A 57,671-nucleotide genomic window follows, 5' to 3' on the forward strand; every position below is an offset into this window, starting at 1 on the left:
CGTTGATAACCGTATGTTGTGCAGGTGTGCTTCTTCAGTTCATTATGGGCCATACGAAAAGGATAATAGATCGCATATTAACAGATATGGATACATCGTCACATACTAAAAGTGATAAAGAACATTCCGTCTAATCGGTGTACACCTTCTACACCATAAAAAGGCTGAATCAGAGGTTCAACCCCTGATCCAGCCCATTAAACGTGCTATCTACCTTTACGGCTCAATTCCCCATACCAGCTGACCGTTCACATACCCGGTAACCTTATCATGGTTTGCGAACTGACTACCGGTTGCCTTGAACGAGTAATCGTTAGTCTGAGTGTAATTCGACCAATTATTTTTGGAAAAGCGTGTTTGAATCTCTGCGCTCTGGCCCGCATTCAGTAATCCCGCCGCACTTGTAAAGCCCACTTCCAGATAATGATCCGCTCCGGCAACTGGAGTCGCCAGTTTAACGAAATTGCTCGTTACATTCGCACTTCCCATACTGGCCCAGTCGGACCAGAAACTCTGAGCTTCCTCCCCGTCAATTGTATAGTAATAACGGATTTTTACATCACTTAAAGGAATATCCGAATTGCCTGAGTTGACCAATTTGAACTTGGGTGAGACGCCGTTGGTGGATGCACTTGTATTGCCGTTAAAAGCTTGAATCGTCAAATCCCCCGCTGGCACATTAACCGTGCTGTCTACCACATTCACCGTTAACACAGCGTTATTTCCCCCATTGAAGTGAAAGGTCAACACGTTCTGGCCCAGGGGAAGCGTCGCAAGATAGGATTTGTTCAGAACAACAGCAGAGCTGGACGCTGTATAATTCTGACCTGATACAAGAGTAGCATTCCCCTTCGTGATGCTTGTAAGCTGACGGCCGTTTAAGGTGAGAGATACGGTAATATCCTGTGCTGAATTCGTCGCTTTATCAAATGTTGCATTCACAGGAGAGATCACAGCATTTGTACTCGGTGTTGAATCCACAATTTTGACTTTTAACACAGGGTCCTGACCTTGATTAAAATCCAGAACAATCGAATGCTCACCAACTGGCAGGGTTGCCAGATAAGCTTTTTTCAACAGCAATGTGCTTCCGTTCATGGTATAATCTGTCGTTGCGGTCAACGCATTGTTGCCTGCCCGGAGAGCAGTTAGCGTATTGCCGTTTGCATTCACGGTTACGGTTTTATCGCTTTGATTGGGTGTGTATTTGTCAAATTCAACGTTTCCAGGTGTGATGGATGCACTGGGATTGGGATTGTTAACCTTTAGATTTGGCAGCTCATCCAACGTAATGACATAATCACTTTGATAAAGCGTTTTCAATGTTGCCGGGTAATTAAAAGCAGAACTCATCAGATGCTCGCCATACCAAGGACAGAAGTACAGCCATCCTGATTTCTCCTCTGTAAGATTTTTCACACTTGGAATCGTGTCGTTCTCCGTCATGGCTACCATTTTCGTACCGTTCGTCAACTCAACAAGCTTATAGAAAATCGAGGTAATCGCATCTTCATTCGGTACGCCGGACAAACCGTCATAACGGTTGTAGATCGTATTGTATTTATCATATCCGACAAGATCTACCTGATCATCGCCCGGATACCAGGCAGGAGAAGTGCTGTATACGTAACTGTTGTAGGTCCAGATCAGATTGTGCAAGCCATACGTCTCGGTCAGTTCGGTATACAGCAGATCCCATAGCTCTTTGTACACTTCTGCGCCTGCCGAAGCCCACCAGAACCATGCACCTTCCCCGTTCAGCCCGCCGTTGCCTTCTGCTTCATGATACGGACGGAAAAGCACTGGCACATCGTTATCTTGCAAAATCAGCAATTGTTCTGCCAGATCCTCGATGGTCATCATCACGTATTGATACTCTTTCGTACCGGGAATTACCGCATTTGCTGTATTAAAATTCGTTTCTGTTGGCTTGTAGGTAGCCTCTTTCCAATCCACAAAGTCCCCAAGCTCATACGTATTGAAATTACGAGGTACATTGATATGCCAGGAAGCTGTTGCAATACCTTCACGGTTATTCACCCAATCAATCATGCGATCGGTTGTACCGTCCTCCCAACCATACAACGGATTATAATTCATCAGATCAAAGCCACGGATTGCAGGATACTTTCCGGTCAGATCATGAATCCATTCGAATTCAAGCTCCGAATCTCCGTCATTCCCTCCTCCGTAGATCTCTTGCTGACCAGAAATAATGTTGTTTCCGTATACCTCCGTTAAATAATTCATCAAAATTTGAGTTTCCGGTGTAGCTTCAGGATCAGTGAGAACTGGCTGCACATTCAGGGGATCCAGATCAGCATGATCCACTGTGAAAGTGTCAAAATACGCGAAGCCCCAGCCAGCCTTCAGCTCAATCGTGTTGGCACCCTGATTCAACTTGTGAAAGCCAAAATCGAAGTCTGACCATGTTGTCGTGTAAGGCAGCATGTACGCACCCTTCGTAACACCATTCACGATTAAATTTTGTGACCTTCCATCTGCACTAAGCTCCTGCATATATCGTGTGGAGATTGCGTACATGCCGGTTTCCGGGACAGTCACTGTGAAGGTTAATGTGCCAGAGTTCTGCATCCAGACAAATCCGGCCCCTGAAAATCCGGGCTTGGGTTGCCCATAGATTGAAGTAACCACTTGAAGATCCGGGGTGAGCTGCGCATCTTCGCTTTCGATGGTGAACAATGGTGTGTCTGCATGAACGGGCGCTGTCATTAATCCAAGCAGTAGGACCAATGCCAGCATCATTGCGGTTGCCTTTTTGAGCAAATTTTTCATCAATTCCATCTTCCTTCCCAAGTGAAATATGATAATGAAATGTCAATGAACCCATTCATGATGGCGCTTTCATTTTAAACATAGCATGCACACCAATATTTGTAAATATATGGTGAATGAGAATGTTTGAAATTCTTTTGTACCAGTACTTTGAACATTATATTTCCTTTCTCTCATTCGAGTTGATAATTGACGAAAACGGTTCATAATCTAATCAATTTAGCGTATGAAACTTCATCTCACATTAGATGTGTACTTGAAAGAAAAACTGATAAACAACTAAAAAAAGCATTCCTATTCGGATGCTTTTTCACGTATGTTTCTTCAATTGCCCTTGCTTATGTCTGCGTTATGCGTCCCGCCTCAACTTACGGTTTCCTCGGTAAACGTTTCTTTTACCACACAGCGTTCCCCTGCCTTGCGTACCGCCCGAATAATGCCACCGTAGCCGGTACAACGACACAGATTCCCGCACAATCCTGTTTCAATCTGTTCTTGAGAAGGCTCAGGATGTGCATCCAGTAATGCCTTGGTTGAGATCACCATGCCTGGAGTACAGTAGCCGCACTGGAAGCCACCTTCCTCCACAAAAGCCTGTTGAATCGGATGCAGAGTGCCTTTCTCCTCGCCGTGCAGACCTTCAATCGTCATAATGTCACTGCCTTCACATTGATAAGCCATGACAAGACAGGAATTAACGGGTTCTCCATCCATCAGAACCATACATGCGCCGCAGCGACCAACTTCGCAGGATACTTTGGTACCCGTTAGCTGCAAATGAGTCCGAAGCACATCGACAAGTCGGGTCGTTTGCGCGATCTCCAGATGTTTCTGTTCGCCATTCACAACGGCTGTCCAGTGATTCTCAAGTGGTTTACTCATGATGGACTCACTCCTTCCTGCAAAGGTACATTTAAAGGTCTGACCAGTTGTTCCCTCGGTACAGGAAGACGGTTAACCCATACGCCTGTCGCCTGGTGAATTGCAGCTGTTATGGCCGGCGCAAGCGCAACGGAGCCTATCTCACCGATCCCCCTAGGACCAAACTCATCACCTTCGGGTAAGTCTTCAATAGCCTCAACCTCCAGATTGGTATGAATATCCTGAATGGTTGGGATCAGATACGTGTCGAGGTTCGTGGTTACATAACGGCTGTCCTGCATGACCGCATCCTCCGTTAACGTGAATCCAAGCGCCATGACACTGCCACCTTCAATCTGTCCGATATAACCCATAGGGTTGATAACCGGGCCTGCCGCTACAACATGGCGTGTATCAAGTAGCTTAGTTTCGCCGGTCAATGTATTTACTTCCACCTCTGCCGCAACCGCCGCATACGTATACAAATAATGCCCGCCTACCACGTTGTCTGGCGTAGTTGGGTAATCAAACTTTGTATCAAAAATCCATTCATCGGCTTCGCCCTGCGTTGCGAGTTCAGCATACGAGATCAATAAGCCTGATGAAACTCCCTCTTTCACCAGGTGATGAGATGCGCCTAAATAACTTTCAGCAGTTTGATCACTTTCAGTCCCTACAGCAACGATCTCAGCCACTATAGTTCTTTCATCCTTTTCTGGTTTTCCTGCTTCTTCAGACGTTTGATTTACGCCTTCCAGCGCCAATGCTACTTTCTTCTCGCTCTTTCCTGTCCCTTGCACCTCTGTTTCTACTTCTGAAGTTTCGGCAGGAAGCTGGCCTTTGCGCCATACACCACCAAGTCCTGTTACCAGTTCATCTGCCGGAACGCCTGACATTTCAGACGCGACAGCGAGAACATGGGAACGAAATGGAGTCTGCAAGCGTTGAAGAGCCATCCAAGCCATCGTTGTTGAACGTGAAGCTGTGCTTGATCCGCTGTGTGGCACACGATCCGTATCGCCGATAATAATACTGAGATCCGATGTACTGCATTGAAACAGATCACATAGCATAATTTCCAGCGTTGCAACGAGCCCCTGGCCAAATTCCTCGTAGCTGAACGCCACCTCAATCTTGCCTTCGTTATTCAGAGACAGACGGCCTCCCGCAGGGTCCGGAATGCCGTAACCCAGCCCTGCACCATGCATGGCGATGGCTGCTCCGACTCCGCGTTTGATCCACGGCGGCAGAGCAGGATCTGCCGGGGGACTCTGATGTTTTTGCCACAGTTCGGAGCGATCCAATGCCTCCCATACTTGGGACAGTCCATCCGTAACCAGAATGCGTTGATTTAGCGGTCCGGGATCATTTTTTTCCCTCATATTACGTCTGCGGAACTCCCAAGGGTCCATGTTCATGATTGCTGCAAGCCGATCCATCTGGCCTTCCATGGCAAAAATCGCCTGATTCCCGCCAAATCCGCGAAACTCACCTGACAGCCCGTTATTCGTATATACAGATACACCTTCCACATCCACATTTGGAATGGCGTAGGGTCCAAGGCAATGCTCGGTACAGAAGTTCAGCACGGGTGCACCAAGTGTGGCATACGCTCCGGTATCTGCTGTAATACGGACACGATGCGCCTGTATGATGCCTTCTCGACTCATGCCAGTCTGCATTTCAATCTTCATTGGGTGACGTTTCAGTCCTGCACGCACGGATTCTTTACGCGAATTATGCATTTTCACAGGACGTCCGCATCTTAAAGCCAGTAATGCACCATAGGGCTGTACGTTTAGTTCATCTTTTCCGCCAAATGAACCACCAATCGGTGAAGACACCACCCGGATATCTTCTTCAGAGCAACCAATAATGCGCGCAAGTTGCATCCGGTCTTTATAACCGTGTTGCGTTGCCGCGTATACATTCAGCCTTCCCTCTTCATCCGGGACAAACAGGCCACCTTCTGTCTCCATGTACGCATGCATCTGACGAGGCGTATAATACGTCTCAGTCACGATATGATCACACGTGGCAAAGGCTTGCTCAGCATCTCCACGTTTAATCTCCGTCCGATGAAGCACATTACCTGGTCCATGCTCATGCAGCTCTGGTGCGCCGGGAGCCAATGCAGCATCTGTATTATTCAGAGGTGTGAGTTCCTCATACACGACACGGATCGCATCCAGTGCAAGCGCCGCACATTCCGGGGAATCCGCAGCAACCGCTGCAATGGCGTCACCGACATAACGTACAATATCCTCGCAGAACACAGGCTGATCCGGGGTCGCTATGCCAAAACGATTCAGTCCAGGCACATCTTTGGAGGTCAGAACCGCATAGACACCTTCCAACGCCTCAGCTTCCGAAGTATCTATAGACAGTATACGAGCATAAGGATATTCGCTTCGCAATACTCTGCCATGAATCATGTCAGGTAGCGTCATATCCGTCAGATATTGAAGCTGGCCTGTTACTTTGGGTGCCCCATCTGGCCTCAGGTGCCAACGTTTCCCGCTCTGTTTCCGATTCAGCAGCATGATCCCTCTCCCCCTTTGTGTGATCGAAGTCTTCTATTCGTGAAGTTCTTCCCATAGCCCGGCGCCAAGCATGTTGCCCGCGGTCTGTTTGCGATAATGTTCTGTTGCAAATGCATCGCCATACGTCGTAAATTCGTCAGTCACAGCAGCTGCAAGAGTCGCCGCTTGCATAACAGTAGCTTCGCTACCAAGAAGCTGTCGTTCCGAATCCAGAAGTCGCATCGCCATGCCTGAGCCTCCACCAGCTGCAATCGCAATCTTGGTCCAGCGGTTATCCAAATCAATCTCACCGTATAACGCAACCGTCACCAGCGAAGCACTGAACGTCTCCCGTCGACCCAGCTTGCGGTAAAAGGAAACTTCTCGTGCTGCATGTCTCTGCTCACTGTCCACATCAAGCAGAGATGACGGTCTCATCGGGATATGAATGGAAATCAACACATCACCTGGATTCCGACTTCCATCCCGTCCACCTCGAAGCCAGGATGACACACTGCGGATCTCAATGCCGTTGTCCGTCAACCAGTGCAGCTTCGCATCATATACAAGCAAAGCAGGCAGCGTATCCCCTACTCCGGACACAATATTCCCCCCAATGGTTGCCACATTTCGAATGGAAGGAGCCGCAATTGCATTCACCGCTTCTTGCAGGATCGGCAGTTGATGCAGCAACGCTTGTGCAGCACATTCCTTTAATCGGGTCATTGCGCCAATGACCATCTCATCTCCACGAATAGATATACCGCTCATTTCAGGAATACAACCCAGACTAATCATGTGTTCAGGCGCTGGAACCAAGCCACCCTCCCACTGGGTTCGTAGCAATGTTCCACCTGCCGTGAAACAACATATTCCTTTGAGTCTTCTTCTTAACGTTTGCAGTTCTTGCAGGTTCTCAGGTTGCAATACCGATGGCATGGCTCCAGAACCGTATGCCGCTGTTACCATCGCTGCATCCCCTTTCTCTCTCTTCCTTGGGCAGGAAATTCAACCGTCTGATCCAGATAATTCTTCAAATCATATGAGAGTTCAGCAGCAACGTCAATTACCTTTACATCGTTTTGGATAAATGTATAAAACCTGCGTTCTAATTGTGCTTGATGCATTATGATCTATCGAAAGCTAACACAGACTCTCTTTCATCACATGATAAAAGAAGACAAACAGGCCAACCAGACTGCCTGGCTGACCTGTTCATGTCATTAAATTAAACATAATTATTCATCTTCTCCTGTTCATGAGTCTGTCTGCTCCGATTCATATACATGATTCAAAATGCGTTCCAATTCCGGTTCTGTATCCGCATCCCAGAAACAGGACTCAGACAGTGGTACATGTACACCGGAATAGTTAGCGCTGCGCATAATCTTGCGTGCCCCCTCATCTCCATGCAGAGACAACAGAGGTCCGAACATATGGGAGCGAAAAGCAACGGGCGGCTTGCCTCCCTCACCGTCTGTAGCTGCGACATAGTCACACAGTTTGTGGGTAGCCAGTGCTGTGGTCACCCGATTAATATCCTGCGTTTGTAATAAAGGCTGATCACCCAGTAACATGAGAATGCCTTCCGGTTTGTACTCCATGGCCGACAATACGCCAGAATGAAGAGAATTGGCCATGCCGCAAGCATAGTCTGCACAGGCCACAATTCGAAGTCGTGCTGTGGCATGATAAGCATATGCGGCTGAATCAACCCATTTTACAGGCAGCCACGCCAATGAATCTTCCGGTTTGACTACACAGACCACTTGATCCAGATCCGAATTCAGCGCAGCTTCCAGTGACCAAGCGGCCAGTGATCTCCCGTCCGGCATGACAACCGAGAGTTTATCCCGACCAAGGCGACAACTCTTACCTGCTGCCAGAACTATGCCCGTCATTCGCATGTGCAACGCTTCCCTTCTGCCCCAGCTCGGAACTCAAGGAAGAAACCTTATGTTTACATGCGATCAATTCCGCGGCAATGCTGATGGCGATCTGTTCGGGACCGTCCGCTCCGATGCTCAAACCAACGGGAGAATGTACATATTTTAACGGTGGTAAGCCATCCAGCAGACGGGCCGTTCGTGTTTTGGAACCCATGATGCCAAGATACGCATACTCACAATCCACTAATATCTCCAACAGTTCACGTTCGCGGGGGAAATTGTGACTCATCAGAATTAAATAATCCCCTTTGTTTACGTTTAACAGAGGCATGATCTCACCTGGGAAACCCAGTACAAGTTCGGTTCCAGGGAACCGTTCCGAGGTGCATAAGGACTCTCGCCAATCGGCTACAACTACTCGGAATCCTGCGGATTGGGCGAGTCTGGCAACAGGAATAACATCATTCCCGGCTCCGATGATAATCAGGCGAGGTTTAGGCGTGTACAGCGAAGTAAGTTGCTGCGGAAGCTCCCAGGGATTCGTTGAAATTCCGTCATTTGTCGGTATTTCAGCATCAGTATCAGAGATATGTTGTGAATCACCGGATAGATGGGAAGAGTGAGACTCGTTTGACAAAACAGGTACCACTTCAGGCACAAGCGTAAGGCGAGGTATGTCGGGAGAATGTTGTTTTGATACCGCATGTTCATACTTGATTTTCCCACTGCTGTGTACATCAACCTGCAATGAAGCTGGATTATTGTTCGTCACGCGATCATGAGGTGGGACGAGCGAAGGACGCAAGATTGGCTGGCGCCGAGTACCCGTTGGTTCAATCCGTTTCCAGCCATATTGAACCTTCGTGTAATCATCTTGGAACGTTCGGGTTAACGCTGTTGCACTGCCGGATTGAAAACACTCGTACATCTTATGCAACGTATGTCGGAGTTCACCACACACGGGTTCAAGCAACACAACAACGAGTCCGCCGCAGCCAATCGTCTCCCCCCAGGACAGATCATCTTTGGGACGCATGTCGTACTCCGCAAATTCCATCTGGTTTGTATCCAGCACACGGCTCACCCGGGCCTGAAGATCACTCTCCAGACATCCCGGACTGATACTGCCAACCATTTTGCCATCCTCAGTCAACAGCATAGCGACTCCCTGCTTACGGTAAGCATGACCCTCTACCTTAATCGCTGTTGCGAGCACGCAGCGCGTTTCACGGGCTGCAATTGCACACAGATCATGCATTTCCATAGCGGTCTCCATCCTTTCTGGAATTGCATAAACTTCCTTCGATCAGATACGTTTCATCAATCTTGCAATACTCTTATCCGACTCACGCAGCACAATGCCACGATCAATCGTCTGAATCTTACGATTCTTGAGCACGATACTTCCGTCAATAATAACGGTATCCACACAGCTACGTGTTGCGGAATACACTATGCGGGAATAGACATCCGTCTCATAGGAAGGGTACGTGTGGAAATCATCCAGATCCAGCAGCAGCATATCTGCCTTTTTGCCCACTTCGAGACTGCCAATTTCCTTCGACAAGCCAAGCACCTCTGCACCGCCCATGGTAGCCATGCGTAATACGGTCCGAGCATCCATCACCGTTGGACCATGAGGAATCTTCTGCATCAGGGCCGTCAGGCGCATCTCCTGAAACATATCCAGATTGTTATTGCACGCGGCACCATCTGCCCCAATCCCAACCGCGATCTGACGATTCAGCAGATCTGGAATATCCGCTACCCCGGAGGAAAGTTTCATATTTGATCCAGGACAGTGAGTGACTTTGACACCACGTTTGCGGATGATCTCCTTCTCTTCCTCACTCAGCCATACACAGTGTGCCAGTACCAATCTGGGGGTCGCCAGACCGATATGATCGAGGTATACGATGTTACGCATTCCGCGTTCGTGTTCTACCAGTTCGATCTCTCCGCGATTCTCGGAGGCATGGGTGTGGACTTTGACATGATATTTATTCGACAGGTCGCGCACCTCTACCAGCAATTCTTCGGTACACGATACAACGAAGCGTGGACAGAAAGCATACTGAATGCGACCTCCGCCAAACCCGTTCCATTTCTCCAGCAGATCCACACTCTGTTGCAGCGAAGTTGCTGTATCCTCACGGAGGGGTTCCGGAACCTCGTCCCCATGATCCATCATCACTTTGCCCGAGATGACCCGGATGCCGCTCTGTGCCATCGCCTGAAATGCGGAGTCTGTGTGATGTACCGTCTCCATATCCAGAATGGTCGTGGTTCCGCTGGAGATCAATTCGCCGAGTCCAAGCATTGCCGAATAATAGACGGACTCCTCATCATGCGCTGCTTCCAATGGCCAGATACGTTGACGGAGCCAATCCATCAGTTCCAGATCATCCGCACGTCCACGGAACAAGGTCTGACACAGATGAATATGCGTCTGGATGAAACCTGGCAACAGCACTTTACCACGAGCATCAATGACTTGGTCAGCTTGCATATCGATGTGCGCTGCAATCTCCTTGATTTTATTATCCTCGATCAACAGATCTCCAATGAACACTTCCTCTTCTGCATTCATCGTCACAAGCTGTGCACCTTTCAGCAGGATCGTTCCCATGCCAATCTCCCCTATCTGTGTCTGTCTATATATTACAACTCATACATATTTACACTTGCACTCCGATGACAGACCAATCTTCCGATCGCTGTTATCGTGTAAATATCTAGTTGAACTTATAAGTGTTCTTGTAGCTGTTACCACCCAATAGCCATACCATCACCTCTAGGGTCTGCTGCGCCACTAATCATGCCGTCCTCACGAATGACAATGCCTTGCGACTGTCCCATAATGCCGTCCCACGGCGCTCTCGCTTCAACGTTATGTCCCCATTGGGCAAGGGTTGCACATACGTCATCGTGATATCGGTTCTCCACACGCATCGTATCGCCTTCTTCGCCCCAGGTACGTCCATACACCCAACGCGGCAGGTTGATCGCTTCCTGGATGTTGAGCCCGTAATCAAGCACTCCGGTAAGCACAGATAATTGTGTCTGCGGCTGCCCTTCTCCCCCCTGTGTACCCACGAGCATATAAGGTTTGCCATCTCGTGTAACAAGGCCCGGCATGAGGGTGTGGAATGAGCGTTTGTTGGGTTCCAGAACGTTGGCATCCCTCAGATCTAAGGAGAAAAACGACCCCCGGTTCTGCATGATAACCCCCGTATCCCCCGGAACATACGCTGCACCGAAGTCAAAATACAGGCTTTGGATGAATGAAACGGCATTGCCTTCGCTATCAACAACCGCTGCATACGCGGTGTCCTGACCTATCGTTTTGGACAAAAACGGCTGTGCCACAGGTGGAGCAGACTGAATCTCATTCCACAATTGGTCTCCGTAATCCTTGGATAACAGATGATCCAGCGGAATGTCCCTGAAATCCGGGTCCGTCAGATAACGATCACGATCACGAAACGCCTTTTTCACCACTTCCGCCATCAGATGATAGAATTCCGGTGAGGTACGTGCTACAGAGGACAGATCCGTATGCTCCAGCATATTTAACATCATCAGCATCGAGAATCCCTGCGAGTTGGGCGGCATCTGATGAACTTCATAACCACGATACTCCGTGCTAACGGGTTTCACCCACTCGCCACGATGCCCTGCAAAGTCTGCTGGGGCAAGCATGCCCCCATCCTCACGAATAGCCGAAGTCAGACGATTCGCGAGTTCTCCTGTATAAAAAGTATCTCGCCCTTCCGTCTGAATCAGACGAATGGAGGCAGCAAGATCAGGCTGGATCAGCAGCTCACCTTCCTGCAAAAGTGTACCCAAAGGCGCAAATACCGCTCGCAGCGGTGTATGGCCCATAATGAAATCTTCATTCCTTTCCATCCACAGGCGGAGATTCCGGGATACAGGGCATCCTTTTACCGCATACTGTGCGGCAGGTTCAAGCAACTGCTCCCACGGTAACTTACCGTACCGAGACCAGACTTCCCACCAGGCATCCACCATTCCCGGAACCGTGATGGCACTAAGCACACCGCGTTGAGGGATGGCATTCATGCCCATCGCTTTGAACGTATCGGCATGAATGCCTGCGGCTGAGCGGCCACTTCCGTTATAAGCGGTAATCTCACCGCTCGTTCCATCATGAATCAGGAAGAAGGCGTCCCCTCCAAGTCCGGTCATATGCGGATATACCACACCCAGAGCTGCACTGACCGCAACAGCAGCATCATAAGCATTCCCGCCCTGCTGGAGGATGGAGCTTCCCACTGCACTCGCCAGATAATGAGGAGTAGTAACCATGACCTCCCTGGAGATTGGCATCTGGTTTAACATAAGGCACCCTCCTTCCCTGCATACACATCCAATGCGGCCTGCACCGCTTCACCGGCAGGTAATATGTGACGATGACGGAGAAGAACAGCTTCCAGCGCTCCAAGCACATGTAGTACGTTTTTGCGTTGGCAACTGAATCCCATTGTACCAATCCGCCAGATCTGTCCTTTCAACGGTCCAAATGAACTGGCTATCTCAATGCTGAAGTCGTTCAGCAACATGCTGCGCACCGATTCACCATCAATCCCCTCCGGAATCGTGATACAAGTGACCACCGGAAGTTTACTGGACATATCCCCATACAACTGTAGTCCCATTCCCTGAATTCCAGCAACCAACGCACGTTCATTCACCAGATGTCTCTGGAACCTGGCCTCCAATCCTTCTTGCAGCAGAATACGCAAACCTTCGTGAAGACCGTAGAGCATGGAGGTAGCTTCTGTATGGTGGTTCAACCGTGCTGAACTCCAGTAATCCTGCAATTGGCTCAGGTCAAAATAATTGCTGGCAATCGTGCGTCCTTCTGCCCTCGCACTGGTTGCATCTCGCAGTCCGCGTTCAACTGTTTTGCGGCTCATCAGTTTCTGCTCCACTCGACTGTTGTATGTGAGAGGTGCCATCCCTGAAGGAACAGACAGGCATTTCTGCGTACCACCCATTACCGCATCCAGATGCCACGCATCCGTCTCCACCGGAGTCCCACCAATGGTAGCCACAGCATCCACAACGAGTAAAATATCAAGATCACGACAGGCTTTGCCAATCTCGGCAAGGGGCTGCATCTGTCCGGTGGAAGTCTCACCGTGAACCATCGCAACCAGACTTGGTTTATGGGTATGGATCGCCTTGATCACCTCTTCCGGATCAAATACCGTTCCCCATTCCGTTTCAAAAAAGACAACCTCTGCACCGCAACGTTCAGAGATTTCAACCAGCAGATGTCCGAATCGCCCGTAGATCGGGACGAGAACTTTGTCACCGGGCTGAATTAGACTGACCAACACAGCTTCTATCCCTGAACGGGATGTACCATCAACTGGATAACACCACTCGTTATCTGTCATATACAACTCTCGCAGCATCGCCATTGTCTCGTTCATCAAGGATGTGAACTCTGGGTCAAACTGCCCCAGGATCGGAAAGGATAATGCTCTTAGCACACGCGGATCAACCTCAACGGGTCCCGGGGTCATAATGGTCCGCAAGGACGGAGATAACTCTTTATAGTTGGACATCTGCATTCAACTCCCGTAACCGTATTTATAGAGTAGCCGGACCAGAACCTGAAAACCGTGCATCAGGTCTGCTTCAGCTGTATATTCAAGTGGATTATGACTAATACCGTCCTGACTCGGCACAAAAATCATGGCCGTCGGACAAGCCGGCTGAAAAATCTGCGAATCATGTCCCGCGCCGCTTGGCATTAACCAGTAGGACAACTGCTCCTGCTCACAGGTATCCTGAATGTCTGAGATCATCTGTGCGTTCATGGGAATAGGTGTGACGGATAGATGCTCTTCCCAGTCCAATACAAGCTGCTGCTCGGCTGCGATACGACTAAATGCCTGGAGCATATCCTGCCAGCAGCGATCAATACTCTCCTGCCGGATATGGCGGATATCGAGTGAAAACACCGCCCGTGCTGCAACTACATTCCCAACACCCGGATCGGCCGTGATTCGCCCAACCGTAGCTACAAGCGGTTCTCCTGCATCCAATGCGACACTCCTTACCACAGTAATCATCTCGGCTGCTCCGGCAAGTGCGTCTTTGCGCCAGGACATCGGCGTCGTTCCTGCGTGATTCGCTTCCCCGCTTACGGTAATACTGAACCGCTTCTGACCTACGATATCGGATACAACTCCAATCGAATGTCCAAGACGTTCCAGAACCTGACCTTGCTCAATGTGAAGCTCAATAAAGGCACCGTAATTTTTCGCGGCAGGTCTATATGCACTATCGGGTCCAAAACCCGCATCCCGGATCGCTTGTGTAAAGGTAACGCCGTCTTGATCCTTCAAATGTTCTACGTCTTCCAGAGCCGTTATGCCTGTTATACTGCGTGAACCCCAATACGCGAAAGGGAATCGACTTCCTTCTTCTTCGCATAACGATACCACTTGAAGTGTGCGCTTCGGTGCTCCGAAATGCTTCTGCAAATACTCCAATGCCAGGACTCCCGCCACCACACCGTAAGCACCATCATATTTGCCGCCATACACCACAGTATCAATATGTGATCCGGTCACAATCGGTAATTCTTCAGTATCAGTCGCTGATTCCTTACCCTCACTCTTGAGTGTGCCATACAGATTACCGGACTGGTCAAATTCGGGAGACAATCCTTTCTCCTGCATTTTGGCTGCAAGGGCACCTTGTGCTTCACACCAAGCCGAGTCATACAACAGTCTTGTAACGCCGCCCTGTGCATCCGCGCCATATGTCGACAGCCAGTCAAGCATGGCTTGCAGCTCCACCTGTTCCACATCCGGCAAAGGAAGAGGTGCGTTATTGGTACCGGATGACCGGTATACTCCAGATTCTGTCATGGCGTCTCCTCCATTCCCGCTTCGATGGGACTAGAAGAGTAAGCCGCAATGTGTTGCCCGAGAGGCACAGGAGATAATCCGGATTCCGAGTTATATACCCGTTGCCCACGGCAAAATACGTCTGCAATCTGACAGTTAAATGTACGTCCCACATAAGGGCTCTGTTTATGCGTATAGAGCAGATCCTCCGTGTTCAGGGTTGTGCTTCTCTCCCAGTCAATCAGGACCAGATCTGCATCCTTGCCAATTGCAATCTCCCCTTTACTCTCCAGACCAAGCCTTCTGGCAGGCTGAAGGGAGAGTACTCTTCCGAGCAACGGGAGGTTTATATTACGCTGAAGATGTCCGTCCTCCAGCATGATCAGCAGTGTGCTTTGCGCTCCGGATATACCTCCCCAGATTTCAAAAAAGCTATCGGATTGTTTCATGGATGGCGGACATGGCGAATGGTCTGAGGCAATAACATCAATTAATCCTGACGTCAGTGCATCCCATAACAGCTCCTGTTCGGAAGAGCTGCGAAGCGGTGGAGCGCATTTCGCTACAGCACCCAATCGGACAACATCCTGATCGGTTAGCGTCAGATAATGAGGGCATGTCTCCGAAGTCACATCCTGCCCACGCCGTTTTGCTTCTGCAATTAGATCCAGGGCTTCCCGGGTACTAATATGCACAAAATGCAGCGCACACCCGGTCTGTTCACCGTATCTCAATGCCCGCGCAACCGCGACGACTTCGGCTTCCACAGGACGGGACTGGACATAGTCCATCGGTCCAGTCCTTCCCTCTGCAATGCTTTTCACGCCGAGTTCGGCAACCATGCCTTCGTCCTCTGCATGAAGTGCCAGCACACGGTTTAATGTTGCAATTTCATGCATCCCATCCAATAGCGTGTGGTCATCGGCTCTGGCAAAAATATCTTCCCCATCTCCACCTGGCTCGGACATAAATGCCTTGAATCCGGCAGCACCCAACCCTGCCAGTGGAGCAAGTTCCTCACGATTGCCGGGAACCAAACCTCCCCAGAAGGCATAATCAACATAGGATTGGTCGGCAGCTGCTTTCTTTTTCATCTCCCATGCTTCCGGCCTTGTGGTTGGTGGTACACCGTTAAGCGGCATATCGACATAGGTCGTGATTCCCCCTGCGGCAAGAGCTGCCGAACCCGATCGAAATCCCTCCCAACTGGCGAGTCCGGGTTCATTGAAGTGTACATGAATGTCCACGACACCCGGCATCACTGTAAGCCCCTCAGCTTCTATGATGCAAGTCGCTTCACCAGCGGTCAGCCGCGTGGATAGTTCCGTTATTTTTTCACCAGTTATGCCAATATCCAGTTGTTCTACCCGATCTCTCAGCACCACCCGGGCCCCCCGGATGATGGTATCAAATGTTGTCATGTGGATGACCCTCCTCCTGAATCAGAACCGGATGTGTGCATGTTCAGCTTCCCCGGTATGTACTGTAACCCCCTGGAGCAATCAATAACGGAATATGATAATGTCTTGATGCATCTGATACGGCAAAACGAATCGGAACAATCGTCCATAATGCCTGGCCTAGCTCCTCCAACGAACGCTGTGCGTAATAACTCTCGACATGGAATTGAAGCTCATATATGGCTGGCTCCAACTTGCCTCCATCCAGCAGCGGTGCATCCAAACGTCCATCCGCATTGGTCACCGATTCAGCCACTTTTGTCTTGCTTTCCTGCTCCCCATCCCTCTTCAGGGTATACAGCTCGATCCGAACACCCGCAGCAGGCACGCCTTTGGATGTATCCAGCACATGAGTTGTAATTCGTCCATCAGACAGCGCCATTAGACGTCACCTGCTTTCCCGGAGTCACGGCCGTCTGTTCCCAGATCATCCCTTGTCATCGAGAAACCCTGGAATCCATATGGCGGTCTCGGCTCGGTAAACACTTTGCCTTCCCCCTCTTTTACTTCCTCCAGCACTGTCTCCCATGTCCGATTGTTGGACTCAAATGAAACCTCACTCAGTTGCTCAAATCGACTTAACAACCTTCGTCCAATCTGGTAGATCAGATGTTGAATGGAAGCGGATCGACACTCATGAAATACCGCAGCAGCCAAATCTCTGACCTGTTCCGCCGCTACATACCGTCCACGTTGATCGTCCATGCCATCTCTCGGATCTTCATAACGCCAATTGATGTTCAGGAAAATAAATAACGGTCGATCCCATGTCTCTGGAAGAGTGGTATATTCATCCTGCATAAATCCGGCAAATTCACTGCCTTTGACCTTGATCAGTCTCAGATCGGCTACACCACTGAAATGGTTGCTGAGTTCAATCGAGTCTCCTGTTCGTTCTGCTTCCACGGCAGCTGTCGCACGATCATTCTGTGAATAACGAAATACGAGCGCACTCGGTCGATAACTTCCTTCTAATCCAATGGGTATATCTTCAAACGGAATCTGGTCCGCTGTCATCTGAACCTTGCTCATCTGTGGATACGTCTCCAGAAAACGCCGACTTACCAGCGCAAGAAATCCTTCCACCGTCGCTCCTGTGTAATCCGCTGCATGTTTGAGAATGAAATTTTTCATCGAATCGGTTGCTACCACCAGCGAATTATCCCCTTCTGCAAAAGAAGGCAAGAATTCATCCCCCTGCACAGCCACCTTGATGTTCAATCCAAACAGAATATTGCTGCGTCCGATAAAAGGAGATTCCGGAATGGACTGTATGCCCGTCAACGGTTTGGCGTAGGAACGGTACATCCACACATCCCCTTTACCGTAATACATCGTCCGCTGCTGCACTGCGGCTGGCTTGCTCACGAACTCATGTTCATGACCGATCTGTGCAAGCCACTGCTCCAAGCGAATGCCCGCAATTTTGAATACTTCCTTCAATGCAGTCTCGAATTCTTCTTCCCTGCCTCGGCGATGACGTTGTCTCATGGATTCGAGGATGGAGCTTGCGGTATGGCCTTTAACGGCCAATATGAAAGGAAAGCCAAATTGGCTTGTATATGCTTTGTTTAATTGTTGAAGTTCGTTGTATTGCTCTTGTGAGAGTGAATCAAGTCCTGCACCAGCCTGCTCCTGAACGGAGTTGCTGCTCATGCTGATTCGTGCTCCAAGATCCGGGTGATTACGAAGCAACTGCAACTTCACCTGGTCATCCGATGCCTGAACCTCGTTTTTCATCACTTTCATCATCTGTTCAAATGAATCAAAAGGTCGTAAAAGCCCGGCACGCTCAGCCACCCATGGTGATTCCTCAAATAAGCCGCCAAACGTATGCACAAACTGTGTGATAGACCAGTTGTTAACAAGTTTAATTAAGTCGCTCATGTTAGAACCTCCGGTCTGTTGTGGATTATTGTTCTTCATTCTAAGTGCCGTTCAATGTCGCGACAACAATATTTACGCAATTTTGTAATATAACATAACATCAGAGTTGTGATTTGTTTGCTGTGCACGGGAAGATCAACTTTTGTGGTCCTCAAACATGAAAAAACCGCACTCCATCAACGGAATGCGGTTCTTGGGGTCTAACCCGGTAGCATTGTCATCTTGCACAATGTGCGGCCTAGAGCTGGATATTGTGGGGTCTTGCAGCTGCTTTGTCCCGCACAAACTTGCGGAAGGTGAATACCAGCTTTAATTTAAGCAGATCATTCGTTTTCTTAAAGTCCATTTGCAGCAAGCTGCCGACTTTCTCCATCCGATAAGTGACCGTGTTGCGATGCACAAACAGCTGTTTGGCAGCTTCATTGATCAGTCCATCATTTTCGATAAAGGACTCCAATGTATTCATCAATACCTGATTGGGATCACCATCCCTGGCAAGTAACGGTTCAAGCACTTTGTTGCAGTAGTTCTCCATGATGTTATCCGGTACGTGTTGGAACACATAGGCAAATTCAAGCATTTCAAATTGCAACGCACGGTCTTTCATGCCGAACCGACGAGCCAGTTGTCGAGTATCGAGACACTCCTGGTATGCTTCACGGAGCGATTTGGGTTCATGTTTCATTTTGCTGATCCAGAAACGCGGAGCCGGTGCTCCTTTCGCTTCTTGCGCTGCCAGAACATCACCGAAACGGTTCAAGAGAAAACTTGATAGCTCCTCTCCATAATCTCGCCCTGTTGGGCAGGTGTAGATGGACAGAATCCCATCTTCGATCTGAAAATGCTGTGAGGCCGTGAATTGCATCAGCGGATTGTACTGCAACTCACGATGAATCTGTTTAAGCAGCTTACCCTCGGCAAACAGAGTCGGCTCAAGCGTGATCAACACGCACTGATAGGTTCCCTGGAACAGATGGATTCCTTTGTTTTCACTCAAGGTGGTCAATTCCTGAACAGTCATTTTGTTATCCAGATACTGTGAAAGCAGTGTACGCATCTCATCTTGCACCGTCGGATTAATATGCTCGCGATAAGTCATATCCATATAAAATGCCAGCACATCGGCAGCCTGTTGAAACAGCTCTTCCTCTGCTCGAAGCGATAGGGCTGAATCCGTAAACACAAGCAACGACCCGTACTCTTCATCATTTTGCTTAATCGGTACGCGATGACAACTTCCCTGATTCCATTTCACTCGGTGCATGACGGATTTCCAAGGCCAGCCTTGGGTTACAGCATCCCCTGCAATTCCTTCACTACCATACAGCACATGCCCACGTGAACCAATGACGGCAAGCGGATAGTTCAGTACCGTGGCAAGTTCGGCAAACACATTCCGATGTGGCTGCTGTTGCAGCGCAAACTGCATTAATTTTTTCTGCTTTTGCACAACCTCATGCAGCAAACGGTTGCTACGTTCATGTTCAGCCTTGAACAAGGCATTCATCTGGTCGGAGAAGGTGAATTGAAAGGGGAGCTCAAGGAGTGGCAAACGAAGCCGATCAGCTTCCTCAACAATACCTTGGGGAATGGACTGCCAGAAACGTCCCAGCTTGATGCCGAGTCCTGCACAGCCGCGTTCATTCAAACGTCGCATCAAACGTAGTGCATCCGTCTCACTGTCTTTCATAATAAAAGCGGTGGTGAACAACATTTCTCCGGATTTGATCCAATCCGCGATATCAGGAGCGTCCATGACGTTAACGGATTTCATCATCCGTGAAGTCCCTTCTCCACCCGCAACCAGTTTGGCCTCTGACAACGGGTACACCTGTAAAGCCTCTTTAACCGTAAGTTGCATGGACACTACCTCCCATATATATAACACGATATTATGACATTCTGATTACTATAACTAAATTCCGCATTATTTTTCGAATTAAATCCATTTTCAGGCGTTTAACTTTTATTTGTTGTTAAGTATTATAACATCAATTTTCTAAATAAAGCTTACACGGCAAAAAAATAAAACCTATGACCTAATTACAGCGTAATTTCCTGTAATCGGCATAGGTTTTATAAGTTACTATGATCCACATAACGTTGAAGTAATCCATTTACACGATAACGGAGAGGGCAGAAAAAACCTGAAAAAGCGAAGCGTTCGCCTTTATCCCCGGATTTTCCCCTTTAAAAAAGGGAATCGAAAAAATCTGGGGATAACAGCGATTGGAGGGTTGTTCTGTCATCGTAGTGTCAGTGTAAATAACTTTTAGTTCAACTACGATCAGATTTCCATGGTTTCGTGATTCATCCATAATTTCATACGGGATAATACATCTTTGATATTCAGTGGTTTGCTGAGATAGTCCGAAGCACCTGCTGCAATACATTTCTCCCGATCCTCTTTCATGGCCTTGGCTGTCAGAGCAATAATCGGAAGCTGGGTCAGACCAAGTCGTTCACGGATCTGGCGAGTTGTCTCATAACCATCAAGTTCCGGCATCATAATATCCATCATGATGATATCAGGTTTGACTCCTCCACGCTCCAACAATTCCAGACACTCGTACCCGTTCTGCGCTGAAATGACATTCATACCGTATTGCTCAAGGGCGTTAGCCAGGGCATATACATTACGTATATCATCATCAACGACAAGTACTTGGCGTCCGCTGAGCAACGCTTCTTCCAGAGGTGTCAATAAAACATCCGATTGTCCGGAAGTGATTGAAGGGAGCTTATTGACCACAGGTGTAGTGGTAGCCACCTCATCCAGGAACAACCGCGATGCATTCATAGTCTCAGGTTCATCTCTTCGCAGTGGCAGGAATAGCGTGAACACACTGCCATGTCCTTCACGACTTGTTGCCGAGATTGAACCCCCCAGCAAATTCGCAAGCGATTGAGAGATAGACAGGCCAAGTCCGGTTCCCCCGTATTTACGTGCTGTAGCTCCATCCGCCTGTTTAAAAGCATCGAAGATCTGCACGAGTTTGTTATCCGCAATTCCGATCCCTGTATCACTGACGGAAAAAGCAATCACGTCGGTCTCTTGATCTTTCAATTCAGGATGAGCCAGACTCATTTTGGAGATGGTTAAGGCAACTTCACCCTCACTGGTGAACTTGAATGCGTTCGAGAGCAGGTTTCGGAGAATCTGATGCAATCTCATCTCATCCGTCACGATCGTTTCCGGTAAAGGACTTTGGAGCTGAATTCGGAAATCTATTTTTTTCTGTTCCGCTGTTTTCAGGAAATACTGGTTCATAACTTCAGGAACACTGCCCAGATAGACATCATCGAAATCCACTTCCATCTGTCCGGCTTCCACCTTGGATAGATCCAGAATATCATTGATCAGATTCAGCAGGTCTTTTCCTGATTTGTGAATGACTGAAGCATAGTTCTGCTCTTCACTATTCAAGTGTTGATTTTTATTTTCAGACAATATCTCAGATAAAATCAACATGCTGTTGAGCGGTGTCCGCAGTTCATGGGACATGTTCGCCAAGAATTCGGATTTGTACCCCGAGCTTGTTCGTAACTGATCTGCCACAACCGAAAGTTCATTGGCTGATGTCTCTGCAGCACTCTTCTGTACTTCCAGACGATCGTTCAGCATATGAAGCTCTTCGGTCTGCATTTGCAGTTCCTCCGTCTGAGACAGCATCTCTTCGGTCTGAGCCTGAAGTTTCTCCGATTGTGCCTGTAATTCTTCATTCAGAACTTGTGACTCATCATATAATTGCTGTAATTCCATGCGAGTGACGGTAGAGTGTAGGGAAACACTAAAAATATCCGTCAGTTCTTGCATCAGCTTCATATCATTCTCTTGCAACGGCTTCATTGAAGCAAGCTCGATTACCGCAATCGTTCTGCCTTCGAACAGGATCGGGACTACAGTAAGTGATGTGGCAGATGTATACCCAAGACCCGAAGAGATTCGGATATAGTTCTGGGGCAGATCATTCATGCGTAGAACTCGCTTCTCCACAGCACTTTGACCTACAAGCCCCTCACCCGGAGCAAGCGACACTTTACCGAGCGAACGTTCTTTCTCTCCATCCCCAGCATATGCAGCCAAGCGCAGCAGTCGATTGTCTTTCCAGTAATATAAGATGCTATAGGGAACTTCAAACAACACAGCAAGCTCGTTCAGGAACAAGCGGGACAATCCCTCCAGATTGGTCGGGTTCTGTAAGAGTGTGGCAATGCCTGTAATCTGGTCCTTGACCCGATTCTGTTCCTGTACTTCATCCAGTAATTTGTTGGTTTCGTGGCCCAGGTCTCCCACTTCATCATGTGTGCGCACCTGAATCCGCTGCTTCAGGTTTCCACCTTTGGAGATATCACTGATGGTTTGCATGACATCTCGCAACGTTTTGACGATATTTCCGGATATCACAATCGCAGCTGCAATGGATAATGCAGCAATAATACCCCACAGCGTGTACATAATCGTCAGCAGTGTGGAGCTACGTCTGGCAAGTTCAGTAACCCTCGCCTCGGTCAAAGCGATCTCTGTATTACGGAAGGTTGTAAGTTGAGAGCGCAGCAGATCAATTTCAGTTTTACCCGGATCAGATTGAAAGAATGCAACAACTTTCGCTTGATCTCCTTGCTTTTTCAAGTCCACCGACGGCTCCCCAGCGATCTCAATCCAGCGTGTAATATGAGCTTTGATGCTTTGCAGACTCTGCTGCTGTGAAGGATTATCGCTAATGAGAGCATTCAACTGATCATAGTTGGAACTCCACTGGGATAGGCCTTGGGAATAAGGCTCCAAGTAACTTTCATTACCTGTAATCATGAATCCACGCTGTCCTGTCTCCATGTTCAAGACATTTTTTTCAATCGCGTTGGTCAGATTATGTACTTCCAGATCATGATGGGAGATAAAATCATTTTCCTTCTGTAACACATTAATTTGGGCCGTAAGCACTAACAGAACAGCTCCAAACAAAAGCACAACCACAAGATAGCCCAATAAAATTTTGGAGCGTATCGTAAATCTTCTCGTTTTTGACAACGCGGAAACCTCCAAATATATACGAATCCCATAATTAAATTAAAACTGGTGCATATGTAGTTTATATGTATACGTATAGTCTGACAAGCATTAAGTTCATCGGTAATCATAAGAAAAACGACCTGCTTGTGCAGGTCGTCCTCTTCAGTGATCTATATTGCTCATTTCGGCTGATTTTAGGCCTTTGGAGCGATCATTTTGGCCGGATCGACATATTGATCAAATTGCTCTTCGGTAAGCAGGCCCGTTTGTAACGTCGCCTGTTTCAAGGACAAGCCTTCTTTATGTGCAAGTTTCGCGATTTTGGCTGCATTCTCATAACCAATATGCGGGTTGAGCGCTGTAACCAGCATAAGCGAATTGTTCAGATTATGTTCAATCTGATCCAGATTAGGCTCAATGCCTACGGCACACTTGTCATTAAACGCAATAATGGAGTCCGCCAGGAGTTGCACGGATTGCAAGAAGTTATAGATGATAACCGGTTTGAATACATTCAGTTCAAAATTACCCTGACTTGCCGCAAAACCAATCGCTGCATCATTACCCATGACCTGCGTAACCACCATAGTAATGGCCTCGCTCTGAGTTGGGTTGACTTTACCCGGCATAATGGAGCTGCCTGGCTCATTCTCAGGAATACGGATTTCGCCCAATCCACTACGAGGGCCACTGGCCAACCAGCGGACATCATTGGCAATTTTCATCAAATCAGCTGCAAGCGCTTTAACGGCACCGTGCGCATACACAACTTCATCATGACTTGTAAGTGCGTGGAATTTGTTTGGTGCAGATACAAAATCTTTCCCCGTATGTTTGCCAATCTCCTTGGCAGTGAAGTCCCCAAAGTCCGGATGCGCATTAATGCCCGTTCCGACAGCTGTACCGCCAATTGCAAGCTCCTTCAGATACTGTACACTTTCACGGATCATACGCTCACTCTTGCCCAGCATGGCTTCCCAACCACTGATCTCCTGACCAAGCGTAATTGGTGTTGCATCCTGGAGGTGAGTACGTCCAATCTTGATAATATCCTTGAATGCCTCCGACTTGTCTGCAAAAGTGGCTTTTAATACCGCAATGGCCGGCAAGAGTTGATCCTCAACAGCCAGAACACCTGCGACATGCAGAGCCGTTGGGAATGTATCGTTGGAGCTCTGGGACATATTCACATCATCATTTGGATGCAGACGCTCTTCCTTGCCCTTTTGCTCCAGCAGTTGGTTCCCCAGATTGGCAATCACTTCGTTCACGTTCATATTGGATTGTGTTCCGCTTCCCGTCTGCCATACTACCAGTGGGAAATGGTCATCAATTCGGCCTGCAATAATCTCGTCTGCTGCATAAGCAATAGCATCGGACTTAGCCGCAGATAATTTACCTAATTTATGGTTACTGGCCGCAGCACTTTTTTTCAAAATGGCAAGAGCACGGATAACTTCCATCGGCATATGTTCATTGCCAATCGGGAAGTTCTCCTTGCTGCGCTGCGTCTGAGCTCCCCACAGCCTGTCGGCTGGTACTTTCATTTCGCCTAACGTATCTCTCTCAATGCGGTATTCCACTTGCTTGTCCTCCTCCAAAAAGATGGTTTGGGTCTCTACAAAGCTTGTGTATCTCGTCATATTATACATGATTTACGAGCAGGTTTTCACCTTTTCGACAAAATTGTAAGCGTAGCGCAAAATGAGCGTGAATTATTTTTGTGACGCAATTGGATACAATCGGCTGCTCTGTTCGAATAGTTCACCTGGTTCCAAACCGATCAATCCGATTTCTTCTGCAGGTATGCCTTCAACATTAGGAGCGTTAACCAGGTTCATCTGTGGTTCAGGACAGAAGAATTCGCCACCCATGTTATTGTTCCAGATCATCCAGTGCTTGTAGGAGGTACCCACATCGTATACCAGTTTGTCTCCAGTACGGTGATCCGTAAGTTCCATATAGTTACGTCCATTCTGCGGCTCCGCCGTGTAATGATTATCCATGGCAGCAAAGAACGGACTAACCCCGTCTTTCTTCAATTGTTCTTCCTCAGGTGTAAGCGGTTGAAATTGTCCTGTTGGCAGGGAACGCTCATTCAATTCACGACGTTGTCCAATCGTAACTTTGGCCGTGTAATCCGAGGCCTGACTGTCCGGTGCAAAAGGTACAGCAATCGCCGTGTGGAATGCAAACAAATTCGGCATATATTCAGTCCCGTTGTTGCGGACGATCAATTGTTGCTGAAGTCCTTGGCTGCTCAAAGAGTAACGAAGCGTCACCGTAAACGTAAACGGCAGGTACTGATGGAATGTATGTCCTTCTTTCACGTCCTGGCTAAGCAACACATAACTCTCCAGCTGATCAGAACCGTATCCCTCAACCTTCCACTCGGCATCATGCAAAAATCCATGCAAATGGTTACCTGTAGCCGGTTCGTTCACAGGCAACTGATAGACTTTACCATTCCAGGGGAAGCGTCCATCCTCATAACGGTTCGGTGGAGAAAGAATCGGAATTCCATAGACCGCAGGTGCAGCCATAAACTCATCCATCTGATCCTGATTTGGTTCTCTCAAGTAACGAAAACCCTTTTCTGTATCACGGAAAGCAACGAGGTTCGCACCTACGCTTGGAATAACTGCCGCTTCAAACTGATTAAAACGAAGCCAAATGGCTGGTATCCCTCCAAATTGTTCTTCAAATGCTGCATTTTGCTGTGTCATCGTTATATGTACCTCCTGCATACTAAGGTTATATTATACGGCTCGACTATATCATGCCCGAGCGTAAAATACCAATCTATGATAGAGAACAAATTCATAATAGAAAGACAAAAAAGACAGCTGTAATACGTTACGGCTGTCTTTTTCCTGTCTTTCATATGATGGTTCAATTAATCCACATATTTGCCATGATCCGGCACAGTGCTCTCTTCAAAGTCCAGATCAAGCCGCTTCAAGGATTCACTCAGCATATCTCCGCTCAAGGCATGCCCGTGCCCGGTAATCGCAAGTTTCGGCTCCAGATGCCTTATATGCTGGACAGATTGATGAGCAACCTGCCAATCGGTTGTAAAATAGGAAGGCGGGCCATGCAACTGTTTGTCCTGAAGCAACACACTCCACAGCGATTCCTGCTTCACTGTGATGATTGCATCTCCCGCAATTAACAAACGGTCCGCTTCCCGAAACAGCGACACATGTCCAGGCGTATGACCTGGCGTGTGAACCCACTCCCATCCTGATACGCCTGGAACGGAATGATCTTTGGGTAGACTGAATATCCGATCATCCAGATTGATTGCCTCATTGGGATAAGCGAATGACAACCTGGACATTAAACCTCCACCTACAGAAGGGTCCGCTGGCGGGTAATCTTTTAATCCCGTTAAATACGGAATTTCAAGCGGATGAGCATACACTGGCACACCCCAGAATTGTTCCAGCTCAATAACGGTTCCTACATGGTCGAAGTGACCATGCGTCAATATGATCGCAGACGGCGGACCTTGAAATCGTTCTGTTGCAACCTGAACAATATGATCTGTGAACCTCGCCATTCCGGTGTCCACGAGGACCCAGTTCCTGCTTCCTGGCTCTCCGATGAACACGACATTAACGAATAGTGTACGTAGACTGAGAATATCGGGCGCGACTTCTTCAAGTCCCGTCAATCCTTCTGTAATCAGATTGTCAGATGCCATTCACGGTTACCTCCCATTAGGCGGATTGTCTCTCTGGTTCCATTCATCTCGTAGACTTCCCTTTTCTGGATCATCTATTCAACATTTCCAATAAAATAGACGGTATACACCCTGTTTCGGGCATACACCGTCTAGTATAGTCATCGACACAACACAATAGAACAAGAACATCTCGGCCAGTTAAGCCGGAAATGCCTCCAAAGCAGCATCGAGCAATTGATTGTACAGATCGTCATCATTCTCAAGCAACTCGTCCATACGCAGTAACTCTTCTTCATCACCGGATTGCTCTGTGAAATGCAAGCTATAGTCCCAGTCTTTTCCGTTCTTGCTCATGAAGGTAATCTCATATACTGACTTTTCGCCTTCTGTGCGGTAAACGGTATTTCCCACGTATCCTTTTTCACCTTCACGGCGCATTTCAGCACTTATAATTTCAATATTCACAATTATTCTCTCCTTTAATCTTTCATCTACAGTCGGTCTCCAACATTTCTGGTAAACCTAGTTTGGTAATTATTATTGGTTAATTGTACAATATATAACGTAGCAACGTATACCTTATTCAATGAAGGAACCATTCTGAGTCCTTACATAGTTGTAATGAGGACTATAATAGCCAACAAGCTACGATATTATTATCACATTGGAGGAAAAAATAGCATGAATACTTTTGAAACGAATCTGCAGCAATATGCTGAACTGGCTGTACAAGTCGGTGTCAATGTCCATCCTGGACAGACACTCGTGGTTAACGCTCCGATCTCGGCAGCACACTTTGTACGACTGATTGTCAAAGCAGCCTACGGTAAAGGTGCGAAATTGGTCAAAGTAAACTGGAGTGATGAAACCGTTACACGTCTTCATTACGATCTTGCACCTGATGAAGCCTTCTCCATTGAACCGAAATGGTTTGCAGCTGAAATGACTGAACTGGTTGAAGAAGGTGCCGCTATTCTGCACGTCATCGCTGAAAATCCAGATTTGCTGAACGGTGTAGCGCAGGAACGCATTATTACTAGCCAAAAAGTGCGCGGCAAAGCGCTCGAAAAATATCGTTCTTATCAGATGGCTGACAAATTCAGCTGGTCTATCGTGGCCGTTCCTTCTCCGGAATGGGCAGCTAAAGTGTTCCCGGATCTGCCGGAAGCGCAACAAGTGGACCGCCTGTGGGATGTCATTTTCAAAACGGTACGGATCGGTGAGCAGGATGCTGTTGCCGAATGGAAAACCCATTTGCAAAACCTGGATTCCCGCGCTGATCTGTTGAACAACAAAAAATACAAGAAGCTTCACTATACAGCTCCAGGCACAGACTTGACCATTGAACTTCCAGAAGGCCATATCTGGGTATCCGGTGGAAGTGTGAATGAGCAAGGACATGTCTTTATTGCCAATATGCCTACGGAAGAAGTATTCACGGCTCCGCTGAAAACGGGTGTTAACGGTACAGTGCGAAGCACGAAACCACTGAGCTACGGCGGCAACCTGATTGACGGTTTCTCACTAACATTCGAGAACGGCCGAATTGTTGACTATACCGCCGATCAAGGTCTCGATGCACTCAAAAACCTGATCGAGATAGATGATGGCGCACACTATCTGGGTGAAGTAGCCCTCGTTCCACATCAGTCCCCAATTTCCGATACCAATATTTTGTTCTACAATACTTTGTTTGATGAAAATGCCTCCAACCATTTGGCGATTGGTAATGCCTATGCCTTCTGTCTGGAAGGTGGTAAAACGATGTCCAAAGAAGAGCTGATTGAACGTGGTATGAACTCCAGCCTCACTCATGTAGACTTCATGATTGGATCCGGAGAAATGAACATCCACGGTGTGACCTCCGAAGGCGCGGAAGAGCCGATCTTCCTGCAAGGAAACTGGGCATTCTAATCCCGTTTGATGTGATTTAGGAGAGAGGAGATTACTCCTCTCTTTTCCTGCGTCAACAGGTCAAAAATTCAACAATTGGAGGGAACTCATATGTTAAGTTTTGAACAAAAACTGGATCGTTACGCTGAACTTGCTGTAAGAGTAGGTGCTAATGTGCAACCAGGGCAAGTATTTGTCATCTCTGCGATGATTGATACCGCTGAATTCGTACGTTTGCTGGTACGTAAGGGATATGAAGCTGGAGCCAAGCAGGTGATTGTAAAATACGGAGATGAAACCGTCAATCGATTGCGGTTTGAAATGGCCCCTGAGGAATCCTTCCAAGAGCCGCCGAAATGGCATGCAGCGGAGCTTGAAGAACTGGCGGCCAATAATGCAGCCTTCCTGACCGTATTGTCATCCAGCCCAGACCTGATGAAAGGTATTGACCCGGAGCGGATTTCCACCCATCAGCGTACATATGGTCAGGCGATGGCCAAGTACCGTCAGTATCAACAGGCGGATAAAATGAGCTGGACGGGTGTGGCTTGTCCTTCCCCCGATTGGGCAGCCAAAGTATTCCCGGATCTCCCGGCATCTGAGCAGGTTAGCCAGTTGTGGGAAGCCATTTTCGCTGCGGTGAGAGCCGATCTGGAAGACCCTGTAGCGGCTTGGGAACAGCACATTGAACGACTGGAGACCAAAGCCGTTGCACTGAATAACAAGAAGTACCAAGCATTGCACTTCCTCTCCCCAGGGACGGATCTTACTGTCGAGCTTCCAGAAGGTCATATCTGGGCGCAGGCAGGTAGCGTGAATGAGCAAGGCACCCCTTTTGTCGCGAATATCCCGACAGAGGAAGTATTCACCGCTCCAGCCAAACATGGCGTTAATGGCAAAGTGTCCAGCACCAAACCGCTCAGCTATGGCGGCAGTATCATTGATCGTTTTTCACTCACATTTGAGAACGGACGTATCATTGATTTTCATGCTGAAGAAGGTAAGGATACGCTGGAAAGACTCATTTCCATGGATGAAGGATCTCATTACCTCGGCGAAGTCGCTTTGGTTCCCTTCCATTCACCGATCTCTGAGAGTGGCATCCTGTATTACACTACATTGTATGATGAGAATGCGTCGTGCCATCTTGCGATTGGCAGTTCCTATGCATTCAATATCGAAGGTGGCAAAACGATGTCTCCTGAAGAGCTTGCAGCCCGAGGTATGAACACCAGCATCACCCATGTGGACTTCATGATGGGCTCTCCCGAGACGGACATTTACGGTATCACAGCAAACGGCGAACGCGAAGCCATCTTCCTTAAGGGAGACTGGGCGTTTTAACTGATCACGGAGAGTTATCTCCTATAATGTATTTTCACTGAACAGTCGAAAAGGCTGTCTTGCAACCATGTATTCATGGTTGGCGAGACGGCCTTTTATTAATTTTCAGCCAACTTTCCCGCATGTTATACACACTTCCCTTATCTGGTTTTTCCCGGACCAACCTCCCATTGTATCGTTTCCATATTATGTTGTAAAATGTAATGATACCAATGTTTGTGGATTGTTCACCAGAAAGGAGAACATCATGGCCAATCGGCTCCAGTTATTACTAGCCTCAGATTTCCATAATTTAGGCTCTTCACTTCAAGAAGAAGTGTATTATGAATATTATAATATGGTACATGGTCTTATCGTTTATATCATCAAGGAGCGTGCTGCAGCAGAAGATATTATTCAGGAAGCTTTTATCAAAATCATTAAAAACAAACCCATCTTTGAAGACGAGGTCAAACTGAAAGCCTGGCTCAAGGTTGTCACACGGAACACAGCTATTAATTATCTGAGAAAAAATAAAAATAACCGTAACCAATTGGATACGGATAGTGTTTTTATAGATATGGAGACGATGAATCAGACCGCAGCTTCCGTGGAAAGCATGGTAGAAACGCAGATGATGGAAGAGTCCATTGAATATTATCTCAGACAGCTCAAACCGGAATATCGTGTATTGGTGGAGTTACGGTGGAAAAAAGGTCTCTCCTACCGAGAGATGGCCGAACTGCTGGATACCTCCGAAGACATTGTGAAGCAACGCTTGTTCAGAGCCCGTGGCAGTATTAAGAAGAAATTACATAAGGAATGGGGTGGAAGCATTGAGCAAAGGCAAGTCCGATAAAAACGTGGAGCGATTCGATTCAGAGCTGGAAGACGAATATTTCGACGCTGCGTTTGACCTGGCTTTTGATGAAGCTTTCCATCAGGCCGTCTCTGCCCCTTCCGCCTCCCATACCGAAACCATGCAGCAATCCTGGCAGAAGGTACACAGGGAAATTAACAGAATCGGTTTACGTAAAAAAAGAATACGTACCTTGCGACTTTCAATTGTCGTAGCTGCGTCCGTGACCATCGGAGCCGTTATTTTCAGCCTGCCGTCCGGTACGCAAGCGGTATCCCCTTTTGTACAATCCATCAAAGATTGGGGTAATGGCATGAAATCCGTTATCATTGAGGATCGCACGACCCAACTGGGGGCTGATCCGTCAACGGCCAAAACGCCTCCACCACCGGAAACCAGCTTAGACGACATTCTTAAAGTACAAGAAGAAGAGGCTCTTAATACACCTTCCTATGAGTTATCGAGCCATCTGTTTCGTCCAGTACTTGTTACGGAAGAGATCGCACGCGAAGGGTTCATGGGTGACTTTCTGTTATCCAATGCCATTCCCGAGAGATTCAACAAGGTCAAATTCGAACTCGTGCTTGATACTGAAAACCCTGTGAATCCAGACGATTATTATGAGTCCACACAAATGAGAGTTCAATATACCAGTGAAGGCAAGAGCATAGAGGATGAGATTATCCAGTTTGATTATGTCCATGTCATGCCTGGGGAGAAAATTGAAGGGGCCATGCTTCGTGATATGAGCACCGTAAAGCTGGCGGATGGCTCGGAAGCACTGATGTATATCGGCCCACCCTATAACTCCTTTCAGTGGATGATGGGTTCAAACAATATGAGTCTGTTTGGCACCCTTTCGGAAGAAGAAATGACTGCTATTGCCAACGATTTTCAAGAGCAGAAGTTTCCGGGCAGCACCCGTCGATAAGATCAAAATAACACGGTGCCAGAGACATGTTTGCTTGTTTCCGTGGTACTTCCATCATACGCTGTATGAATACTGGTAACGCGATAATAATATCCTGGCATTACGGTCCAATCCGATGCGGCATTCAATAAGTTTGTATTCGTTGCATTGTTGGAACTCGTTTTGAAAGTTACCCATGCTGTTCCTGTCCAGCGCTCAAGTCGATAATCTACGGAAAGTGTCTTCATTGCTGTATATGTCATGGTCTTGGTATTGACGATAGCCGATAGTCCACCCCCAGGAGTGACTGCACCGACCGCTTGATAGATATGTCCAAGTTCTCGAGTGGTAGCAAGCGAATGGATGGATGGTTCTGGCGGTGGCGGAGCTGTAAGGGCACCAGAGGACACGTTGATCATCGGGCTTGCAACGGCTGGTTCGGACGTAGGTATAGCCAGGATTGTTGGCACCATTAACAAGGCAACAAGGGTTATTTTTAGTATAGATGCTGCACTCTTTGTTTTCATTTTCCGCATTTGATCCATCCTCCGCTTCCATACTTGATTTTGTGTAAGGGTATAAACGGACGGATCGGGTGACAGGTTTCAAAAAAAAATTAGACGCTCCGATGTTTCTGTCGGCAGCGTCTTTTATCTTTGTATACATCTCCAGCATGGTTGAAACCTAAATTATTCCAGCCCGTATGTATTGGGTAATGGATACACGAAACCATATGAACCAACCAGATTTGCAAATGAGGTGTAAAACTTGAGTAAATTTCAATCCAAATCCAGAAGGCATCGTCACAGCTCCAATCGGAATGAACTACATATCGAAGTTTCCGGCTCGTTCAAACGTTGGCTTGTTATCTTGGTGAGTGCACTTACCGCAGGGACCTTAATATATTTCTTGGCTACAGCTCGGGAAAGCTGGATAAGCATGGGGATTGACCGCTATGTATTGCCCTTTATGATCTGGGGACTTGTACTGTCCCCCGTCCTTGCTTTTCTTTTACTCAAGCAGAGCGGACGAACCCTTTCCCATGTCAAATTTTTACGTGTTTTCGGGATTGCTTTCTGCCTTCTGCCTCTGGTACTTCTGTTTTATGTGTTACCCGTAACACTTGGCATGGTGAATGATCACCTGACCCAGTATAAGCAAAATCCCGTGTTATCCACCACTAAGGTGGGGGACTACAATTCTTACGAGGTTACTTTTGTCGATACGCCTATGTACGCCATCATCACCATTAAGACACCGACAACAACCCAATCCACTCGAAAAAAGCTGAATATCCAGCATGATTTGGCTCCGGGAGAGAATGTTTACGTCACTTATAAGCGAATTTCTTTCGAGAATAGCTTGGTCACGGAGAACCGTTATGCCGATATTGTCATTCATGCACCCAAAGAATCATGAACATGCAAAGAAGCTGTACGATGACCATTACGTCACCACACAGCTTCATCTGTTACAATTTCGATCTGGCTACGCGCCTTCTTCTTCAACCAATAGTTCCAGCTTAATCACATTTACTCGGGAAATCCGCTTATGTTCTGTCTCTTGAATGACAAATACATAACCCCCATACTCAACCGATTGACCAACCTCAGGTGGAATGGCATCTACTCTGGAGTACAGCCAGCCCCCGATGGTATCGTAATCGGCACGATCCATCTCCAGTCCGAATCGTTCGCTGACTTCTTCAATCAGCATCAATCCATCAATAGAGTATTCCATCTCATCCACTTGTTCAATGACAGGACGCTCATGGTCGAATTCATCCTGAATCTCGCCTACGATCTCTTCCATGATATCTTCAAGTGTAACAAGCCCGGAGGTTCCCCCGTATTCATCAATCAGAATCGCAATCTGTGTCTTGCTACGCTGCATACGCTTGAGCAGATCACTGATTAGCGTGGTATCTGGCACAGCCAGGATGGGCCGGATCACGGAGATGGTATCCGTAAGTTGGGATCGCATCAGATCCTTAATGTGAATAAAGCCGATAATATGATCCTTGTCTCCGTTATATACCGGATACCTTGTTCGCATACTCTCGCTGGCAATCTCCAGATTTTCCAGCATGGACTCATTGGCGTTCAGACAGATCATTTCCGTCCGCGGAATCATAATTTCACGGGCGGTTGTATCCGTAAAATCAAATATATTATCAACAAGTGCTAATTCAGTGTTATCAATTAAACCGCTCTTATTGCTTTCTTTCATCAGAATGCGTATTTCATCTTCGCTATGTGCGGAGTCCATCTCCGAAGCTGGTGCCATTCGGAACAGTCTCAACAAGCCGTTAGCCATACCGTTCAGTGCCCATATGAATGGATACATTAACTTGTAGAAAAACGTTAGCAAAGCCGCAGACCACAACGTGATCGTCTCAGACTTTCGAATTGCCATCGTTTTGGGAGCAAGTTCTCCCAGTACAATGTGCAAGATCGTAATAATCACAAATGCAATGGCAATAGAGATTCCATGAACGTAGACTGGTCCCAGTCCAAATGCGGTAAACATGGGCTCTAACAGATGTGCAATTGCCGGTTCTCCCAGCCACCCGAGTCCCAGTGAAGCCAAAGTTATACCTAGTTGGCAAGCTGATAGATATGCATCCAGATTACGTACGATATTGGAAGCATAGATGGCATTTTTGTTGCCTGTTTCCACCAAAGCCTCAATCCGGCTTCCACGAACTTTCACCATCGCAAATTCCGCTGACACAAAGAAACCATTCATTAATACAAGTAAACCAATGATTACTAAATTTAAAATACTCGGTAAGGGGTCACTCAAATTTTCATCCTATTCGCCGTCATTCTTCGGCAAATAGGTCCACCTCCTTCGAAAATGTAGGATATTTGCCATTCTTCCGCTCATATGCAATTTCAACTTCCCAATGCTTCCACCTCCACCTTGTTCTGTCGAATAAAAAAGATATGCTTCTTTTATTATATAATTCTAAACTACACAGTCAATCCGTGTCCTATGACAACGAAATGGCACAAACGCCTTTTTTCTTTAACAAAAGTCTCGATTACGCTGTTTTTTTAACATTTCACAAACAATGATCTACCAGAACCAAACCAAAGAGAGTATCCTCGCTCATGCTTCCGCATGGCTAGATACTCTTTTTGCAATACTGTTACTTTCTTAAATTCTATCCGCTGATTACGATGTGGACTCAATCTCCACTAAGGTTTCCGAAGCGGGATTCCAGCGCCACTTCGCTCGTTCCCCGCTTTCGTTATGCAATCCACCGATCCAGAATTCATCCTGCTTCAGCAGCGCCCAATCGACTTCTTCATTCAACACCTGAATTCCCAGCTCCGTTAGCGACAGGACTCCGTCACGGAATTTTTCATCATGCTGCTTGAAATTAGGAAAAGTGGTTGCACCGGTCATCTGAAGAAGGGCATGAGGTCCTTCTGTCATCCGCCTCAGATGTGCCCAGTATTCAAGATCACCCATCCCAAGAATGTGCAGCTTGTCCCCTACCTCGCGAAATAATGGATACGGATGCTCCACACCTGCTCTAATAGTCTCCAGTGTTGCCTGCTCAATGAGTCCCAGACCGTTCGATACAGATGGCAGACGGGACAAATGTGCCTTAAAGGCAGCTTTCGCAAAGGGTAGCGCAGAAGTGTCTGCCTGCAAGTAATCCAGATGATGCCGGAAATCAGTCGACGTATAGGCTTCCCAGAACTGTGCACCGGCTTGTAACTCGTTTTTCTCAATCACATGCCAACTGCCGGACAGACGTTCAATCTGTGTGGAGGTAAGCTGTCCCAGTCCTCTAAAGTGCTCAATCTCTGGATACGAGTCAATGCAAAGCAGATTCAGTTTCGTATTCTGGAGCGCTTGTCCTCTGAAATAATGCAATAGATACGATAACATCGTCTGATCATAGAGATCGTATTCGAACCATAAGACAATTTCCTTGTATTGTTGAAACGAATTCAACTTGCGTTCAAGTTCCTCGATCTTCAAGTATTCCGCCTGTGGAATGCCCAACTGCTGCTCTAACACGGATGCCCGAGTCTGCCGCTCCTTCGTATCTCCCATCTCTTTGGCTACCGGGCCGAACGTGTACAACTCTCTCCATACCAGGATGTCTCCCTGAATTCCACTCTCTCTTAAACGATTGGCAGCGTGATCCCCATTCATAATGTGTAACAATCCTTTTCCCCCTTCATACAAGTCACTGAATACAGAGACCAGATCCCTCACTGGCATAGAGCGCTTGAGTTTGGATCGGGCATCGAACAATCTTTTCTTTAATGCAGGTACCTTGACTCCGAGGAAATCCGATATTTCCTTGAGCGAGTATCCTTCCAAATAAAACAGTTCAACAGCAATCCGCATCGATGATGGCAGTATTGCAATGGAATCACGCAGCGTACGATGCATTTCATTTTGCACCGCTTGTTTTTCCGGATCATGCGCCTGATCCTCTTCATGGAATACATGCTCCAGCTCCTGAACTGGAATCATGGTATGGTGCTTTCGTCTTAGCCAGCGATAACACTGCCTCTCCACGATCACCTTGAACCACCCGGGAAAAGCCTCAGGAGCTTCCAGCTTGGACAGATTGCCAAAGGCTTCAGTAAACGCCTCCTGCACGACATCTTCTGCCCAAAATGTATCCCCCAGTCGGTGGTAGGCAACAGCAAGTGCCATCCCGCGATATTGAGACATCAGTTGTGCGTAAGCTTCGGGTTCGCCCTTCATCGCTCCTTCAATCCATGAATTCAATGCTATGGACTCCCTTCATATAAGCATGCTGGTTGTTCTATTCATGTATAAGTGCCATGTTATCGCCAAAAGGTTACGTATGACTCTAAACCTATAGTAACCTTCGTATATATGTTTATGTAAAAAGCTGTCCTGTCTGCGAATTACCTCCACATACAGGACAGCGAAGTAAATCAATATGTGTTAGACATGTCAGTTATCAATCAACATGATGAGGTGCCAATGATTATCTGCTTGGAGCTTGCGGGTAATTGCCTACTACGCCCGGATATTGATACAACAACGGCTCATCAAATGTAGCATAGTCGAAGTTGACCATCAACAGCATGATCCGTCTTCCTGTCTTCGGGTCACTGATGATAATATGGTCACGTCCCGCTGCTTCAATGATACCTTGGAATATGCGAGCGTTCCATTCTTTGTTGCCTTCATATGTCATGTAGAATGTACCGAATTTACCAAGATTCAAACGTAAAATATTCTCAATGTATGACTGCTCAAACTGTGGAGCTGTTGTTGTAATCACTGCACCCGTTGGTGTCATTGGGCTACCACTGGATACGAGTGGGGGTACACTTGTGGAGCTTGGTGATACCATCCCTGGCGTTGGTGACATGGCAGGCATTCCGTTACCGATTTTGTAAGACGTACCTTGAACCTGAGAATTGGCTTGTTGACCCATCACAGAATTTGCTTGCTGCCCCAGTGTTTGAGTTGTTGGTTGATAAGGCTGATTAATCATTGTGATTCCTCCCAAAATTTAATATACTTCCGGACAGTCATCGCCTGTCGGACTGAAGAAACAATGCGCTTTGAAACGTCCTGTATTTTGCTGGTCATACCACGTTGGTGGGCAGTCGCCCACAGGTCGGAAAAACCACAATGAATTGCTCGCTGGCCAGATGCGCTCTCCATTGATCACCCGTTGTGCGAGACGAATCTCGGACTGTCTTGCCCGTTGGTAAAAGTACCCCTTCTGTGTTGACTCGTAGCCTCCTGGATTCTGGAATACCATACGATTGATATCGCGAATATCCTTAAAATCCAGACAATCCACCAGCACCCGGTTCACACCTACATTGCCCACAAGCAACATACCCTGATCGCCGTCACCTTCAGCCTCTGCCCTCATGAGCCTAGCCAGCAGCTTGACGTCCTCTGAGTTGGCTTTAATAACAGCCATAGTCTGTTTCCTCCCTTGTTTCAGCTGTTCATCACCGTACATCGTATTGTGCAGGAGCCCATTCGGTGACACGATTCCATCTTTTTTCCATAAAAAAAAGCCCGGAACCTCACCCAAGGTGAAGTCCCGAAGCAACTCGTTTCTTATAATACTCGCCTGTTTAAGGCTTGGCTTCAATCCAATAATCATAGGCATGAACAATGTTACCTTGGTAAGCCTGATGTTCGGCCAGCAGATCCGGAAGCTTGGCAAGCTGAAGTTCCATCTCCGCTGCCCCTTTTTCATAAAAAGAAATATGAGGACCTTCGTGGTTCTGCTTCATTTCTACCGAAATCATTAACCTTTTTCCCAAACGATCCGCGATCTCCATCTCCTGACTCACAACAGCAGCAATCCCATTGGAACCTTCGGCGTTGTTACGGAAAGCCATTAGCGACACATGATCGAGTGTACGGATCATAAATTCAGTCACAGATGTATCCTTTCCTGGCAACGCGAAGCTATCCAACCATACAGCAAGGTCTGCGCTTGTTTCGAGATCACTGTCCTTCTTTGTTTCTTCCTGGAAAAATGTAATGTTGGCAGCCCATTCGGTCAATAAGGTGTCCCGACTATTCTCCCACTCTGGCAATGTGTAAGGCTCAATATCCAGATGGATGCCTTCAAATCGTTCATCCGGCTCGGATTCGGCATTATAGTTTTTCACATAATCAATCAAGCGCTTAATCCGTGGACGATTCTCCTCCTTGCCCCAGATCGGATGTCCACCCATCGCATGGATCTCAATGCCCTGCGCTTTTGCCCGTTTCACAAAACTGCGATAGCTGGAATAGGGTTGATCCAGGTCCAACCGGACATACAACCAGTTAATATTCTGCTCTCTAGCAAATGCTAGTATGTGCTCTCCCCCGTCATTCGTCACCTGAGAGGCCTCCCAGATATACGTTCCCCGAATCTCTGGCTGATTGGATGGAGTCTCCGGTGATGGCAGTTCCGACGGCTCCAGTTGTCCCCAGTATACGATGTCATGTACAGCAGAACCTGCGTAGGAACTATGCTCGCCGAATGCGGAGGCAACTTCTTCAATAACACTTTCCAGTTGTGCTGCACCTTTCCCGGCAAATGACGTGAACTCCTCGCCAGGCATGGGCTTGGTGTTCAACCCAACCGTGACGCTCACATTGCTGGCATCTGCCCAGTTCATTTCCTGTTCAATCAAACGTATGATACCATTGTTCCCTTGCGCGTTATCACGGTAAGCGAGTAAAGTGACATGCTCCACTTGTTCAATGAACCAACGTGACAATGGTTCGTTATCTGCATCCTCAGAAACTCTATTTCCTGTGACGGTATAGGAATCCAGCCAAAATGGCAGGTCAATATTCACTGCAACTGCGCCATCCTGTCTCACTTGCTCAAATAACAGATTCATATTGGCTACCCAGGATTGTACCAGTGGCTTAGCATCTTCTTTCCAGGCTGGTAACACATAGGGCTTGATATCCAGATGTATGGCATCAAATTGTTCGTTGGGCTCAGCAGCTTGATTGTAATCACTTACCCAAGACGCTAATCTGAGCATGGGGCCTTCACGGCCACTGAGTGCCCAGGATGGATCGCCTCCCAGCGCTTCAACCGCAATACCTGCACGGCTTGCTTTGGCTATAAACGTCTGGTATACCTCCTTGGATAGCGTCATGTCTACATTCACGTACAGCCTGTTTATCTTATGTTTAGCTGCATTGGCCAACAGCTCATCTCCGTTGCTAACAGACTGTGCCTGCCATACCCAGGCCGCCCGTATATCTGCGCCGTCAGCTTCAGCAGGTGACTCATTCCCTATCATTATCATCCCTCCGATCAGCAGTAACAGCCAAAATACCTTCCGGGATTGTTTCCCGAACATATACTCCCTCCATTCCTCTACTGTTGTAAAATCACATTTATTATAGCAACCGAGTTATTAAAAACAAATAAGCCCAAGTGCTTAACTTGGGCTTATCACTCTGAAGTTGGGACAGCTTAGGGCTCGCCCGGTTCAATCCCGGTTCTAGTCCTCATATATCATTTTTCGGGTCATGCCTCCATCAATAACGAGGTTGGTCCCTGTGACAAAGGTATTGCTTGGGTCAGATAAATATAAACAAGCACGGGAGATATCCGAAGGAACACCCACACGACCGGAGGGATGCTGTTCATGATCCTCCTTTTTCAATTTCTCCACGTCTCCTGTCTCAATCCATCCCGGACTGATACAATTGACCCGAATTTGGTCCTTGCCCAGTGAGACCGCCAGCGCATGCGTCAGAGCTACAATCGCTCCTTTGGATGCGGCATAAGCTTCGGTATCCGGTTCAGACATCAGCGCACGAGTTGAAGCCATGTTGATAATGGCACCCCCGTGTTCATTGCTTTTCATATGTTTGGCTGCTTCCCGACTCGCCAAAAAGCAACTTCTCACATTGGTATTGAGTACATCGTCCCATTCTTCCAGCTTCAGCTCATAGGGTGACTTCCACTTGGTGAGTCCTGCATTATTCACCAGAACATCGATTTGCTTGAATTCTTCCACGGTTGTCCGAAAAAGATTCGTAATATCCTGCTCGCTCCGAACATCACATTGCACAAAGATGGCTTCTCCGCCTTCATTACGAATGGAAGCTGCGGCTGCGGCACCCTCGGCTTCCTTGTGATCGGCAAGTACAACTTTGGCTCCAGCGACCGCATAAGCTTCAGCCACACTTCGTCCTATCCCTTGAGCGGCACCAGTTACAACAACGACCTGATCTGTAAATGACATATTGATTGCCTCCTCTATGGTAATGATCTTTTGATCATAATCTTATTAAGCCTCTTCTTATATAAAAACACGTTAGGCCCATTAAGAAACGCTTGTCCAGTAAATAATCAAAAAAAGCTCACGCCATTCTGGCGCAAGCTGCTCAGTTTAACCCCGTAGGCGTTCAGAATATACGCGATTATATCGCTCGAAGCCTACATAACGCGTTCCTTTGAACGAGAGCCGTCCTTCATCCCCCTCAGCACACAAACCATATTCTTCGCCATTGACTTTGAATTCGAGCCGATCTCCACTTTCTACTTCAAAGGTGACGTAGTATAACGTTCGTGCTGTACTACCCGGTTCAGATTGCGACTGACTCAGCTTCATCCGTCTGCTGGTGATACGTGAAGGCACGGTCAATAGCGGCTCCGAGTTGTTGCGTCCCCACCTCCATACCTCCTTTCCCATCGACAGAAGGACTATACCTATAATCAGAACAAATACAACCGGAAAGACGGTTCCAAACAAATCAAACATCCAGGATGATTCAATGCCCATGTCTCTCCCTCCGTTCATACAACTTAGGACAGCCGGAGTCTTGACCCGTCTCCTGTAATGTATATGCACGTAAACAAGGAACTTGTTATCCGGATTGAAATCGAACGGTGTGAAGGGAAAAACCCTCCGGCAGAATACCGAAGGGTTGCTTCAGACGAAAAATAAGTACTATTTCATTATCTAATACATGCTTAACTAGCAGCCCTGTTTTACTTAAAGGTTGTTGCAAATCGTTGATCCGACAATATAACCTGATTAACCTGTCCCTCTTTTGTCAGCATAAACGATGCACGATAGATAGCCAGATCATCTTTTTCCGCTTGCAGCGACTTCTCATCCAGGAATGTTTCCTTCTGAATATGATAGGCATAATCGATATTACGTTCAGATTCGACCAAAACATGTTCCTTGCCATACAGATCGAGAATTTCTTGATGTGTCATCCCCGCCTCTGCCCCGCGAGCCGTCTTAAAGTACCCTTTCGAGTCCTTATTCAAGATGATACTAACGACTTGGGCATCCCTATAACCAATCGTGATTCCGTTATTGTATTGATAGGATTGACCCACACCGGTTGATGTTCCCTCACCGAGGATTTTCTCCGTCTCTTCCTGACTCATTCCATACGTAATCTTATCCTCACTGTCAGTCTTCGTCACAGCCAGATCCTGTTCTGAAAATTCGTTTGGATTGAATTTGCTATTGCCGCAAGCCGTGATCATGATTAATAATAATGCCGCAACAATCCATGTTATTTTTCTCCAGTGTCCATTCTTCATGTACTCACCTCTGATGTTTTTCCAATATTTTATCATATTATCAACTGAAAAAATAATTAGTAGTGACGTTTTCACCATTCCTCGCAAACAAAAAGAGTATCCGATATGTAGTTACTCCTGTACCATTATCCGCTCCAACTGAGATAACAGCCTCAGGTAAAGCACTGCTATCTCAGTTCAAGCAAACCCATGTTACCCTTGTGGATGCATATTTAATAAAGCTGAGGACAATTAGCTAGCCTGTTAACTGATTCACGCTAATTGTGTGATCACAAGATGTGCCGATACAGGTCTTGTTCCGCCCGCAAGTGGCGTGATTGTTAATGCAGTAGCATTACCAGCCGGGTTCCGAACGGTCAGAATAGAATTAATCACGGTTGTCTGCACTAAAGCCATACCCACAATCTGAGACGTTCCCGTTGCTCGCCCAACTACAGTAGGAGCCAAATCTGCCCCATTGAGAGTTAAGATTAATTGACCGGCTTCATTGATGCTCACCTGGAACAAAATCTGATACGTACCAATGGCTGCCAGATTGAATGAACTAGGCCCCGTACGTGCGATAGTTGTTCCACTTGTCGGCCCATCCTGAGGAAAGCTTACATCAGTACCGGGAGCAACCGTTGCTGCATTATCAGGTGGCATCAGTGCGAAAAAGTCAGCAAATCCCAGTACGCTTCCGGCTGCTCCTGTTGCACCTGTACCTCCCGTGGCTCCAGCTGGACCAGCTACTCCTGTAGCACCAGTCGGGCCTACTGCTCCTGCTGCACCGGCTGGCCCTGCCGGACCTACTGCTCCTGCTGCACCGGCTGGCCCAGCAGGGCCTACCGCTCCTGCTGCACCGGCTGGGCCTGCCGGGCCTACTGCTCCTGCAGCTCCTGTCGCACCCGTCGGCCCAACAGCTCCAGCAACACCTTGAGGCCCAATTGCCCCGGCAGGTCCAGGATTACCCTGCGGACCTTGTGGCCCTACGGCCCCTGCTTCTCCCGGAATCCCCTGTGCTCCCATAGGTCCAGCAGGCCCGACCGGACCTTGAGAACCTACCGCTCCAGCAGGACCAGGCTGTCCCTGAGGCCCTTGTGGTCCAGGTGGCCCCCCTGCTGGTCCTTGAGCTCCAGTTGGCCCTTCAACCCCTTGTTTACCTGGAATACCTTGTACGCCCTGTACGCCTTGTATACCTTGTGGTCCTGTTGGGCCAACGACAGTAGGGGTAGATATATTCACTTCTGGAGGCGGACATTTTACTTGAACGAACTTTTTGACCACTTTCAATCGGCGTTCTTTTCTTTTAACTTTACACGGATGGAATGTTGCCTTTTTTCTCTTCATACGTTTCTTCACTTCTGAATGACTCACAGTGTGGACACCTCCCTATAGACATGGTTTAACGTACGTATGTAGATGAAAAGATGCGTGGACGAACAACCATTTTAACTAAAAAACTCCGCTAATTATCAGGTAAAACAATAAAATCAGTAGCAACTGCCTATACGTTTGATCTATTTTGTTCAAAACCATTAATTGAGTCGAGCTGGTTTACGTGAGGAGATTTGTTCAAAAAAACTCATGCCATTTGGGCATGAGTTGCTTGGTTTAACTAAGCAGACGTTCCGAATAAAGCAGATTAGTTCGTTTAAAGAAATATATCTTGTCCCTTGAAAGAGAGCCGTCTTAAATCTGCATCGGGTGTACGACGATATAGGAGTTTTGAGAAAAAGGTAACCACGACCTCCATAACATGTTGAGTTCATTTATGCTGATTTTTCGATTGTAATATTCTTCATCACAATTAATCTTGTGGTCTAACGATTCTGCCAAGTAAAAATGCGTTTCATCATAACCAACGACCGGAACAAAATGCAAATAACGTTGTTTGGGATGTACTCTAATAAATAAAATAACAGGCACACCCTGGCTGATCTGTTTCTTCAACGTATTCACATTTCCTCGTAAGTACATTGCCTGATATCCTAGTTTTCTGAAAAAAACAACGACCGCTTTGGGATATACCGTCCCATCCAGTAATTTGCGAGGATAGGTTTCATATAGCTTTGTTCCGTTGGACTCCAAACCGAAATGTCTCAAGACAAACGCACTGGAAAATGCAGCGCATTCGTAGTTTTTCTGAATATCTAACCGATTTGAAGATTGAATGTAATATGCGCTTGGCACATTGACTGTGTACATGCGATCTTTCTTAGGGAAACTGAAATAAAGGGAGATCACCCAGAGAATAATCAACCAAAGTAATACATTGAGAAACAATTCGTGACCTCCTTCGTCTCATCAGACGATGTACTCTAACGTTTAAGTATGCCATTCACTAGACAGCAGACTATACGTCACAATATTCTCATAATGATCGTAGACCCATTGAGCTTCTCTGGATGTACCTTCATTTGTAAATCCGATTTTCTCAGGAATAGCCCTGCTTTTAAAGTTGTTTTCTGCACATTGAATGATCACACGATTTAACTTCAACTCATTAAAGAGATATTTAAGCAATTGCTCTATTGATTTGGTAATGATCCCTTTGCCCTGTGCTGACTCAGCTAAAAAATATCCAATGCTCGTTGCTCGATTATTCCAATCAATATAATGCAATCCTAACATCCCGACCAATTGTTCATTGAACCATATTCCGGAATCAAAACCGTTCCTCTCTTCATAATTATGTGTCCATACTTCTATTACAGAATCTAAATCGCTGGGCGATTGTCGTTTATCAACCCAGAGTAACCACGCTCTCAAGTACTTTCTATTCTCATCAATTAATGCATATAACTCATCTCTATCTCGAGATTGGATCAGCTTTAATACAATAGATTCATTCACTTGAAAAGTCAGCATCCTGTTCCTCCACTCAATCTAACTATGAGGTTATTTTAGGTGTCTATTCCTCGCACCAGTTCTTTAAAACCCATTCTTTAATTTGTTCAGCTACTCCCTCTACTGTAACTTCTGTCGTATCAACTGTTTGCATTGGCGGGTCAAACGCAGTTTCCGAATTCTGGAGTAACCAGTTGGCAAAACTTTTGTGATCTTCAACCAGGTTCTCGTCCCACCCACGGGCTCTTAAACGCGTCTCGCGAGTAACATCGTCACAATGCAAGTTCATATATAGAATCCGATCAAATCGATCTATGTAATCCGACGATGCAATGTTTTCCGGAACCATCGTTCCGCATAAAACAGTCCCTCGTCCACTTAGCGATATGTTATACGCAATCCTCAACCAATTCTCTTTGGCAATCTGCCAATCCACGTTATCGATGATATCCATGTCAAAGATGTCAAATTCGGGAAGTTGCTTGCGAACAAGCGAAGAGATCGTTGTTTTTCCTGTTCCACTTGCGCCTGTCACTATAAAAAGCGGCAATTTTCTCATAACTAGCTCCTTTAGTTAAAATAAAATTTGATTTATTACGTTCTCCATTGATCTGCTTTCAATCCATAAATAATAGCGATATATAGGTAGCAGTATCCATTTGATATTTAAACATAGCCCACTCTCCGATTCGTTTCATTTATTCACCGTTTTCTCGCCTTAATCACAAAGGATACAGGTAACATCTTCGCTCTTTTAAGGAGACTATCGCTATGATCTTGTAATTGCATGATATCCTCATCGGATTCTTCTATCATTTGTTCAATGACAAATCCCGCTTTCGCTAACGCATTGACATAGGTTGATAGTTGACGATCAGCCAAGGTTAATTCACCCTGACAATAATCAGGAGATACCGCATACCAAGATTCATCAGAATATGGCTTATTGAAGACAAATCTATCATTTTCTTCAACAACACATCTGTTTATTGGATGAGACCAGCTGAAAATAAAATGCCATCTTTCTTTAAATAAGAAGCGATTCGGCTGAAAGTACCTTCAAGATCTGTTGTCCAACCTATGGCATAAATCGAATACACAGCGTCAAAATAATTAATAGGAATCCCACATTCCTCTTCCATGGGTGAACATATCAATGTTGCAGGAATTCCGTATGTTCTCAAGTGTTGTTGTGTCTTTTCTATCTGTTTCTGGGATATATCCATACCCCACAGTTCACCTGCTTCGCGGTCTCCATGATACTGCAAGGATTGACCATTTCCACAGCCCACCTCTAACATCTTTAATCCTGAGACATCACCAAAAAGTTGGTGTTTTTCTTCTGAGATAAATGCTCCATAATGTGGAAGCACGATTGCACTCAAAAAGTCATTCCCTTTTGTATCCCAATAAAAGCTGTTTGTTTCATAAACACTGTACTTGTTCATCTGATAGCCTCCTTTATACACTACATTGAGAACATTACTTGTTACCTTCGTTGAAATATGTAATCTCATTGCCATTAAGTAAGCTTTTAAAGCCATTCTTGTAGTAAGGCATAAGCTCATCTGCCTGTGTTATATCCAACCATGCAATCTCAGAGATTTCGTCTGGTATTGATATCTCTTCTCTCCCTCCGACGATTTCCGCTCTGAATGTGATGAAAATGGCATGTTCTTTAATTTCTTCAAATTTACACTCGTTTATTGCTACAATGCCGTGGACGCCAACATCAAGTCCTATTTCTTCTTTGGCTTCCCTGATTGCTGCTTCTTCCCATGATTCATCGGGTTCAACAGCTCCGCCAGGCAGAGACCAGCTTGAACGTCCTACATTTCTTACCGCAAGCACTTTAGATTTGGAGGGATTCGTTAGTAATGAGTAAACTACATCGACTCGTTTCATTAATTGAACTTCCTTTCTGATAGTGATCTTCCTATGTTTTTGATACAAAATTCATAACCTCAAGATACATAAACTAGCACACCCATGTATATCAACTAAGTTGGTCTATACTCTCCTTGAAAATTAAATTGATAGCTTTCATCTACACGGATATATCCGAGAATACAATGTCCTCTTTCTCTGTATAAAACGCTAGAGTAGTTTTTATTGTCTGTGTTCCCCTCTGCAACCAATAATTGATCACCGTCACAGGCCAAAACAATTCCAATGTGATCGTGAGAATTATCCGTTAAGAGCTTCTCATAAATGACTATATCACCACGCTCTGGTTCAAATCCTTCTTGCATATCCCGATAAAAGAATCCTGTTTCAGCTAGCTGAGCCCAGTCCAACCAAGCACCCACCCCAGCTAATCGATACATTCGATTAGGATATCTAATAGGGAGTTTTATTCCAACTTTCATACAACAATGATATACGAATGCGGCACACCAATTGGCTTCAAGTACTTTACAGATATCAGAATCCGGCCAATACCTGCAAATTTCCTGATATCGTTGATCCCCTGAAGTACCAATAATATTTTGCCTTGCCAGCGTTTCTGCTAAATCAGCTAACTTAGAACGCCGCTCTTCAGTATTTATGTGAACTGTTTGCACATTAACATTAACGTCTGCTTTTATATTCTCCTTCGAAATCCCCAATTCAGTAAATACATTCTGTATTCTACTTATCTCTGCCTTTGATAAGTTTCTATTTGGATTCTGGAAGTATATCTGAAACAGTATGGCATCTTTAATAACTTCTTCATATGGGCCATGAACTAGATGTGTATCTTCCTGATAAAAGATTGATTTAAGAATGATAGACAATTCATCTGTCGTAAAAATTTCAGCACTGCGTAATATCGGTCTAACAGCATCCGCACTATTAGGACCAGGAAAGTCTTCGATTCCTGTTTTGTAGAAATAAAAACCGTGGAGTAACCCTGCAATCGCAGTAATTTCCGAATCCTGTACTCTTTTCATAGCAAGCATGGAAGCAAAATTAGAAACCCCATAAAGATGAACCAACATACCTTCCTTGTTAATACTTTCCTCAAGAAGCATTTCATGAACGAGACTACGAACAGTGTCCAGCCGTTTAGATTTCTTTCCTGAACTCAAACTTTGGCCTCCTTACCTTTCTTGAATGGGTCATATTCGGCTTTATTCCTAGACCCATATCTATGATGAATCTGTAAATACACTGTAATATGTAACATGCTTAAATATTATTCTTATCGCTGAACTCAATGCAAAAAGGTTGCATCTCAGGTTTTAAACAATACTCTATTCTTTCTCTGAAGTTTTTCCATTCGACTTTTAAAATGGCTTCTTCGATCGGAAAGAAACCAGACTCTAAACTCTCCGTTGATGTGATTAATTCTCCTCCTATTGGTTTGGCTAGAAATAATGTGTTACATATTGAATTTTCGATATTCTGAAATATTCCACAGAATTTGATAATTTCAATGTCGATACCGGACTCCTCTTTCGTTTCTCGGATCGCAGCTTGACTTAGAGATTCTCCTTCTTCCACTTGACCACCTGGCATTTCCCATCCTCTTCGTGGTCCTCTAATAAGTAGTAATTCATTTTTGTCGTTTATCACGATTGCAGCGGCAGATAAGATATGTTTTGGAGGGCTCATTTATTCGACTCCTTCTAGAGAGATTAATATACGTTTGAAGAACAATTTATAGCCAGACTAAAAGAAGTTATATATCCCGTCTTCAAAATAATTATATTCTTCATCCGTTATTCTTAACTTTCCATACCCGTTATAAAATATTTCTCTATCTCTTTCATTGTCAAACGCATTATGTTTCGGTCTAATAGCTAATGCTACATCATATCTTGGGTCGCCATAAGCTGCTCCTGCCCAGTCAATAACTCCAACAATATTGCAATCATTAACTAGCACATTATCTATAGTAAAATCTCCATGAATGAAAGTGTTCTCTACTGGTTTTGGTCTTGCTTCTTTCAACTGTTGAAGTAATTCTGCTGATCCGTCTATAGCAAAGTGAGTTAGATTATATTCTGCTTTGTTAAGCATTGTATCTAACCAAGGACTGTCATTGTTCAATAATTCAACAGGACAAGAGCATTCATGTATTTTCTTTAAACAAAGCCCAAAGTTAAAAATCGCTTTTTCTTTACTTTGGAGGTCAGGCATCTTAGAGAGAAATTCTCTTAAACTTATTCCATCAATATAATCCATCAGAAGCCATCTTGATGTGTCCTCAGTATGAAATGAATATACCTTTGGAACAGGGAGTCCCGTATGGTAAAGGTATTGGAGCACCTTATATTCATCGGATAACCATTCATTATAAAGATCGTTTTCTGTCTTCTTGATGATGTACTTTTGATCAAACGTATCCAGTATAGCCACAGTAGAAGTATGACCTTGCTTAGGAAAAGTGATTTTCTGGACTTCCCCTATATGTTCTTTTATTTCAATTGGGAGATCTTGAATGTTCATAGTTTTGTCCTTTCTACAATTTCATGCCCTTTCTCTTTCAGATAAAGTCAATAAAAAAATCCACATTTTGAGTGATTCACCTTAATTATTTCTATAATAACCCATGCTGCAATATTTGCGTAGTACATTTAAAAGCGCATACATTTCTCTCCAAATCAAAAAGAACACTCCCGCAGGAGCATTCTCCGTGAATCATTAGTCTAAGTGTACATCAGATCCATCTTACTACACTTTTCTCTCACATACGTTTGTAGTTGTACAAGCTGATTTATTGCTTCTCATCTGAGTTCTATTTAGATGGAACTAAAGAAACGACTCGCTAGAACCTGACGCAGAGCAGATCTATGATTGTCAAAGGCACTCTTACTTGTTATTACGATGGTTATAAGTAATAGAAATATACGCTTTCACATTATTCTCTGTTTTACCACCCTCGCCTTCATCAAAAGTGCTTATAGCATCATTATCAGTAGGGAGAGAAACAGTAACCTCGTAACTTTCAGTAACAGTTGTTTCACTGTCTGCGTTTTGAGTTCTCAATAATCCATTAGAATTAGTTTGAGTTGACACTTGTTTCACATTTTTAAGTTCGACATCAACTTTGTTTCCATTTTCATCAGTTACTAAAGCATTGAATTCAAATCGAGGCGGAGATGGAGTACCATCTGGTGATGCAGTCGTGGCTGTTGGTTGGGCAGTAACCCCAAAAATTAATCCTAAAGTCAGAGCAAGCAATCCTAATTTCTTCTTCACTTATTGACCCTTTTTTTACATTATAATATTACCCTAAATTTTCTTTGGTAAAGCTGACATTATAGAGAATCCTAAGATTACACTAGCCACAATCACTAAATAGTCATTAACAACAATATATTGATATACAGAATCATTTAACCATCCAAATGAGGCCCATACATAACTTAAAGAAACAATAAGAGCCGGTAAAGTTATCAGTAGGAAACCCGATGTGTCCTGTTGTTTTGTTGATCTCAATTGTCCTCTAATCATTAATCCAAGAACCACACCAATACCTCCGAAGAAAACAATTGGTATAATTGTTATCAAAAAAGGACTAACATCAAATCTCGTTCTGGCTTGCGTAAGTTGGTTATTGAGTAACATAGATCCAACTGCGAATAAAACAATAATTAAAACAAGGTAAGTCAAATTTTTGAGAACTCCATTTGCTTTAGTTTCCATTTAAGTATTCCCCTCTCTTCTGTCGGATATCCTAACTTTAACATTTGTGGGATTTAAAATCCAAATAATAAAAAATGACTCCTCCAGCTTTATGCCAGTGAAGTCATATTTACCGATGCTATCGGATTTGTTCCTATATCACCATAATTATCCTTTTTGTTCAGATTAGTCCGAGACAATGAACCCATCGAAGTTTTCAGGATCTACACGAATAACAGGTACCAGGCTATTGCCTATAAAAGCAGTATACGTCAATTGTGGTAAGAGTGGTGGGTTGAAATCTTTTGCTAAAATGTGATAATCTGTGGTGCCAGAGGGCCAAAGTCATTCGTAGATGTCGCGGAATAAATAACCGGTTCAGTTGCTAACGTTCCTCTTACAATAGTAATCGTGATACCAACCGAGATAACACTTTCAAAGTGTCCTTTAATCGCCATAAAAAAATGCACCCCCTAGAATTTCATCGGCTAAACCCAAGGGTTTTTCCAATGTCTATTCTAAGGGGTGCACTTCAGGGGCAAAACGTTGATATATCAGCTTATTTTGATCAGTTTTGCTAACTAAGCGTACATCAAGTCCATATACCCGCGAGTTACTTCCCCACCTTCGGCTGGTTCGGGCTGGTCTGCCTGTGCGTGTTTTGCCATGCATGCCTTCACTGCTTCCTCTGTCGTGCAACGATTCGCATCGTCACATGTGTAGCATAATTGAAGCATATATCTGGTTAATTCATCCGCCTGCGTGAATTGAGTTTGACCGTTGGTTCTCATCTTCATCACTCCTTCTCTTGTTGAGTTAAATATATCACCTTCTAGAGGATTTATTTGTGATTTATTTCACAAACTAAGCAAAAAAAGAAAAGGAACCCTTAGGCTCCTCTCCTTTCTCCTATCTATTCACATCGATAACACTCTACTTTAGAGTACTTTCCAATGTCCACCGCCATCTACCGTTTGCAATAACAACGATCTTTTGGCATCTGTATTTTCAACCAATATCCAGCCAAGCTTGGGGGTAACCATCTGCATCTTCACAATTTCCGGATAATCTTCGAGAATTTTCTCCAGTACACTGCTTGCAGGAAGAGCGCTCCACGTTTTGCCCGCATCCTTGGTGTGGTAGGTTATGCCCTTTTGCATCGCCCAACCTTCCGATGCGTTCAGAAATACCGGTGAAAGGTTACGATTCGGACCCGTTTGTTTGTTTAAAGTGAAATTGGACAGCTTCCAGCTCTTTCCGCCGTCGGTGGTAAAAAATCCATTGAATGTCGTGCTCTCCCCTTTAGAACAGGACATTGACATCCAGGCTGATTGCGCTTCACGTCCAAAAAATTGTGGTGAACTAACACTGAAATTCCCACACCCGTTGAATTTGTTTCGATCAAAGAAAGATGGTCCAGTATCCCAGTTCTCTCCACCGTCTGATGTTACATACAACTTCGGTGTGCCGAACTCCAGCGCTGTTAAGAAACCATGTTTTGGATCCGAGAAAGTCATGCCCGTGGTGTATCCACGTTTGGAAATCTCTTCTGCTTCCTGTTTGCCATCTTCATCACTGGATGACATCCGATTCCAGGTAATTCCACCGTCCTCGGTAAAGTAAAGTTTCTTGTCCTGTTTACCAATAGCGGTATCGACCGTGGTGAGAATCCAGCCTTTCTCAGGAGATACAAATGAGATCGCAGTCACTTTATCCGTCTTGGACAGAGAAGACAGACTCCATGTCACGCCCCCATTGTTGGTGCGAAGCACCATGGTATCTGTTCCACCCATACCTTCACGAACAATCCAACCGTGCGCACGATCTACAAAATAAATGCTTTGTCCATATTTAGGGTTAGCCGGAAATTGTACATTTTCCGAAGGTGAAATATTGGTCCAGGTCTTTCCCTGATCCTGAGTGTAGTACAGGCGCAGCGCATTCCGCGTCACACCCCACGCCAATCCTCCGTTGTCATTGAGCAACTGAAAATCGGTCAAACGGGTCTGTATTTGGTACTTGGCCATATCTGCAGATTCTGTACTGTTCACAGGGGGAACGACAGTTAACGTCTGCCCTGTATTCCCGGCGTCCTCCTGCTGCTGCGGAGGTTCTGCTACCGGAGGTTGATCTGAGTCGGTGCATGCAGCCAATACAGCTGCTATACCTATAGACAGCAATGCTGTCTGCGCGATTTTAATCCATTGCAAACGCAAGTGGGTTCCACCTCTCTCATCCAATATACAGGCGCGCATGCCTGTCCTATGGCGTTTTTATTTACGATTCATCAGAATCCACTGCTCCTATTCTACCACAAACCTTATGTAAAAGGCTCATTGCCCACTCATGGTCGGCCCGCTCCCTTTTTCCAGCTCATACTCTAGGCTATAGGTCGCACAATTATTACCATTAATTTCATCCTAAACTGTTTTTCGACGGAATAATTGGTAAAAAGACATGAAATGTGAACTATTTTATAGACAACACTCGCTTTATATTCTCTAATCCCTTAATATGGATGGGAGTATAACCCAAAAAGGAGAGGATATTGAACATGACAAATAGTGCAGCTCTGAAACCAAGTCGTGTCGTGATTGTAGGCATGGGTGCGGTGGGAACAACAACGGGATACACGCTAATGTTGAGACAGCGTTCGTCCGAGTTGGTATTTGTGGATGTGAATCATGATAAAGCAACCGGCGAAATGCTGGATATGAACCACGGTCTTCCATTTACGGGAGGCGTGAAAGTATGGGCTGGCGATTATTCCGACTGCAAAGATGCAGATATCATTATTATTACAGCCGGTGCTTCCCAGAAGCCGGGCGAAACCCGGATTGATCTGCTGAAGAAAAATGCAAGCATTTTCAAAGATATTATTGAGCGCATTACTGAAGTGAATTCTCATGGTATTTTGCTGATTGCAACCAATCCTGTAGATATTTTGTCCTATACTTCATGGAAACAAAGTGGGTGGCCTGCCTCCCGTGTCATCGGTTCAGGTACATTGCTCGATAGCGCACGTTTCCGTTACCTGATTGGTAAAAATAAAGGGATCGACCCGCGTAGTATTCACGCACACATTATTGGTGAGCATGGAGATTCCGAAGTACCGGTATGGAGCCTGGCTAACGTTGCAGGAACAGATCTGGAATTGGATGAAGAAACACAACAGGATATCTTCGACCGTACCAAAAATGCAGCGTATGAGATTATTAATGCCAAAGGAGCGACTTCCTATGCAATCGCCCTTGCTCTGGACCGCATTGTAGCTGCAATTCTCGGCAACGAAGGCTCCGTTCTGAACGTATCCACGTACCTTGAAGATTACAATGGTGTATCGGATGTTTATCTGGGTGTTCCATGTGTTGTCGATCGCAACGGTGTGCGCGAAATTCTGCCTCTTCCGTTGAATGAAACCGAAAAAGTGGCTTTCCAGGCTTCTGCTAACAAATTAAAAGAACAGATCGCTGGACTCGAGTAATTCAATCGCGCAGTCATTCATATCGTGAACGATTCAGCACGTTAAAAGTTGTAAATTAAGATATCTGTCTTAGCCAAAAGGGCCATTTGTTTCTTCTAAAGAGAAGAGGCGAATGGTTCTTTTGTTTGATTTCTATTATAGGCCTATTTAGATTTCAGATATTAGTTTACATAATATTAATTATGTTTAAATATCCACCATCCAAATCAATAACAAAAAAAGCCTGTCACTTGGACAGACTCCTTTTCGGATTAAATATTAGCTTTTCACTTCTAATATGTCGGAAGTTTAACGTCCAGCAAAGCCATAGCCTCTTCTTTCTCCCTACTGGTGACGTGTGTGTACACGGTTGTTGTTTGAATCGATGCATGACCAAGCAGTTCCTGTACCGTACGCAAGTCGGCTCCACGCCGTAACATCATGGTCGCGAACGAGTGACGCAGCTTATGACTGGAGTAGTTTTGACGTTGATTGGCTGGTGATTCCTGCTGGAAGCGTTCAAAGGTTTCCGTAGATATGAGCTGGATGCTGCGAATCGACAGTCTCTTCCCTTTTTGCGAGACAAATAGTGCTTCCTCTTTTGGCCGCCAAGGATCGAGACGCTCAGCCATCGCTTGAGATAATACTTTTGCCACAGTCTCCGGTACAGGGAGTGAGCGCCATTTACGACCTTTACCAAATACATCTAATGTACGCCGCTCCGCATTATAGTCTTTGCAATCCAACGCATGCACTTCTCCAACCCGTAATCCCATATATCCCATCAGTAGAAAAACAGCCAGATTGCGTGTGCGATACTTGCCTTCTACCGACTCCAGGAAACGTGTCAGCCCACTTTCATCAAGAAAAACGGGCGCACGGTTTTTCTCGGTTTTGGATTTTTTGATCCCAAACGCCGGATTATTCGTTAACAATTCGAGTTCAATGAGGGACTTGTAAAAACAGTTCACCGCCGCATGTTTGCGATTTCTCGTGGCATCACTAACCCCACGCTCCCGCGCGCGGGACAGAAAAGACAACACATGCAGCTTTTTGACCTGCTCCAGTGACTTCCCTTGAATGGAGACCAGGAATTCCACCACGTCACCCGTGTATGATTTTACCGTATGGCCTGTATATCCGGCGTCCTTCATCCATATGTGAAAAGCTTCTAGCTCGTCCGCATATTGCTCCTGAATCTCCTCGGTCATCATCTGTCTACGTCACCTCAATTCGGTTCTTTATAAATTGACTAAGATTATTTACACGGGCACTGCGATGACAGAACAACCTTCTTAAGCTGAACAGAGCCCCTAGGCTTCATCCACAATGACAATGTCAATCAGCGGAATGATCGTTTCGGGTTTGCCTTGACTACGGGTAAGTACAAACGATGGCAATGGATTCTCGTGCAGGCCATTCACGGATTCACAGATCTGAGTATATAAATCCATGTGCAACGTCTCGCCTTCACCCGCCACATCAATGACAGGCCAATCGTTCTGAACGCAGGCAGGCCAGTAAGCTAGCTCATTCGCAGGTACGATACTTAATTGTTGAATGGACGGATCGAGATGGTAGATCCCTTGCCGTTCAGGTTCATCGCCCAGCTTGTCCACGGCGAGTATTCGAGCAGACTGCTCATCTGGTGCAGAATAGAGTGAATAACACCACGGAGTCACGCCCCAGGCAATTGCCATCAGCCCCTCTTCCAGCAACGTATCTGACAGATTCCCTTCGGCAAATTGCTCGATCAGATTATGGTTACCCGGTCCCATCAGTGCCTCTACGCGTTCAGCGAGTCGAGGCAGGTCAGCGAGAATAAATCCTCCTCTCCCGTAGGAGTCAAACACATGATGGTTTCTGCTCCACACAGCTTGAGATGGTGAACTCAACGACGCTGCTTCTGCCGGGAAAAGCGATATATATACGGTGATAACTTGCGCATACTTAACCATTGCAAGTTGTTCAGGTTCGAGTGTACCTTCAGCAATACGAGGTGTTTTCATATGCAGGGAGATTCGAAGTTCGTATTCCCCCTCTGTAAATACTGACCAACCAAGATTAACAGACTGTTCAACGCCTTCAATAGATGCAATGGAGATTGAGCTATCCGGTTTCAGGTTAACAGCATACTGCACGTATGCCAGCTCCTGACCATAGATGATATTGGCATCCTGACGATTGACCGGTGAGTCCAACTGTTGTGCAATGACAGATACTTTACGTCCATCCTTCAGAAGGCGCTGCGGATCAATATCTAACTGTAGGTCACCTGCACCTCCTGATTGTGAAACAACTAATTGTGCCTCTGCAAGTACGGATGAGTCAGCTAATGCAAATCCAAAAGCTGCATTTTGATGATCTGAATTCGTATGTAATGGTGTGTTCATGATACATCCCCTCTCTTATGTCTGATGGCATGTCACATCCCCAAATATATTTCATATTTGGCTTAGCCGCAACCCCGCCCCCGTGATTAAGTTCGTCACGTCCCTTATTACTTACCCATATATGAAGAAAATCCCAACCCTCCCCTGCTGTTATCTTCCTTTATCTTTCTATATAAAAAAATCCCCATCCCGCTTCGCCTAAGCGATACGAAATGAGGAAAAATAAAGATGTTCTCGGTTAAAGACGTTCTCGACTAATCTATTTATCCTTTGCCCTGAAAGCACTCGAGATCCGGCGTTTCGGATTCAGATGACTGTAATGCCTTCCATACGCAAAGTAGATAATTAATCCGATGATCAACCAAGCAAAAAACGTAATCCATGTCAGCGCTGCAAGGCGTGTCATTAAGTATACACAACCCAAGGCACTCAGAATCGGAATCAGCGGCACAAGTGGAACGCGGAATCCGCGTTTGAGATCCGGGTTATTTTTACGCAACACAATAATGCCCAGACTTACAACTGCAAAAGCAAACAACGTTCCGATGTTCGTAAGCTCCGCCAAATGACCCAACGAGATGAACCCGGAGAACAAAGCGACGATAATGCCCGCAACCCATGTCCCTACCGCTGGTGTCTGACTCTTGCCACTAACTTTGGAGAAGACAGGTGACAGCAGGCCGTCACGAGACATGGAATAGAGCAGACGTGTCTGACCATACATCATGACCAGCAATACGGTCGTAATGCCGGCAATCGCTCCAAGAGATACAATCCAGGACAATCCTTTCAATTGAACAAATTCAAATGCAAACGCAACTGGATCACTTACATTCAACATGTTATAAGGCACAATCCCTGTGAGGATCAATGATACAACAATGTAGAGAACGGTACAGATTGCCAGTGACGCAATAATTCCAATCGGCAAATCCCGTTGTGGCTGCTTAACTTCTTCTGCCGCTGTGGAGACCGCATCAAATCCGATGTAAGCAAAAAATACGGTTGCTGCTCCAGCTGTTACACCTGAGATACCAAAAGGCAAAAATGGCTGCCAGTTGGTTGGCTCTACATAGAAAACACCTACACCAATGAAGATCAGCACAACGATAATTTTAATCGCTACCATGATGCCGTTCGCACGAGCAGCTTCCTTCACCCCTCGGGTAAGCAGGAAAGTGATAATTAACGTAATGACCGCAGCTGTGATGTCAAAATAAGTTCCCTTTTCCGGGCTGAACGCACTCGTTAGCGCATGGGGTAACTCCAGTCCGAATCCGGACAATAACGTTTGGAAATATCCAGACCATCCGCT

50 protein-coding genes and 1 pseudogene (2 of these 51 running past the window's edge) are annotated in these 57,671 nt (G+C 46.1%); 7 read left to right on the forward strand and 44 right to left on the reverse strand.

What is annotated here, in order from left to right; translation table 11 throughout:
• Positions 1 to 134, forward strand: partial view of a YczE/YyaS/YitT family protein gene (locus MHH92_RS16730; RefSeq protein WP_340905022.1) — the end only. Its footprint begins 511 nt before the window's first position; 134 of the gene's 645 nt are visible here — the last part of the coding sequence; the start codon falls outside the window, past its left edge; the stop codon is at positions 132 to 134.
• Between the two features lie 82 nt (positions 135 to 216).
• Here MHH92_RS16730 and MHH92_RS16735 read toward each other — a convergent pair whose 3' ends face one another.
• The 19 genes from MHH92_RS16735 to MHH92_RS16825 all read right to left on the reverse strand — a co-directional run bounded on the left by MHH92_RS16735 (position 217) and on the right by MHH92_RS16825 (position 27,472).
• Positions 217 to 2,796 (reverse strand): X2-like carbohydrate binding domain-containing protein, encoded by a 2,580-nt coding sequence (locus MHH92_RS16735; protein ID WP_340905024.1) that lies wholly within the window; start codon positions 2,794 to 2,796, stop codon positions 217 to 219.
• A 363-nt stretch (positions 2,797 to 3,159) separates the two neighbouring features.
• Positions 3,160 to 3,678 (reverse strand): (2Fe-2S)-binding protein, encoded by a 519-nt coding sequence (locus MHH92_RS16740; protein WP_340905026.1) that lies wholly within the window; start codon positions 3,676 to 3,678, stop codon positions 3,160 to 3,162.
• Entirely contained in the window at positions 3,675 to 6,200 is a 2,526-nt protein-coding gene (locus MHH92_RS16745; RefSeq protein ID WP_340905027.1) for a molybdopterin cofactor-binding domain-containing protein, read from the reverse strand. Before MHH92_RS16745 ends, MHH92_RS16740 begins: the two co-directional genes overlap by 4 nt.
• A gap of 33 nt (positions 6,201 to 6,233) precedes the next feature.
• Complete coding sequence (locus MHH92_RS16750) at positions 6,234 to 7,148, reverse strand: FAD binding domain-containing protein (protein WP_340905029.1); 915 nt, start codon at positions 7,146 to 7,148, stop codon at positions 6,234 to 6,236.
• A gap of 287 nt (positions 7,149 to 7,435) precedes the next feature.
• Positions 7,436 to 8,086 carry a nucleotidyltransferase family protein gene (locus tag MHH92_RS16755; RefSeq protein WP_340905031.1) on the reverse strand — a complete coding sequence of 217 codons (651 nt, stop codon included), beginning with the start codon at positions 8,084 to 8,086 and terminating at the stop codon, positions 7,436 to 7,438.
• Positions 8,052 to 9,332 (reverse strand): XdhC family protein, encoded by a 1,281-nt coding sequence (locus tag MHH92_RS16760; protein ID WP_340905032.1) that lies wholly within the window; start codon positions 9,330 to 9,332, stop codon positions 8,052 to 8,054. Before MHH92_RS16760 ends, MHH92_RS16755 begins: the two co-directional genes overlap by 35 nt.
• Before the next feature lie 42 nt (positions 9,333 to 9,374).
• Positions 9,375 to 10,697 carry a 5'-deoxyadenosine deaminase gene (locus MHH92_RS16765; protein ID WP_340905034.1) on the reverse strand — a complete coding sequence of 441 codons (1,323 nt, stop codon included), beginning with the start codon at positions 10,695 to 10,697 and terminating at the stop codon, positions 9,375 to 9,377.
• Positions 10,698 to 10,834: 137 nt separating this feature from the next.
• Positions 10,835 to 12,430, reverse strand: a complete 1,596-nt coding sequence (gene ggt / locus MHH92_RS16770) for a gamma-glutamyltransferase (protein ID WP_340905036.1) — start codon at positions 12,428 to 12,430, stop codon at positions 10,835 to 10,837.
• Positions 12,424 to 13,665, reverse strand: coding sequence for a pyridoxal-phosphate-dependent aminotransferase family protein (locus tag MHH92_RS16775; protein WP_047843323.1), 1,242 nt, complete (start codon positions 13,663 to 13,665; stop codon positions 12,424 to 12,426). The genes ggt and MHH92_RS16775 overlap by 7 nt, the downstream gene beginning before the upstream one ends.
• A gap of 6 nt (positions 13,666 to 13,671) precedes the next feature.
• Complete coding sequence (locus tag MHH92_RS16780; protein ID WP_340905040.1) at positions 13,672 to 14,979, reverse strand: Zn-dependent hydrolase; 1,308 nt, start codon at positions 14,977 to 14,979, stop codon at positions 13,672 to 13,674.
• On the reverse strand, positions 14,976 to 16,379 hold the full coding sequence (gene allB, locus MHH92_RS16785) for an allantoinase AllB (RefSeq protein WP_340905042.1): 1,404 nt from the start codon (positions 16,377 to 16,379) through the stop codon (positions 14,976 to 14,978). The genes MHH92_RS16780 and allB overlap by 4 nt, the downstream gene beginning before the upstream one ends.
• 43 nt (positions 16,380 to 16,422) lie before the next feature.
• Entirely contained in the window at positions 16,423 to 16,800 is a 378-nt protein-coding gene (gene uraH / locus MHH92_RS16790) for a hydroxyisourate hydrolase (protein ID WP_340905044.1), read from the reverse strand.
• Positions 16,800 to 18,305, reverse strand: a complete 1,506-nt coding sequence (pucL, locus tag MHH92_RS16795; protein ID WP_340905046.1) for a factor-independent urate hydroxylase — start codon at positions 18,303 to 18,305, stop codon at positions 16,800 to 16,802. The genes uraH and pucL overlap by 1 nt, the downstream gene beginning before the upstream one ends.
• Before the next feature lie 238 nt (positions 18,306 to 18,543).
• A complete protein-coding gene (locus MHH92_RS16800) occupies positions 18,544 to 20,166 on the reverse strand; it encodes a PucR family transcriptional regulator (protein WP_340905048.1) in 1,623 nt (540 codons plus the stop codon).
• A gap of 426 nt (positions 20,167 to 20,592) precedes the next feature.
• Positions 20,593 to 23,337, reverse strand: a complete 2,745-nt coding sequence (locus tag MHH92_RS16805; RefSeq protein WP_340905049.1) for a CHASE3 domain-containing protein — start codon at positions 23,335 to 23,337, stop codon at positions 20,593 to 20,595.
• Between the two features lie 176 nt (positions 23,338 to 23,513).
• The gene (fumC, locus tag MHH92_RS16810) at positions 23,514 to 24,902 is read right to left on the reverse strand and encodes a class II fumarate hydratase (RefSeq protein ID WP_017688147.1); all 1,389 of its coding nucleotides are present in this window, start codon (positions 24,900 to 24,902) and stop codon (positions 23,514 to 23,516) included.
• A 132-nt stretch (positions 24,903 to 25,034) separates the two neighbouring features.
• Positions 25,035 to 26,045: an aldose 1-epimerase gene (locus MHH92_RS16815; RefSeq protein WP_074095412.1), complete on the reverse strand. Its 1,011-nt coding sequence runs from the start codon at positions 26,043 to 26,045 to the stop codon at positions 25,035 to 25,037.
• A 170-nt stretch (positions 26,046 to 26,215) separates the two neighbouring features.
• Positions 26,216 to 27,025, reverse strand: coding sequence for an MBL fold metallo-hydrolase (locus MHH92_RS16820; protein WP_127550693.1), 810 nt, complete (start codon positions 27,023 to 27,025; stop codon positions 26,216 to 26,218).
• 180 nt (positions 27,026 to 27,205) lie between these two features.
• Positions 27,206 to 27,472: a hypothetical protein gene (locus tag MHH92_RS16825; protein WP_074095413.1), complete on the reverse strand. Its 267-nt coding sequence runs from the start codon at positions 27,470 to 27,472 to the stop codon at positions 27,206 to 27,208.
• Positions 27,473 to 27,688: 216 nt separating this feature from the next.
• Between MHH92_RS16825 and MHH92_RS16830 the strand changes: the two genes are divergently transcribed.
• From MHH92_RS16830 to MHH92_RS16845, 4 genes are all read left to right on the forward strand, one after another.
• Complete coding sequence (locus tag MHH92_RS16830) at positions 27,689 to 28,921, forward strand: aminopeptidase (protein ID WP_036613753.1); 1,233 nt, start codon at positions 27,689 to 27,691, stop codon at positions 28,919 to 28,921.
• Positions 28,922 to 29,011: 90 nt separating this feature from the next.
• A complete protein-coding gene (locus tag MHH92_RS16835) occupies positions 29,012 to 30,244 on the forward strand; it encodes an aminopeptidase (protein ID WP_340905061.1) in 1,233 nt (410 codons plus the stop codon).
• 247 nt (positions 30,245 to 30,491) lie between these two features.
• Entirely contained in the window at positions 30,492 to 31,082 is a 591-nt protein-coding gene (locus tag MHH92_RS16840; protein ID WP_100527435.1) for an RNA polymerase sigma factor, read from the forward strand.
• Complete coding sequence (locus tag MHH92_RS16845; RefSeq protein ID WP_340905064.1) at positions 31,060 to 32,013, forward strand: hypothetical protein; 954 nt, start codon at positions 31,060 to 31,062, stop codon at positions 32,011 to 32,013. The genes MHH92_RS16840 and MHH92_RS16845 overlap by 23 nt, the downstream gene beginning before the upstream one ends.
• Positions 32,014 to 32,015: 2 nt before the next feature.
• On the opposite strand, the gene MHH92_RS16850 is transcribed toward MHH92_RS16845, so the two are convergent.
• Positions 32,016 to 32,528 (reverse strand): hypothetical protein, encoded by a 513-nt coding sequence (locus tag MHH92_RS16850; protein WP_340905066.1) that lies wholly within the window; start codon positions 32,526 to 32,528, stop codon positions 32,016 to 32,018.
• Between the two features lie 232 nt (positions 32,529 to 32,760).
• Between MHH92_RS16850 and MHH92_RS16855 the strand changes: the two genes are divergently transcribed.
• Positions 32,761 to 33,411: a hypothetical protein gene (locus MHH92_RS16855; RefSeq protein WP_340905068.1), complete on the forward strand. Its 651-nt coding sequence runs from the start codon at positions 32,761 to 32,763 to the stop codon at positions 33,409 to 33,411.
• Positions 33,412 to 33,480: 69 nt separating this feature from the next.
• Here the strand turns inward: MHH92_RS16855 and MHH92_RS16860 are convergent, their stop codons facing one another.
• From MHH92_RS16860 to MHH92_RS16960, 21 genes and pseudogenes are all read right to left on the reverse strand, one after another.
• Complete coding sequence (locus tag MHH92_RS16860) at positions 33,481 to 34,797, reverse strand: hemolysin family protein (protein ID WP_036613746.1); 1,317 nt, start codon at positions 34,795 to 34,797, stop codon at positions 33,481 to 33,483.
• Positions 34,798 to 35,172: 375 nt separating this feature from the next.
• Positions 35,173 to 36,756 (reverse strand): sigma-70 family RNA polymerase sigma factor, encoded by a 1,584-nt coding sequence (locus MHH92_RS16865; RefSeq protein ID WP_340905070.1) that lies wholly within the window; start codon positions 36,754 to 36,756, stop codon positions 35,173 to 35,175.
• 226 nt (positions 36,757 to 36,982) lie between these two features.
• On the reverse strand, positions 36,983 to 37,441 hold the full coding sequence (gene gerQ / locus MHH92_RS16870; RefSeq protein ID WP_036673979.1) for a spore coat protein GerQ: 459 nt from the start codon (positions 37,439 to 37,441) through the stop codon (positions 36,983 to 36,985).
• A gap of 75 nt (positions 37,442 to 37,516) precedes the next feature.
• Positions 37,517 to 37,939 carry a cell wall hydrolase gene (locus tag MHH92_RS16875; protein WP_036613979.1) on the reverse strand — a complete coding sequence of 141 codons (423 nt, stop codon included), beginning with the start codon at positions 37,937 to 37,939 and terminating at the stop codon, positions 37,517 to 37,519.
• A 160-nt stretch (positions 37,940 to 38,099) separates the two neighbouring features.
• A complete protein-coding gene (locus MHH92_RS16880) occupies positions 38,100 to 39,785 on the reverse strand; it encodes a hypothetical protein (RefSeq protein WP_340905072.1) in 1,686 nt (561 codons plus the stop codon).
• A 204-nt stretch (positions 39,786 to 39,989) separates the two neighbouring features.
• Complete coding sequence (locus MHH92_RS16885) at positions 39,990 to 40,739, reverse strand: SDR family NAD(P)-dependent oxidoreductase (RefSeq protein ID WP_340905074.1); 750 nt, start codon at positions 40,737 to 40,739, stop codon at positions 39,990 to 39,992.
• 147 nt (positions 40,740 to 40,886) lie between these two features.
• Entirely contained in the window at positions 40,887 to 41,279 is a 393-nt protein-coding gene (locus MHH92_RS16890; RefSeq protein ID WP_340905076.1) for a DUF2500 domain-containing protein, read from the reverse strand.
• A 209-nt stretch (positions 41,280 to 41,488) separates the two neighbouring features.
• The gene (locus tag MHH92_RS16895; RefSeq protein WP_340905079.1) at positions 41,489 to 42,058 is read right to left on the reverse strand and encodes a hypothetical protein; all 570 of its coding nucleotides are present in this window, start codon (positions 42,056 to 42,058) and stop codon (positions 41,489 to 41,491) included.
• Between the two features lie 252 nt (positions 42,059 to 42,310).
• Positions 42,311 to 43,414 (reverse strand): collagen-like protein, encoded by a 1,104-nt coding sequence (locus MHH92_RS16900; protein WP_036613740.1) that lies wholly within the window; start codon positions 43,412 to 43,414, stop codon positions 42,311 to 42,313.
• 315 nt (positions 43,415 to 43,729) lie between these two features.
• Positions 43,730 to 44,323: a C39 family peptidase gene (locus MHH92_RS16905; RefSeq protein ID WP_340905082.1), complete on the reverse strand. Its 594-nt coding sequence runs from the start codon at positions 44,321 to 44,323 to the stop codon at positions 43,730 to 43,732.
• Positions 44,324 to 44,365: 42 nt separating this feature from the next.
• Positions 44,366 to 44,908, reverse strand: coding sequence for a GNAT family N-acetyltransferase (locus MHH92_RS16910; RefSeq protein WP_340905084.1), 543 nt, complete (start codon positions 44,906 to 44,908; stop codon positions 44,366 to 44,368).
• Positions 44,909 to 44,951: 43 nt separating this feature from the next.
• Positions 44,952 to 45,446 (reverse strand): AAA family ATPase, encoded by a 495-nt coding sequence (locus MHH92_RS16915; RefSeq protein WP_340905086.1) that lies wholly within the window; start codon positions 45,444 to 45,446, stop codon positions 44,952 to 44,954.
• Between the two features lie 143 nt (positions 45,447 to 45,589).
• Positions 45,590 to 46,335, reverse strand: a pseudogene (locus MHH92_RS16920) (class I SAM-dependent methyltransferase).
• A 34-nt stretch (positions 46,336 to 46,369) separates the two neighbouring features.
• Positions 46,370 to 46,792 (reverse strand): NUDIX hydrolase, encoded by a 423-nt coding sequence (locus tag MHH92_RS16925; RefSeq protein ID WP_340905088.1) that lies wholly within the window; start codon positions 46,790 to 46,792, stop codon positions 46,370 to 46,372.
• Between the two features lie 95 nt (positions 46,793 to 46,887).
• Positions 46,888 to 47,958 carry a CHAP domain-containing protein gene (locus MHH92_RS16930; RefSeq protein ID WP_340905090.1) on the reverse strand — a complete coding sequence of 357 codons (1,071 nt, stop codon included), beginning with the start codon at positions 47,956 to 47,958 and terminating at the stop codon, positions 46,888 to 46,890.
• 100 nt (positions 47,959 to 48,058) lie between these two features.
• Positions 48,059 to 48,484, reverse strand: a complete 426-nt coding sequence (locus tag MHH92_RS16935; RefSeq protein ID WP_127550659.1) for an NUDIX hydrolase — start codon at positions 48,482 to 48,484, stop codon at positions 48,059 to 48,061.
• Between the two features lie 57 nt (positions 48,485 to 48,541).
• On the reverse strand, positions 48,542 to 49,321 hold the full coding sequence (locus MHH92_RS16940) for a phosphotransferase family protein (protein ID WP_340905092.1): 780 nt from the start codon (positions 49,319 to 49,321) through the stop codon (positions 48,542 to 48,544).
• 363 nt (positions 49,322 to 49,684) lie between these two features.
• Entirely contained in the window at positions 49,685 to 50,074 is a 390-nt protein-coding gene (locus tag MHH92_RS16945; protein ID WP_340905094.1) for a hypothetical protein, read from the reverse strand.
• 33 nt (positions 50,075 to 50,107) lie between these two features.
• Positions 50,108 to 50,521, reverse strand: coding sequence for a hypothetical protein (locus MHH92_RS16950; protein ID WP_127550656.1), 414 nt, complete (start codon positions 50,519 to 50,521; stop codon positions 50,108 to 50,110).
• A 560-nt stretch (positions 50,522 to 51,081) separates the two neighbouring features.
• On the reverse strand, positions 51,082 to 51,291 hold the full coding sequence (locus MHH92_RS16955; RefSeq protein WP_340905096.1) for a hypothetical protein: 210 nt from the start codon (positions 51,289 to 51,291) through the stop codon (positions 51,082 to 51,084).
• Positions 51,292 to 51,438: 147 nt separating this feature from the next.
• Positions 51,439 to 52,716: a WD40/YVTN/BNR-like repeat-containing protein gene (locus tag MHH92_RS16960; protein WP_340905097.1), complete on the reverse strand. Its 1,278-nt coding sequence runs from the start codon at positions 52,714 to 52,716 to the stop codon at positions 51,439 to 51,441.
• 338 nt (positions 52,717 to 53,054) lie between these two features.
• On the opposite strand from MHH92_RS16960, the gene MHH92_RS16965 reads away from it, so the two are divergent.
• Complete coding sequence (locus tag MHH92_RS16965; RefSeq protein ID WP_036613729.1) at positions 53,055 to 53,984, forward strand: L-lactate dehydrogenase; 930 nt, start codon at positions 53,055 to 53,057, stop codon at positions 53,982 to 53,984.
• 272 nt (positions 53,985 to 54,256) lie between these two features.
• Here the strand turns inward: MHH92_RS16965 and MHH92_RS16970 are convergent, their stop codons facing one another.
• The 3 genes from MHH92_RS16970 to MHH92_RS16980 form a co-directional block, all read right to left on the reverse strand.
• A complete protein-coding gene (locus MHH92_RS16970) occupies positions 54,257 to 55,177 on the reverse strand; it encodes a tyrosine-type recombinase/integrase (protein ID WP_047843346.1) in 921 nt (306 codons plus the stop codon).
• A 99-nt stretch (positions 55,178 to 55,276) separates the two neighbouring features.
• Positions 55,277 to 56,356 carry a hypothetical protein gene (locus MHH92_RS16975; protein WP_340905102.1) on the reverse strand — a complete coding sequence of 360 codons (1,080 nt, stop codon included), beginning with the start codon at positions 56,354 to 56,356 and terminating at the stop codon, positions 55,277 to 55,279.
• 259 nt (positions 56,357 to 56,615) lie between these two features.
• On the reverse strand, positions 56,616 to 57,671 hold the 3' portion of the coding sequence (locus tag MHH92_RS16980; RefSeq protein WP_036673796.1) for an amino acid permease. The gene runs 381 nt beyond the window's last position; only the last 1,056 of its 1,437 coding nucleotides appear in the window; the start codon falls outside the window, past its right edge — the gene reads right to left on this strand; it ends in the stop codon at positions 56,616 to 56,618.

Origin of the sequence: Paenibacillus sp. FSL M7-1414 (assembly GCF_038003195.1) — a bacterium.
Taxonomy (GTDB): domain Bacteria; phylum Bacillota; class Bacilli; order Paenibacillales; family Paenibacillaceae; genus Paenibacillus; species Paenibacillus amylolyticus.

Excerpts from the sequence above, each read along its gene's own strand:
- ggt (WP_340905036.1), bottom strand. The coding sequence starts at position 12,430 with ATGTTAAACCAGATGCCAATCTCCAGGGAGGTCATGGTTACTACTCCT.
- MHH92_RS16925 (WP_340905088.1), bottom strand. The coding sequence starts at position 46,792 with ATGAAACGAGTCGATGTAGTTTACTCATTACTAACGAATCCCTCCAAA.
- pucL (WP_340905046.1), bottom strand. The coding sequence starts at position 18,305 with ATGAGCGACTTAATTAAACTTGTTAACAACTGGTCTATCACACAGTTT.
- MHH92_RS16940 (WP_340905092.1), bottom strand. The coding sequence starts at position 49,321 with ATGAACATTCAAGATCTCCCAATTGAAATAAAAGAACATATAGGGGAA.
- MHH92_RS16890 (WP_340905076.1), bottom strand. The coding sequence starts at position 41,279 with ATGGGCATTGAATCATCCTGGATGTTTGATTTGTTTGGAACCGTCTTT.
- allB (WP_340905042.1), bottom strand. The coding sequence starts at position 16,379 with ATGACAACATTTGATACCATCATCCGGGGGGCCCGGGTGGTGCTGAGA.
- MHH92_RS16950 (WP_127550656.1), bottom strand. The coding sequence starts at position 50,521 with ATGGAAACTAAAGCAAATGGAGTTCTCAAAAATTTGACTTACCTTGTT.
- MHH92_RS16815 (WP_074095412.1), bottom strand. The coding sequence starts at position 26,045 with ATGACACAGCAAAATGCAGCATTTGAAGAACAATTTGGAGGGATACCA.
- MHH92_RS16840 (WP_100527435.1), top strand. The coding sequence starts at position 30,492 with ATGGCCAATCGGCTCCAGTTATTACTAGCCTCAGATTTCCATAATTTA.
- MHH92_RS16750 (WP_340905029.1), bottom strand. The coding sequence starts at position 7,148 with ATGGTAACAGCGGCATACGGTTCTGGAGCCATGCCATCGGTATTGCAA.
- MHH92_RS16735 (WP_340905024.1), bottom strand. The coding sequence starts at position 2,796 with ATGAAAAATTTGCTCAAAAAGGCAACCGCAATGATGCTGGCATTGGTC.
- MHH92_RS16830 (WP_036613753.1), top strand. The coding sequence starts at position 27,689 with ATGAATACTTTTGAAACGAATCTGCAGCAATATGCTGAACTGGCTGTA.
- MHH92_RS16765 (WP_340905034.1), bottom strand. The coding sequence starts at position 10,697 with ATGGGAACGATCCTGCTGAAAGGTGCACAGCTTGTGACGATGAATGCA.
- MHH92_RS16885 (WP_340905074.1), bottom strand. The coding sequence starts at position 40,739 with ATGTCATTTACAGATCAGGTCGTTGTTGTAACTGGTGCCGCTCAAGGG.
- MHH92_RS16780 (WP_340905040.1), bottom strand. The coding sequence starts at position 14,979 with ATGACAGAATCTGGAGTATACCGGTCATCCGGTACCAATAACGCACCT.
- MHH92_RS16880 (WP_340905072.1), bottom strand. The coding sequence starts at position 39,785 with ATGATAGGGAATGAGTCACCTGCTGAAGCTGACGGCGCAGATATACGG.
- MHH92_RS16835 (WP_340905061.1), top strand. The coding sequence starts at position 29,012 with ATGTTAAGTTTTGAACAAAAACTGGATCGTTACGCTGAACTTGCTGTA.
- MHH92_RS16755 (WP_340905031.1), bottom strand. The coding sequence starts at position 8,086 with ATGCGAATGACGGGCATAGTTCTGGCAGCAGGTAAGAGTTGTCGCCTT.
- MHH92_RS16800 (WP_340905048.1), bottom strand. The coding sequence starts at position 20,166 with ATGCAACTTACGGTTAAAGAGGCTTTACAGGTGTACCCGTTGTCAGAG.
- uraH (WP_340905044.1), bottom strand. The coding sequence starts at position 16,800 with ATGGCGCTGTCTGATGGACGAATTACAACTCATGTGCTGGATACATCC.
- MHH92_RS16965 (WP_036613729.1), top strand. The coding sequence starts at position 53,055 with ATGACAAATAGTGCAGCTCTGAAACCAAGTCGTGTCGTGATTGTAGGC.
- MHH92_RS16740 (WP_340905026.1), bottom strand. The coding sequence starts at position 3,678 with ATGAGTAAACCACTTGAGAATCACTGGACAGCCGTTGTGAATGGCGAA.
- MHH92_RS16910 (WP_340905084.1), bottom strand. The coding sequence starts at position 44,908 with ATGCTGACTTTTCAAGTGAATGAATCTATTGTATTAAAGCTGATCCAA.
- MHH92_RS16915 (WP_340905086.1), bottom strand. The coding sequence starts at position 45,446 with ATGAGAAAATTGCCGCTTTTTATAGTGACAGGCGCAAGTGGAACAGGA.
- MHH92_RS16775 (WP_047843323.1), bottom strand. The coding sequence starts at position 13,665 with ATGTCCAACTATAAAGAGTTATCTCCGTCCTTGCGGACCATTATGACC.
- MHH92_RS16760 (WP_340905032.1), bottom strand. The coding sequence starts at position 9,332 with ATGGAAATGCATGATCTGTGTGCAATTGCAGCCCGTGAAACGCGCTGC.
- MHH92_RS16935 (WP_127550659.1), bottom strand. The coding sequence starts at position 48,484 with ATGAGCCCTCCAAAACATATCTTATCTGCCGCTGCAATCGTGATAAAC.
- MHH92_RS16820 (WP_127550693.1), bottom strand. The coding sequence starts at position 27,025 with ATGGCATCTGACAATCTGATTACAGAAGGATTGACGGGACTTGAAGAA.
- MHH92_RS16745 (WP_340905027.1), bottom strand. The coding sequence starts at position 6,200 with ATGCTGCTGAATCGGAAACAGAGCGGGAAACGTTGGCACCTGAGGCCA.
- MHH92_RS16850 (WP_340905066.1), bottom strand. The coding sequence starts at position 32,528 with ATGCGGAAAATGAAAACAAAGAGTGCAGCATCTATACTAAAAATAACC.
- MHH92_RS16955 (WP_340905096.1), bottom strand. The coding sequence starts at position 51,291 with ATGAGAACCAACGGTCAAACTCAATTCACGCAGGCGGATGAATTAACC.
- MHH92_RS16975 (WP_340905102.1), bottom strand. The coding sequence starts at position 56,356 with ATGAACACACCATTACATACGAATTCAGATCATCAAAATGCAGCTTTT.
- MHH92_RS16970 (WP_047843346.1), bottom strand. The coding sequence starts at position 55,177 with ATGATGACCGAGGAGATTCAGGAGCAATATGCGGACGAGCTAGAAGCT.
- MHH92_RS16895 (WP_340905079.1), bottom strand. The coding sequence starts at position 42,058 with ATGAAGAATGGACACTGGAGAAAAATAACATGGATTGTTGCGGCATTA.
- MHH92_RS16875 (WP_036613979.1), bottom strand. The coding sequence starts at position 37,939 with ATGGCTGTTATTAAAGCCAACTCAGAGGACGTCAAGCTGCTGGCTAGG.